The sequence below is a fragment of the Algibacter sp. genome (assembly GCF_039977455.1).
Lineage (GTDB): Bacteria > Bacteroidota > Bacteroidia > Flavobacteriales > Flavobacteriaceae > Algibacter_B.
Genome location: NZ_JBDWDG010000028.1, coordinates 1 through 57,671, shown reverse-complemented (window position 1 = coordinate 57,671; position 57,671 = coordinate 1). Strand labels below are relative to the sequence as shown.

Sequence of the window (57,671 nt, the reverse complement as noted above, 5' to 3'; positions counted from 1 at the left end):
AATATAACCAATGTGTTTTTAGATAAACCATTATCTTCAAGCGCTTTGGTTATAGCACCTACGGTAGCATCAGTTTGCATTACAAAATCTGCATAATCTCCCATTCCACTCTTACCTTGCCATTCTTTTGAAGGCAAAATTGGTGTATGTGGCGATCCTAAAGGCACATATAAGAAAAATGGCTTTCCATCTTTATTTTTAGCCTGACCTTCAATATATTCTACCGATTTTGTTGTTAAACGAGGCAACATATTAATTTCATCTTCGTGAAGAATAACTTCCCTATTTTCAATAACAGCCTTCATATCTCTAGCATGATGAAAACCATGATAGTAATCAAAACCTCTATCGATAGGGCCATCCGGAATTGTAGCCCCAACTGGAGGCAACTGTTTTTTCGATTCTTTTACAATTGGTAATCCTGAAATAGGATCTAAATATTGAAAATTAAGGTGCCATTTTCCAATTAAGGCTGTGTTATAGCCTTGACTCCCAAGAAAATCGCCAATAGTTGGACGGTTTTCCGTGATTAAATCTGGAGCAAAACCCTGCACCACACCGCTTTGCAATTTTGAACGCCAACTATAACGCCCAGTCATAATGCCGTAACGAGTAGGTGTACAAACTGATGAACCAGAGTGTGCATCTGTAAACACCATACCCTCGCGAGTTAATTGATCGATATGAGGTGTTTTAATTTTACTTGTTTCTGGTGCTAAACTTTGGACATCGCCATAGCCTAAATCATCACAAATTATAAAAACAATGTTAGGTTGTTCTGTGTTTTTTTGAGCATTTGATCCCCAAACTACAGACAATAACATTACCAAAATTAATCTCACATTAAAAAAACTCGATTTACTCATAATTACTTATTTATTTCAATTTTGTATGCTGTGTTTTAAAAATCCACATGCTACAAATTCATCTTTCTTACCTGTTTAGAACAATCCTTATTACAACTAAACGTCAATAGCTTTAATACCAAGTTCTATGCCAATACTTTAAATTAACGACATCAAAGTTAGTCCCAATTGGGCAATTGTATTTTCTCAATCTCGTCAAACATTTGCTCTAAACTACTCTATAATTTAATTATTAGCCACCAATAACTCCTTGGCTTTTTTACTACATTGTTTTCTAAAATAATCTAGTTGCTCTTTATACAATGGATTTAAAGCTAAGTTATTTTGTTCTTTTGGGTCATTTACAATATCAAACAACTCTTCGTAAATAGGAACTTCATTGGTATTTATAGTTTGTTCCGGCAAATACTTATTTCTATCATTTTCCTTACTAAATGATCTTATGTATTTAAATTCTTTAGTCCTAATACCTTCCTGTCTCGGATAGCCTTGATCTGTAAATAAATTTTCTAAAAAGACTTCTTCTCTCCACTCCGATGCGTTTTCTGCAATTAACGGTAGCATACTTTTACCTTGATATGTTTCTGGAATATCTATACCACACAGGTCTAAAATTGTTGCTGGAATATCTTGACCTACCACCAAATGATTTAAACGTTTTCCTTTTTCAGTATTCTTAAAGAATGGCGCATATACTATTAAAGGTACATGAACCGACTCATCATACAAAATGGTTTTACCACCAAGTCCGTGTTCGCCTAAAAACAAACCATTATCAGAACAAAATACAATGATAGTGTTTTCATCTTCATTAAGGTCTTTTAATAGTTTACGTAGGTTGCCCATAAATTGATCAATAGCATGGACAGCTCTATTCATTTTTAATTTATCATTCAACAATTTTTCTTTATTTGAAGTCACATAATATTTCATCAAATCTGATGTGGCATATACATTTTCGGGTAAGCTAATAGGTGCTGGATACCCATCAGGAAGTTCTAATTCTCGTTTCTTATCATTATAAAGTGTGGAATAAAATGAAGGATCAGTAGGTTTTGAGCCCATACCACCAATACTCGATGCATGTGGAAGATTAAAGTTAATCCATAAACTAAACGGTTTATTTGGGTCTCTTTTCTTTAAGCGTCCTTTTAATGAGCTATCAGCATTCTCGAAAAAATAATCTGTATCATTGCCTTGCTTTAAAAAGGCTTCGGTAGCCTCGAACAAGCCTTCAACTTGCGTTTTGTTTTTAAGGTTTGAAAACTCTTTATGCTTTTTGGCAGGATAAAACCCTAAATGTCCATTGCCATAATAGGTAAAATCTATGCCTTCCTTTAAAGGTGAATCATTTCGATCGGTAATTTTTGTATGATGCTTTCCAATAAACGCTGTGGCATATCCTGCATTTTTCATTTGCATTTGCCAACTGTTATTAAAAATAGCTTCAGAAATAAAATTATGAGACACGTTCGTAAACCCTATTTGGTTTTTTCGTTCCCATTGACTCGTAAAAATATTGGCACGACTAGGTCCGCAAATAGGACTTGTAATAAAGGCTTGATTAAAGAAAACACCTTCTTGTGCTAATTGATCAATATTTGGAGTTTCTGTTACTGGATCGCCTGTTATTCCTAAAGAATTAAAACGTTGATCATCTGTAAAAACAAAAATGACATTTGGTTTTTTCTTTTTATCGAATATATCTGGCTTTGTGATAAAAGAAGCACATCCAAGTATTATAATTGATGTTATACCAAATAAGGAAAACTTTTTAATTATATGTTTCATTGTTAATTTTTATAAAATTTATGCCCTGGTAAACGTTCAGTTTTAGTACCGAAGCCAAATAAATTTATTTCATCTTGATGCTTTGGTAATTCCTTAATCGATAAATCTACTTTTTTCAACTTTTTAGACACAATAATTACAGATTCACCTGCTTTTAAATCCACCAAATAAAACCCATCCTCATTCTTTTTTACGGTTATAGGTTTTCCGTGGACATAAAACTTAGGGTTTTCAAAATCGACCTGAACTTTACACGGGTTACCTTTTAAGCTTTTTATAGATACAAATTCTGTTTTTCCTTTAACCTTTTTAGCACTTACCAAAAATGCACCTTGAGTCCGTAACTTATGAAATGCCACATCTTCCCAATTTTTAGGACTTGCTGGAAAAACTTTAATGTTCCCTCCCCAACTTTGAAGCATCATATCATGTAAACTTGTTGCAAAAGATAAGGGACTTTCAATAACCGGATTACTTTTCCCTTCGGAATACATAGTTGTTGAGGATACATTTTTATGTTTAATTAGGAAATCTAAGTAATAATAAGCTTTCTCAGCATCGCCTAAACACGCGTACATAGAAGAAGCACCTGTAGCCGTATAACCTGTTACTGGCATAGCTTTTATGCCAATACCACTATTAAATGTAACATCTAACCAATGGTCTAGAGAGGTTCGTAATAGTTTTTTATCGGCTTCATTTTCTGGTGTAATAACCATTAAGGGATAAAAAGCTAACAAGTGAGAATAATGACGATGCGGTATTGCAAATGGAATGTCTTTACCAATTCTAAGTCCATTTTCGTCAATTTGAAACTCTACTAAGTTATCTAATAAATGTTGCCATTCTTTTAAAAGTGGGTCATTTAAATCATGCTGATTATTAATATCAATTAAAGTTTGACAACTCCACCGGATTAGCGCCAAAGTAAAATTAATATCTTCACCACGACCAGGTTTATATTCTGGCGACCAACTATATTTAATATGAATTTTGCCATCATTGGATTCTACAGGGTTGTCCTTGATATAATTAAGATAACTATTTACTGTCTTTTTTAAGATAGGAAACAGTTTATCGCGCATACGGATATCATCGCCAGCAAATTCACAATGTAACCAATAATCATTTAGCATCCACGCTAGCATATCTGGTACTTTAGCACCATTATAAGCTATTAAATCTTGTGGTAACAAGGCCGCTACGGCAGCACTATTCTTCCAACTTTTAGGGACATTATTTTCTAAATTCTCTGTGTACTTATCTATATTATTGGGTAAAGACTCACCAACAGACATTCTGTTAGCCGTTAAGTGTGTCCAGTAAATGAGTTGTACATTTAAATCGCCCCAAACCATAGGCCAAAACGTTTTATTATACCATGGTCCCATTAAGTCTAAAATTGGACCATTACCACGCATTGCAGATGCTAATTTATACATCTGTATCCAGTAAAAGGACTCTTTTTCTGCATCATTAATAGTTAAAAAACTTAGTGGATAATACGCATGCCACCATTTTTTATGCGAAGACATAAAACTATTGTTTTCCAATTGTTTTTCAGCATCTTCTAAATTTTTAGTAACAATCTCTAAAGAGTTATGCACAGGAAAACTATGATGAACACTCGTAATTAACTGTTGTTTTCCTTCTGGGTTTCCTGTAATTTTCCAACCTGTTGTGGTTTCTCCTCTTTTATCAAATAATGGTTGATAACAAAAATTATAACCATTTATAGTGCTAAAAGTTGGTTTTGGAGGCATTTCTAATTTTGTAGCCCGCATTTGATCCCACGTTCCGCCTTTAGGTCCGCCACCTTTTTGAAGCACCTCGTATACTGGTGGTATTGGGTCTTCTGGATGCCACGTAATTTCTACTTCTTCGTTAGTTGCCGTGGTTTCAAAAAAGATAACATCTGTACCACTATGCGTTAATCCCTTAATGTTATAAGAACCTTTAGACGTCGTAATCGTTCCCGTTAATTCTGCGTCCCATAAATTTAAACGCATATCCACTCCTGTAACTTCCCCTTTAGTTTTTAAATTGAAATGTCCCAAGGGTAACCTACCACGTTTTATCCATAACATTTCTTCTGCCTTTGTTTTAGCTTCTCTATGATCGTAATAATCATGTCGACCAACATAAACTGACATGGTATTATCACCTTCAGATTTGGTTTGATAAAAAAGAAATCCCACATTACCATTACCCGAATATGGAGCCGTTTGCCATTTGTCTGGAACGATATCCCATAGCATATCATGCTTTGATAAAAAAGATTCATAATCCACCTTAAAATCTACAGTTTGAGCATTAAAACTGCAATTATAAAAGAGCACAAGAAATAAAAAACAATAAGATAGTTTAGGCATTTTCATAGTTGACTATTAGAATAATATTAAGCTAAATTATTTAACCTAAATGTATTTTGCTTTCTCTTTTCGCTCATAAACTTGCTAAATACGAGCATTAAGCAATACTTCTAATAAAACTAAAGCCTATTTAGTGTTTTATAAATTTTAAAAATTGACTTTCACCGTTTCGTGATAGACTTTTAAAAACATAAATGCCATCATTTAGTGTTGAAACATCATAAGTCGTTTGGTTGCCATTAAATTCTAAAATTTTCTGGCCGCTTAAATTATAAATGATTGCAGATTCAATTTCTATTGATAATTTAAAATTCTGGGTTACGGGATTCGGATATAAATTAAGGGTATTTTCTATAAAATTATTAGAATTAACGCTTAATGTTTCACTAACTAAATAAGCACCTTCAGGTCTTACATAAGGTATAAAATCAGGTTTTGGAGACTGTAACATTCTATTGTTTATGTCCTCCATTATAGACATTTCATCATCAGAAATATAACCATTGGTTATGGTCGTACTCCAAGTAATAGCAGCTCCAGCATCGGTAAAGGTTCTTACAAAGCGATAGGCCTGTTCTACTTCAAAAATTAAATCGGCTCTAGCTACACTCCATTGTTGTCTGATAGGAGCAAAATAATGCTTTAAGGTTTGCTTACTACCATCATAAGTAGACCAAGGATTTTCTGTTATTAAAGGAAATGAAAATTCTTCATAGGCCCAAGAATTTGGTGGCGCCCCTTGTCCTAATGGCGTTGGATGCCCAGCGGTAAAATCCATATAAGGATCATTGGCTTCTAAGAAAAACACCTTATAATCTGTTGGATCGGCATCATCAGTTCCATCAGAATCCACTTGTATTCGAACCCCGTTTTCATCTTCTATATAAGATTTATCAAGATTAGTGGCCAAAGCAATATCTGGATCAACCTCTCTAATCATTGCAATAAAAGGGGCTACTTCTGATGCTGGTAAACTAGACAAATTATCTATCCAGTACCCATCAGCTAAACCTTTAAAACGTTCAAAATAACCTTTCGCTAAAGTTCGCCATGCTAAACCTTTATCCCCATTGTAAGGTGCAGTGTTGCAATAATTATCCCATGCCACTGTAATTTCAGCTTCTGTAGCGTCAACACTGCCTTGAATATTTGATGGTCCACCTGCATTAATATAAAGAATTACTTTTTTCCCTGAATTTTTAATAACATTAATAATATCAAGAATAATTTGTTCATTTTCCAACGAAGGCACCATGGCAGGATGAATTTCAGTAGCAACATCAACATACGGATTATCTCTTAAGGTATAAAAATAACCATGTGCAGGATGTGTAAAATTTGTAATAACATGACCTACTGCCGGTAAATTATCTACAATTTCTTGGGCGCCTGCAACCCAATCATAGTTGCTATCATCATCCAAATTATAACCTCCTGGCAAATTAAATCTCACCCCCCAAGAACCCGATAAAAAATCGGCTTTTGCAATGTTTGATACCTGAGCTGTTTGGTCGGTGGTACCAGAAATCGTATCAAAATAATATGTAGTTGTTAAACCCGTGCTATCACCATTTGCCAAACCAATCATTATCTGATCAAAACCTCCAGCTGTTGCAACATCATTAGCAATAGTTATATCTTCAAAATTAAAAGAAAAAGATTCCCAAGTGTCGCCTTCAGAAAATGCTAATTGCTCAAATATGCTACTTGTAGCTCCTATGGTTGAATTTCTAAGGTATAGTCGAATTCTTTGATTCTGTGTGTTTAAATCCTCGGTTTTAATAGATGTATAGGCCTTTAACGACACAGTATACGACGATAAATCTGTTATTGGATTGTTTAAATCAAACCGAATTATTGGATTTGTTTCACCATTACGTACAAATTTTGAAACTGTTGTATTTGAGTTTACACCATTTGTTTCGGGGTTCGTTTCACCAGTAGTAAAGGTTCCTTTGGTAGCAGTATTTAGAGTAATATGATTCGTATTACTCGAATTTTCATACCAAAGTGATTGGGCCTGAACAGCACCTATTCCTATAAATAAAAATAGAAATTTTAAATAGTTTATTATTTTCATGGGGTCTTTCTTTTTAGTTTTTTTTGAAATTTATTAAAGAAAACAAATACCATTTTCTTAATAAGCAGGATTTTTATTGACCATATATGCCAAAGAAATATTCATTAAAACTTTTACAAAAGTAATTATTAAATTGTTACTATGTTTGCCCTAATCAATCAATTACTAACTTTAATCGACCGGTTGAACTGTTTTAAATTGGGTTATATGATTTATTTTACATTATAAATGTGACACAAAATAATCTACTGTGGTTTGAATAATTGATTCTCGAGTTGGGATAATATCTGCGTTTACTTTTCGCCAATTATGACCTGCATTTCTAACAATTAATGTAGTTATAGCAGCGCCAATAGCTTTCGCTTTTTCATCCATATAATAGGCATGCTTTACAGGTATTGTGGTGTCCTTATCTCCTTGAATCATTAATAAAGGTGCACTATTTTTATGTAAATAATTAATTGGACTCATCTCCTTATAAAGCACTAATTTATCTTTAGGATTGGTGTTTGGTTTTGTTATTCTAGCACCAAATCTATCTTTTGAAATAGGACTATCATCATGATTAAATAAGCTTATGTTCTCAAAATCGCAAGGGCCATACCAAGACACGCCTGCAACCATTTTATAATTAAAGGAAGCCAAATCTGGATCTCCTTTTAAAACTTCTGGTTTAGCTAATAACAACATTTGTGAAATTTGACCACCAGCAGAATCCCCAAAAGAGAAAAAACGATTAGCGTCTACTCCTAAAATTTCGCTATGCTTTGACAAATAACGCAAAGCATCTTTACTATCTATTACACAATCTCGCATTGTGGTAGTTCCATTTTTTTTCCAAAGTCTGTAGCTAACAGACACTACACAAAATCCTTTTTCTAAAAGCGCCAAGTGTACGGTTTTAAATGACGCATTTGCTGCACCATGTTTGCTACCTGCTGCCCAGCCACCACCATGCGTATAAATAACAACTGGAAGTTTTTGACCTTCTTTTTTGTTTTTGGGATAGTAAATATCAAGATATAAATTTTCTTCTTTTGTTACTTTGTACAATACATTTAGTTTTCTGTCTCCTCCAAGATCTAAATAGGGAACTTTAAGTTCAGAGAATTCTTTTTTACTAATAGTATTATCATTATTTCTATCAAGATAGTTTAAACGTTTCCAATTTCTATCGTTTTCTTTTTCAATAAATCTTCCATCTTTATTTCTATCCAATTTCTCCCAAGATTTTTGGATGTAAATGTCCCGATACGCTCCTTTTGATTCATCATCGGTTTGAGAAAATCCTTCTGCTAAAGCAAATACCATAAAAAACATTAGAAGTATAAACTCTTTTTTTGATTCTTTTAAGTACATCATTTTGGTACTGAATATTAAAAGTTTCTAACTATTTCTTTTCCTATGTATATGTAAGCAATGACATTTATATAACTACATAAGGACAATCACTTTGAATAAAACGCAAAATTCGCTTGAGGCCACTCACCATTATAAGCGTCATTTTTTTGCACTTTTCCAGGAGTACTTCTACCATCTCTAATTTGTTGGGTTAATAAATCTTTTAATTCCTTAACCTTTTCAGGGAATTGACCTGCAACATTATTTTTCTCCTTGATGTCCTTTTTTAAATTATATAAAACCTCTTCAGCGTAAACATCTTTGTGTTTTTTTGTTTCTCCTGATGCCATGATTCCAGAGTTTGGTGATACAATTAATTTCCAATCTCCTTTTCTTATAGCAAAAACACCATACTTGTCATGATGAATAGTTGCATCTCTTAAATAATCGCCTTCGTTAGTTAATAAAGGCATCATGCTAAAACTATCTTCTGCCTCATTATCCTTAAAATCATAATGGATAATTTCTGCACAAGTTGCCATAAAGTCTGTAGTACAAATTGTGACGTCTGAAACCGAGTTTGGTTTAATTTTTTCTGGCCATTTTACTAGAAAAGGTACGCGATGACCACCTTCTAAATAGCTTCCTTTATAACCACTATAAATATAACTTGGACTGTGTTTATTCTGCCTTAGCGTTTTTAAATCGTTAGTAGTTGCAAAACCGTTATCACTGGTAAACACAACTAGCGTATTTTGATCAATGCCTTGTTCTTTTAGGGTTTCAAAAATAGTTCCCATTAAGTCATCAATCATAATTACAAAATCGGCATAGGGACTTTTAATGTCACTTTGACCTTTCCATGGTGCAATAGGTAATACAGGGTTGTGCGGAGAAGGTAAAGGGATGTACATAAAAAATGGCGTTTCTTTATTAGCGTTATCCTTAATGAATGAAATTGACTTTTTTACAACGTTTGGTAATACTTCCTCATGTTTAAAATCATCTGCAATGTCACCTCTTATCCAAGTCGCATATGGTGATTGTTTTTTAGTTTGAGAAGATATTCCTGTTGGTACCATAGTCGCTTTGTCATTTTCTATATACACAAATGGCGGCATATTTAAGGATGCTGCAATAATATAAGAATAATCAAAACCCATATCTAGAGGTCCGAATTTTAAAGGTTGGCTATAATCGATATCCTTGAAGTTTAAGCGATTTGATTGCTCAGAATAATGATCAAATTCTAGGCTATTGTTTTTCATGGTCCAATTTAAACCCAAATGCCATTTTCCAATATTTGCTGTTTTATAACCATTTTCCTTTAGCATTTGTGCAACCGTTAATCTACCTTTCTGAATTAAACTAGGCGAGTTTCCCCATGTTACAAATTCTTTTAAAGGCGTACGCCAATTGTAACGTCCTGTTAATATTCCGTATCGCGTTGGTGTACAAACCGAAGAAGAGGTATGTGCATCATTAAAACGCATCCCTTCTTTTGCCATATTATCCAAATGTGGTGTCTGTATTTTACTATTTTCATTATAAATACTTAAATCACCAATACCTAAATCATCAGCTAATATGTAAATAATGTTAGGTTGCTTTTGCGCATACATAGCATTGCAAACAAAAAAAATCATTAATACTTTAAAATACTTATTTTTCATGTTTTTATTTTTTAAAACTAGCTTTAACAACAAAACCCTTTTTATTACTATTTACACCTTTTAAATTCACTTCGAGACCGTTATCGCTTTGTTTCCAATCTACTTTTTTATCGCTTCCTAAAACTCTAACATTTATGATATGGCCTTTGGTTTTATTCAATGACTTGATTAAAATTTTATCCGCTGCCGGTACAAGAGATATGGCAAAGACTTTATTATCCTTTGCAGTAAACCAAAAATCGCTATTGGTAAAACTTCTTGCAAACCCTTTTGCTGCCCTATGACCTGTGCCATCAAGAAGCGTTTCCTCTTCCCCTTCATTAGCAACAACCCAACGTGAAGTGCCATAAACCGCTTCTCCATTGGTAGCAATCCATTCTCCCATTTCTAAAAGTCCTTTTGAACTCGCTTTTGGGACATGGCCGTTCCCATCAGGCCCGATATTTAATAAGTAATTCCCTCCTTTTGAGATGATATCTACAAAATAATACAACAACTCTTTAGTGCTTTTCCAGTCCTGATCGTAAACCTTATATCCCCAAGAATTATTGGTTGTTCCACAAGTTTCCCAGTATTTATCTAAGGTTACCTTCGCTGATGGTATTTTATTATCGCCTGCATCTAAATAATCTCCGAACTCCCAACCTACTCTTCGGTTTACCAATATATTAGGATTGGCCTTATAAACCATTTTGTAAAATTTAAAAGATTGGTCTTCAGTGGTAAACCCTTCACCATCAAACCAAATTAATCGCAGTTTTGGTAACAAAGCGATGAGCTCTTTAATTTGAGGATAACTTTTAGATTCATAATATTCAGCATGGGTATTCGGGCTAGGATCCCATAAATTTTTACCCGAACTATGTGTATAGATTCCTAAAGAATCATTTACTTTTTTAACGTTAGCATAATTACCATCTCCACCATCATTCCAGTCGTTGCCATGAGAATAATATACACCAAAATCTAGACCTTCGTTTAAACAAGCCTCATATAATTCCTTTACAGCGTCTGCTTTATAAGGCGTTGCGTCTACCACATCATATTTAGAACTTTCGGAATCAAACAAAGCAAAACCATCGTGGTGTTTAGAAGTAATCACGACATATTTCATTCCTGATGCCTTGGCTAATTTGGCGATATTCTGAGCAAAAGATTTATCTGGATTAAAAGTTTTAGCTAGTTCTGCATATTCTACTCTTGGAATTTGAAATGCATGCATGAGCCATTCTGCTACTTTGGGTCCGGAATATGGCGAATGGTTAATTTTAGTTCCTTTCCACATACCCCCAGCTTGAGAATACAAACCCCAATGAATAAACATTCCGAACTTTGCTTCTTTAAACCAATCTAAAGCTGCCTGTTTTTCAGGTGATTCGTGCATTTTTAACCAGGCTTGGTGGTACAATCCAGAACCTACAGGTGTTTTATAGGAAGGTACCATTCGAATTTGATTAAAATTTGCTTCAGTTTCAATAGTAAACACATACTTTTTTGAAACATCACTAATCTTAATCGGGTTTTTAAATTCTGAAACTATTTTATTATTATACGTGGTATAGTCTTGCTTAAATTCGCCTTCTAAATACTGACCATCTATATTTACTTTTGCTAAAGATGTATTTGTTGGTAAAGCATCAAAAACAACTTGTACAAAATAATCCACAGGGTGTTTTATCTCCACAGCCCAACTATAGGTATTTCCTTCTTTTACGCCCTTCGTTTTATTTAATAGCACCCAATTTTCTGTTTGGTCAAAAACCTGAATTTCATCCTCTTTCTCTTTTTGCCCACATCCTAAGAAACCTAAAAAAACAGTAAAAAGAATATATTGAATGTAATTTTTAGTTCGCATTTTAATTATTAGAAATTATTTGGTCTTTATTTGGTTTCTGATGCTATAGCCTTATATTCTTCTTCTGTCATCCAAGACAAATCTTCCCAATAACCTGTATCATTCTTTTGATAAGTTCCTTTTGTAGTGCGTCCACTAGCAATTATCTTATTTATTTTAGCGGTTAGCTCTTTTACCTTTCTAGGATGTTGGTTTGCCACATTTTTCTTTTCACTTGGATCGCTTTCTAAATCATATAATTCGACTTGTTCTCCTTTTGCTGTAGATGGTAAAATTAATTTCCAATTTTCGGCGGTAATACCATATCTAGGCTTCTTTACGGCATCACTCCTATTAATTAGCGGCAAACGCCTATATACGCTCTTTGAATCTATTAAAACCGAAGCAAAACTTTGGCTATCTTCTCCAACATTGTCGGCAAGTTCCATATTCATTAAATCGGCAAAAGTTGCTAATAAATCAACTTGCCCAATAGGTTTAGTCCAAGTACGACCTGGAGATTTAATTCCATTAGGCCAACGCACTATAAAAGGGACTCTATGCCCGCCTTCATACACCGAACGTTTTCCTTCTTTTAAGTCGCCTCTACTATCGTGGTTAAAATCTTTAATACGTTGTTTCCATGAATTCTCAGGACCATTATCGCTTGTAAAAACAATTAAAGTATTGTCGTCTAAACCGGCGTTCTTTAAATACTTTAAAATTTGACCAATATGATAATCGGTTTCAATAACAAATTCACCATAGGCCCCTGCCTGTCCTTGGCCTTTAAATTCTGGTAATGGAGCCACCGGATAATGAGGTGATGTATAAGGTAAATACAAGAAAAAAGGTTTATCGTTTTTAGCATCAGCTTCAACGGTTTTCATCCAATCTATCGCTTTTTCCGTAAATCGAGTTAAGCATTGATTATCAGTAAAATCTTGAGCGACCTCAAATCCTTTTTTTCCTAATTTTTCTTTTGTTTCTTGTGGTGTGATATCATACGGAGGCATAATTCTATAATCTATATGCCTCTCATTTTTCTTTTTGTTGGTGAACAATGTTGGTGGTACTTTAGCAAACCGTCCTTCAAACCAAGCGAGAATTCCGAAATTTAAAGACGCGGGAATGCCATAAAAATAATCGAAACCTTTATCTAAAGGCATGTCTTTAACTGGTTGCGACCAATCTCTGTTTTCTGGTGTTCCTGGAAATTCCATTCCCAAATGCCATTTACCCACCATTCCTGTATGGTATCCTTGAGATTTTAAAAGTGACGCTAAAGTTTCTCTTCCATCTTCAATAAGGCAAGGCGCTTCCGATCCCAACACCCCATTTTTAAGAGTTGTTCGCCAACTGTAACGCCCGGTCAATAAGGCATAACGTGATGGTGTACAAACTGATGACCCACTGTGTCCGTTGGTAAAAGAAACACCTTCGTTAACCAAGTGATCTAAATTAGGTGTTTCAAACTTGGCCTCTTTATTTAGGGCACCTACATCTCCAAAACCTTGATCGTCGGTATAAATAACAATAATATTTGGACGACTATTTTTTAGTTTTTCCGAACTTGTTTGTGCATCTGCTAAGGGAGCACAAAACATTAATGCCATAAAACTAAAATGAATTAATAAGATGCGCTTCATGCTATTCCTTTAATTGATTTTATGAAGTTTACCTTTAACCATATATCTATTTTCATCAATTAAAATAAAAATATACTCCTTAGCTCCTTCAGGAATAGTTACTGTATAGTTCAATTTATTTTTATCGCCATCTACAGGCACTTTTATATAGGTTGTTGAATGTTTTCCTTGCTTAGCTTTCTTCCCGTTCTTTTTAACTTTAATAGGGTCTCCTATTTTTATAAGCACATAGCTTTCATCTACTTTAGATTTTCCTTTTTCTAATTCAATGGTCACTTCTCGAGATTTAGCGTCGAAAGAATCTGTTGTAATAGTTGGTACCGCTGCTATATTTTCTTGTTCAGAAGCATCTTTAGTATTCGCTATACTCTTATAAGGTAACGAAGCGTTATAATCTTGTAAATATTTTTCTAATTTATCAGATAATGCTTTCGTTATTTTAGGTTCTTTTTTTGCGATATCGTATTTTTCTTCTAAATCATATCGTTTTCCATCCTTATACAAACGATGCAATACATACGTACCATTTTCAAAGTTTTTATACAATTTATAATCTCCAGATCTTATAGCCGATTGGTTTTTAGAATTGTCTCCATAAGGGTAATGCCACCACAAATCTTCTCTTACTTTTCCATCTTTTTTGACTTCATTTTCATGCTGCAACAAAACGTTAGAAATATCTAATCCATCTAAATCAGTGCTATATTTAGCAGGTATTTTACTTTGGGTAAGATTTAAAATAGTTGGATAAAAATCTAACTGATTGATTAAAACATCTTTTGTTTCCTCTTTAGGTATCTTTGGTCCAGAAATAAGCATTGGAACTCTAATACCACCTTCTTCGGTATATTTTTTTCCTTTGTCTAAAGGTGCATTGTCAGACATAATTTCGGTTCTACGTTGTTCAGCCCCACCGTTATCAGAAGAAAAAAAGATGTAGGTTGTTTCGTATAATTTTTTACCAGGATTTCTAGGGTCGTCTGTTTTCTTTAGTAAATCTATCACACGTCCTAAACTCCAGTCTAAAGTAGTAACCATCGCTCCAAAATAAGGATTGTTCTGTCCTTTTGCAGTCATTGGCACATCTTCTTTCGGAAATTCTATGCCTAATTTATCACAATAGTATTGTAATAATTTTTTGTTTTTTGTATGAATTGGGTAATGCACCATCCAATGTGCTAGATACAAAAAGAAAGGTTCGTTTTTACTTTCTTTAATAAATTTTAGGGCGTTTTCAGTCACCTCGTCCTTTGGATATGAAATTCCATTAGGAGATTCTTTGGTAAAAGGAAAGTATTTTTCTTCGCTTAAACGGTACTTGTCGTTTTTATCATGCGTTGCAAAATAATTTACACGGTTATTAGCACCTTTAGGTCCTTGATGTGCTCCTCTAGATTCGTGTGTAAAATCAAAACCTTGATTGCTAGATTTTTGAATTTCAAGAGACCCTGCATGCCATTTACCAACATGCCCTGTTCTATACCCATTCATTTTTAAAGCTTCTGCAATGGTAAAGTTTTCTGGCATTAATCCTTCAGGAAAAAAAGGACTAATAAATTTTGAATTTCTATGAGGTTTTGGAATTCCTCCTCCAGTTACATTTGTAATTCCTGTTTTTGCAGGATGTAGACCGCTTAAAAGAGCAGATCTAGATGGCGCACAAGTTGGTGCAGCAGAATATGCATTGGTAAAATTCATAGCATCTTTTGCTAGTTTTGCAATATTTGGCGTGTCCCAAGCACAGGGTTCATCTAAATCATTTAATTCTACGTCTTGCCAACCCAAATCATCAGCATAAAAAATGATGACATTGGGTTTTATTAAATCACTTTTATTTTGACTATTTATAACATTCGAAATAAATAGTAAAATAAGTAATACCCCTAAAAAACTTTTTTTGTTTTTCATATTAAATATTGTTTATACGCTATTTTCTAATGATTGTTGTTCTTTTTGTTTTTTCTGTTTTTCTTATTCTTTTTAACGGTATTAGCTACTTCTAATGGATGAAATTTACTTTTAACCATAAATCTATTTTCATCAATTAAAATAACACCATATTCAATAATATCTTTTGGAGCCGTAAATGTGAATTCTAAATTATTTTTGCTAGCTTCTACAGGCGCTTTTATAAAAGTTGTAGAGTGCTTTCCTTTTCTGCTTCCTTTGTTGGCAATTTTTATCAATGCATAACCTTCTATTACGTTAGATTTTCCTTTTTCTAAGGTAACAACAACTTTACGGGTTGCTGCATCAAAAGTATCACTGTTAATTACAGGAATAGCATCTACGTTTTCTAAAGCGGTACCTCTTTTAGGAGTTACCGGACTTTTATAAGGATATTGAGCATTATAATCTTTTAGATATTTTTCTAATCTTGTAGATAAATCCTTTACAACTTTCGGATTTTCTTTAGCGATATCGAACTTTTCTTCTAAATCAGCTCTTTTTCCGTTTTTGTACAATCTGTATAATTCGTAATTACCTTTAATATGGTTTTTATACAATTTATAATCGCCACTTCTTATAGCAGATTGCATTTGCGTATCTGTATTATGAGGAAAATGCCACCATAAATCTTGTCTTGTTTCTCCTTTGTTGTTTTTTACAACACTTTCATTATTAAACAAAACATTTGAGATATCTAACCCATCTAATTCTGAACTGTATTCAGCAGGAATTTTACTATCTGTTATGTTTAAAAGTGTAGGAAAAAAGTCTAATTGATTGATTAATACATCTTTTGTTTTTCCTTTTGGAATATTAGGACCAGCAATAACCATAGGTACTCTAATACCTCCTTCTTGCGCATATTTTTTACCTTGATCTAAAGGAAAGTTGTCTGTAACAATATCTCCATTTGCTTTTTCTACCCCTCCGTTATCAGAAGAAAAAATAATATAGGTAGTTTCATATAATTTTTTGCCAGGGTTTCTTGGATCATCTGTTTTCTTTAACAAATCTACCACACGACCTAAACTCCAATCTAAGGTAGTTACCATAGATCCGTAAAAAGGGTTTGTTTGTCCGCCTGTTTTAATAGGGATGTTTTTTGTTGGAAAATCGATTCCTAATTTATCACAATAATATTGTAATAATTCTTTGTTTTTGGTGTGAATAGGCGCGTGTACCAACCAATGTGCTAAATATAAAAAGAAAGGCTCGTCTTTACTTTTAGTAATAAACTCAAGTGCTTTTTCTGTAACCATGTCTTTAGGGTACGAAATTCCATTAGGAGCATCTTTTGTAAAAGGAGGATATTTTTCGGTACTCAATTGATAACGATCATTACTGGCATGTGTAGCAAATTCAGTTAAACGCGTTACATCTCCTTTAGGACCTTGGTGTGCTCCTCTAGATTCATAAGCAAAATCAAAACCTTGGTTGGTAGATTTTTGAATATTAAGGCCTCCAACATGCCATTTACCAACATGCCCTGTTTTATACCCATTCATTTTTAACGCTTCTGCAATGGTAAAGTTTTCCGGCATTATTCCTGCAGGATAAAACGGAGCCAAATAATTAGAACGTCCAGTAGGTTCAGGAATGCTTCCTCCACTTACATGAGTTACGCCTGTTTTAGTTGGATGCAAACCAGTAAGTGTTGCAGCTCTAGATGGTGCGCAAGTAGGTGCAGGAGAATACGCGTTGGTAAAGTTAATACCCTCATTTGCTAGTTTTGTAATGTTGGGAGTATCCCATGGGCTTGGTTCGTCTAAATTATTTAATTGGGTGTCTTGCCAACCTAAATCATCAACATAAAAAATAATGATATTTGGCTTAATAGCATTTCCTTTTTTCTGACCCTGAACCGGAATAGAAAAAAGGGATACTGATAAAAGTATCATAAAAAAAGAGTGCATTGTTTTCATTTATATAGTTGTATTAATCTTTATTAGTTTTTATTTCCAATTTAATGTTGCTGTTTTGTTTTTGATATCTAGAACAACATCCAAGTGCTCAAAAGATCTTGTATATACATAACCTTCTTTTTTTGCATAACCTTTTGGTGCTCCTAACTTTTTCTCGTACTGAGGAAATGTTTTTAACCACACCATAGACTGTTTAACACCGTAACCATCGTGCGGGTAGATGTAGCTGTACTTTTCTGCACAAACTAAAAATATCGCTAACAAATAATCTAATCGTTCTGATAAATCTTCATTGTCTGTTATTCTTTGTCTAGTGTCGTCAATTCCTATTTCTGCATTTTTTAAGGCTTTACCTATACCCAAAGACATGGCAATAACCTTTCCTTCTCTTGCCGATGTTTGAACAGCTTCAATGCCTGTTGCTAGGTAATCTTCATAAGTCATGCCAAAACTTTCATGTTCGAAACCTTCTAAGTAAGAACCTGTAAAAAAATTTAAGTATTCTCTACCTACATCTTTAAATTCTGGTCGCACCCTTAACATGTTTGCAATTAACAAATTATCCTTACCTAACCTACTATTTAAGGTTTCCATCATAGATAAATATCCTACTTCAACAGCTTTTTGTTTTTCAGTCCCCACTCTACTCTTAAAAAAACTTGGAACCAACACTTTAATATTGGCATCCAAAAACAAACCATCAATAGCCGGATTATTAGCCATTTTGGTTACATGCTCTAACCAATATGAACGTACCGTTTCTTGAGACAAATCAAAAAATCCTGTTTTATTATTTGACATTAAAGCCTTTTTTTCTTTAGAATCAACCAAAAATGCTTCTGGGTGCTTTTTTAAGAATGCTTCATCTTCTTTATAACTAGGCCAATTAATAACTACATTTTTATAATACAGTACTTTAGCTTTTGGATTTATTTTTTTAACCGCTTCTGCCGCTTTAATAACACCGGCTTCAGTAGAACCATAAGTTTTACTTCCTGTTGTTTTCTCGAAGGTAATCAATGGATATTTTGCCAAATAGTTTAGCTCCTCTTTAGTAAACTCGGTATCTTTTCGAAGATGCATATACAAAGGCATAGTATTCCATGAAAATTCTGGTAAAATAGAACTCGCTGTATTACTTACCTTCTGAACAACTGTATCTTTTTGAGATTTACAAGAACCCAAACAAATAGTTACTACAGCTAAAAATATAATTATATAGTTTTTCATAATGTAAGGCAATATTTTAGTTTAATGTAATTTTAAATCCTATAGCCGGTTGGTTAGGCATATTATTAGGGCATTTTATTATTAAACCTTCAGTAGTTTGTGTCCAACTAATTTTTTCAGGACTGCCTAGTAATTCTATCTTCTTTATTTTTTCATTTAAAACCCCTCCATTTTTTAATGTTTTAATCACAATAGCTTGGGTTGGTGGCGCTAACACAAAAGCGAAAAGATTTCCATCTTTTGTTGTAAAGCGAATATCTTTTTCAGAGAATTGTTTTAAATTCTCCCCAGCTCTTTTAGTCACAATTTCAAGAGGGCCTTCACCAAAAGTTTTCCAAGGTCTGGTATTGTAAATACCTTCTTGATTAATCTTTACAAAGGCGCCAAAGTCACTTAGCATTGTTATTTGATTATTAGGAATTGTGCCATCGCCTTTTAAAGCAATATTAATCATCACAACACCATTTTTACTAATAGCATCTAATGCATTACCAATTAAAACATCAAGAGACATTTTGGTAAACGAATGTTTTCGGTAAAACCAACTTCCAGATAAATCGGTTGCCCAAATCCATGGATGCTTTTGTTGCTCGCCAAACATTCCTCTTTCCAAATTATAGGTAAATGCCGCTTTATTTTCTTTGGTGTTTTTAAAAGATAAGACGGTAGTCTGTTTTCCGTTATTCTCTTTTAAATCTCTATTCAAATAATCAGAAAAAAGTTTAACCCCCAAGCCTTTCCCTGTTTTTATTGACGGATAAGGCGAATCGTTATTAAACATATCTGGATCATATTTTTCAATTAAATCCCAAGAGCGTTTATACCAGTGTGCGTTCCAGCTATCTTGACTAGCAAATTTAAAGGTATCATAATCCATGTTAAACAACTCCCATTCTGGAGTCCCTTTTTGTTGAAATTTTCTAGCCGTTCTAAAAAAACGCGGTGACCAATATAAGTGTGTGGATACTCCAAATTTTAAATCGTGTTTAATTGCAGCATCCTTCCATTCTTTAAGAATATCCTTTTTTGGCCCCATCTTTACCGAATTCCAAGGAAAGAATGAATCATACATATCAAAATTATCATGATGGGTTGCTACTGGCATTATAAAACGTGCGCCAGATTCTTTAACAAACTTTACAATAGCATCAGCATCAAAATTTTCAGCTTTAAAATCTGATATAAATTTTTCGTAACCAAATTCAGAAGGCGCTCCATATCTTTCAGCATGCCATTCAGATAATTTTACAGTCCGCAATCGGTCTGGTTCATTTCGAGCATCATAATCTTGATCGCCATACATGCGTCTGCCATAATGCGAACCATCTTCGGGTCTATTCTCATCAATTGAAGACGGAATACCCCAATGCATCCAAACACCAATTTTGCCGTCTTGAAACCATTCAGGCACTTGGTAATTTTTAGCCATAGACTCCCAATTTGGTTCTATAGTTTTATATCCATGAGGCTTTAGTTCATTTTGACTAAAAGAAAACAGCGAAGTAACCAAAAGCACATAAGCTATTAAATATTTAATTTTAAACATGGAATGATATTATTATATTTATTTGATAAAATTAACAACAAACTATAAAACCTATTTTCTCTTTTTAGTCAAAAGCTTGCCATATTCAACCATGTAATGAAATAAATAAAAACCAAATTTACACCTAAACCATAGGTTATAAGTAACTAGCCAATTTTAAATGGTATTAAATTACTAAAGTATTAAAAACAATACTAAGTTTGCGAATACCAATTTTTATTAAAAGTTTATTCTTAACTAAACCCTAAAAAAACAAACAATTTAAATTGTTTTTAGCTAAAAAACCTCGTAATCCCTTATTATAAATCAATTGCTTAAAATGAGCAAAGAATTGAGCGAATACAGAAAACCTATTTTTAGGCATATAAATTACTTTAGCAAAAACTAATTAAACTATAATTAAATATGAAAAAAATTCTAACCATTTTTCTTCTTATACTTAGTGTCCACGTTTTTTCGCAAGAGAAAAATATAGTAGGAAGTGTTAAAGACGAAACAGGACAGCCTTTGTTAGGTGTAACCGTATTAGTTAAAGGTACTTCTAGAGGTGCAGTGACCGACTTTGATGGATACTACGCAGTAAGCGCTAAAACGGGCGACGTTTTAATCTTTACTTATTTAGGAACGGAGACCAAAGAGATAAAAATAGCAGATCAAAACACCATTAACGTTACGTTGGTAAAAACAGATACCACACTGGATGAAGTTATTGTAATTGGTTATGGTACTGAAAAGAAAAGTGACTTAACAGGTGCAGTATCCTCTATTAAAGCAAACGAAATTGATAAAATTGGTGCAGTTGGTATAGAGCAAGCATTGTCTGGTCAAGCAGCAGGGGTTAATGTTACACAAGCTTCTGGAGCACTTGGTTCTGGAGCGTCTATTACTATTAGAGGGCTTAGTTCTTTAAGTAGCAGTGAACCTTTATATGTTATTGATGGAATTCCTTTAGATAACACTTCTGCTCCTGGTTTGGGAATGGGAAATGAGGATATGGAAAGTTCTGAAATTAGTCCTCTGTCATTAATAAACCCATCTGATATTGAATCGATAGAAGTACTTAAAGATGCGTCTTCTACGGCAATTTATGGGTCTAGGGGTGCAAATGGTGTTATTTTAATTACAACAAAAAAAGGCAAGGAAGGAAAAGGTGTTATAACGGTTGATCACAGTTATTCTATAATAGAAATCCCTAATTTTATTGACTTGTTAGACGCTAATGAATACACCATTTTAAAAGATGAAGCGAAAGCAAACGCAACTGGATCGATTTCTGCTGTACTAGATCCTGGTGAAATACCAGTTACACGTTTAGATTCTGCTCGTGTAGGATTATTAAAATCAACAAATTGGCAAGATGCTATTATTAGAACGGGAACATCATCTACCACAAATGTTACTTTTAGTGGTGGTAATAAAGATCTTAATTATATGATTTCTACAGGTATTTTAAATGCTGAGGGTATTGTAGATCGTACAGATTTAGATAGGATAACAACAAAGGCTAGTGTAAGAGGAAATGTATCGGAAAGATTAAAAGTAGGACTTACGCTTAATTATGCCCATGTTACTTCTAATCAAAAAGGAATTAATACTAAGGATAATGATACTAAAGGATCTACAAGTGCACTAAAGCGTGCCTTTAATGCGGCGCCTTATGATAAATATGAGGAAGTTGAAGAAGATGATATTGACCTTCTTGATGGATTTTCTCCAGTAACTTCATTGTTGGCTAATGACTATAATAATTTATTAACCGAATTTAGAGGGGGTTTAAAATTAGACTATAAACTGACTAATAACCTTATCTTTAATACAGCTTTATCACATCAAAATAGAAATACCGAAAAACGTTATTATCAAAATGACCTATTAGGACGCTTTTCTGAAGGTGGTAAATCTAAACTTTCAAATGCAAGAACCACACGTTCTACCATTACAAATACATTAAATTATAAAGCCAGATTTGGTAAACATAAAGTAACGGCTTTACTTGGACAATCTTTAGAAACTTCTGAAACGGAAAATATAACCATTTCAAACTTTGGGTTTCCAAATGATTTATTATCGTATTATGCTCCAGAAACAGCGACATTTAATGATCCTGATCGCATAACGTATTCAGCTAATAATTTATCTTCTTGGTTTGGTAGGGTAAACTATAGCAGTCCTGGAAGTAAGTACTTATTTACGTTAACAGGTCGATACGAAGGGTCTTCTAAGTTTTCTGCAAATAACAAATGGGCCTTTTTTCCTGCAGCCGCAATTGCCTATAAGTTGACTAAGGAAAAATTTATGAGGAATGTAGATTTTTTAAATGAATTAAAGTTTCGTGCTAGTTTTGGATATTCTGGAAATCAAGCCATTAAACCGTACCAATCTTTAAATCAATACGAAACGGGGTTAACAGGATTTAATGAAAGTGCCACAACATATTACAGCCCTAATCAGCTTCCAAATGACAACCTAACTTGGGAAACCACGAGTCAATTAAACTTAGGTGTAGATTTTGGCTTGTTAAAAAACAGAATAACAGGATCTTTTGAATATTATTTAAAAGAAACAAAAGATTTATTGTTTGCAGACAATGCTATCGCTATTCAATCTGGATTTGGTACTTATACTGAGAATTTTGGGGAATTACAAACAGAAGGTTTGGAATTTGATATCACAGCACGTATCGTGAAAAACAATAATTTTTCTTGGACCTTTAGAGGAAATGTAGGAACAGGAAAAACAAAGATCACAGATATGGGATCTGATTATATTGCGAGTGGATGGGATCCAGGATATATTTCAGGAGGAACACAACGTTTAATTATTGGAGAGGAAGTTGGTGCTTTTTATGGATACAAAACCACAGGTATTGCTCAGTTTGATGATTTTGTAGAATTTCAAGGGTTAACACCTGATGAACAAATAGCATTGTACAATCAAGACCCTTCAAAAGGAGACTATACCTTTGTTGAAGGTTTTGATAAAGGCGTAACACATACCGAATTAAAACAAAGACCAGGAGAACAACTCTACGAAGATCTAGATGGCAGTGGTGATTTTAATGAAGCGGATAGACAAGTTATAGGACGTGCTCAACCGGATGTTTCATTTGGAATCACTAATACGTTTAAAATAGGTAAAGTAGATTTTTCGTTCTTCTTTGATTCTCAAATAGGTAAAGATATTGTAGCAATTCAAAATATGAGGTTATTAGAGTTTTCAGATCGACAAGCTCTAGCTATTGCTTTAGAAAGATGGACTCCAGAAAATCCTAGTAGTGTGTTTCCTAGAGTGAGCAGTTCGGAAAACAGAGCGAGTATATATAGTTCAAGATACATAGAAGATGGTTCTTTTCTTCGTTTACAAAACATGACTATTGGATACTCACTACCCGATACTATATTAGCAAAACTAAATGTTTCTGCGTTTAGAGTATTTGCATCCGCAACCAATATTTACACTTGGACAAATTACACCGGGTATAGTCCAGATGTGTCTTTAAGAGGTTCGTCTACAAAAGCTATCGGACATGACAAAGGAGGTTATCCTTTAGGAAGAACTGTAAGAGTAGGTGTAAAATTAAGATTCTAACACAATAAAAGATATTTAATTATGAAAAGTAATTTAAAACATATAACTATAATTTTTTTAATGTCACTTGGAATTGTTTCTTGTAGTGATTTCTTAGAAGAAGACCCTAAAACACTTATTGCTGCAGAGAGTTTTTATAATACAGAAAGTGATGCTAGAAATGCCGTAGATGGTGTTTACGCCAGTATGCGTAATGTTTACTCTAGATGGTGGATGTGTATCGATTTATATACCGATGACGTTGTTAGTAAAAAAAGTAGCAATTCTTGGACTGTACCTATGGCAAGCCATACAGTGTCGCCTTCCTTTCAATTGTTTAATAATGATCAAAGCGCTGGTAATGTTTATTTCGATTGGTGGACTGGTATTGGTAGAGCGAATGATGTGTTATCCAATGTAAAAGACATGACTATAGATCAAGAGGTGATAGATTTGATTGCTGGAGAAGCTAGAGCTTTAAGAGCTTTCTATTATTACAATTTGGTAAGAGCCTATGGCGATGTACCTTTTATTGTTGAAGGAAGTGATTTTAAAGTTCAAAGATCAGATGTAGATATAATTTATGATGAGATTATTATTCCAGATTTATTATTTGCAGCAGAACATTGTTCAGAAGGTTTACATGATGGTCATATCACCAAATGGACAGCTAAATTAATTTTATCTGAAGTGTATTTAACAAGAGCAGGAACAAGACGCACGTCTACTGGCGTATTTGTTACTGGAGATGAAAGTAACTATGCTTTGGCTAGGGATATGGCTAAAGATGTTATAGAAAATTCACCAAACACATTAAATCTTGAGGCCTCTTCTACTGCTCCTGCATACGGTGTTGCATGGGAAAAAGGCAATGAGTTTTCTGTAGAGTCCATGTTAGAGATTTCTTATCTTCCAATTGATGGTATTGGAAATTGGATGACTAGAGAAGGACGAGCGGCAAATGATGGTAGAAATTATTGGGGAAATAATGCAAATGCTGTACCCGAATTGTTTGATAAAGACGGTAATAATTTAAATAATACAGCTACAATAGAAGAACTATCATTTCCTCGAACAAACAATTCAGGAATCTATTTACCAACACCAAATTTATATGATGAATTTCAAGATGGCGACGAAAGACGAGATTTTAACATCTTGACACGATACGATACGTCTAGTGGAGATATCTTTCTTACACAACCTATGTATAGAAAATTTGTGGATATAGATGTATTAACAGCTGTTGAAGGCTCAGATTTTAGATATGCAGGAAATAATACCATATTATATAGATATGCCGACGCTTTATTAATATATGCTGAAGCCCAAAATGAAGCGGATGGAGCTCCTAATAGCGAAGCATATGATGCTGTAAATCGAATTAGAAATAGAGCTGGATTAGATGATTTAACGTCAAACCTGTCTCAAGACGATTTTAGAGCTGCCATCTATAAAGAAAGACGATGCGAGTTTGCAGGAGAATACAAGCGTAAGTTTGACTTAATCCGTACCGATAGACTAACAACCGCAACAGAAAACATCAATATTATTTGGACGGCTGAACAAGGATCATTTAAGGATTTATCAACAGCACATATTGATTTTACTGGACAAATATTATGGCCAGACAACGAATGGTTATGGCCAATTCCTCAAGCCCAGTTGGAAATCAACTTAAAATATGGGTGGATACAAAATGAAGGCTATTAATGGCTAAAGTATTGTATTAAAAAAAGCCCTGTTTTTTACAAAAGTAAAATCAGGGCTTTTTTATTGAATATCATTTTCCTTAAAACTAAAAAAAAACATAAAAACCTAGTGATTTAAAGGGATAAAACACTAATTGAGCAAGATAATGGAAGAATAGAGAAAGTACTTTTAGGTACTGTAATGATACCTTTGTAGTAGAAAACCTTTTACATATACTTAAAAAGTAAGTCGTTATTTAATAAGTGGTAATTTTTAAAAGTTAAAAACATGAATTTTAAAAAAATAAATAAGTTTATTCTGTTAGCTGCCTCAGTAGTATGCATTTCTAATACAACTTTCTCTCAAGAGAAAAAAGATAAAGGCATGGAAGAAATGTGGGGCGAAACAAAAGTATCTGTAGACGCTTTAAAAAGCGGGAAAGCAAAGTTTTTTGATGAAAGTAATTTTGGAATGTTTATCCACTGGGGATTGTTTTCTAACCTAGGAGGTGTTTGGGATAACAAAACATATTATGGCATTGGCGAATGGATTATGAACCCTAGAATGGCAGGAATACCTGTTAAAGATTATAAGCAGATTGCAAATGATTTTAACCCAACCGGTTTTGATGCCAAAAAAATAGCTCAATTAGCTAAAGATGCTGGAATGAAATACATTGTAATTACTAGTAAGCATCATGAAGGTTTTGCTATGTTCGACTCTAAAGTAAGTGATTTTAATATTGTAGATGCTACACCTTTTGGACGAGACCCAATGCACGAGTTGGCAGATGCTTGTCATGAATTAGGTTTAGGCTTCGGATTTTATTATTCGCACAATCAAGATTGGACGGCTCCTGGAGGAACAAGAGGTCCTAAAACCGATGAGGATGGAAATGAAGCCACTTTTAAAGATTACTTCTATAATAAATGTAAACCTCAGGTAAAAGAGATTTGTACTAACTATGGCGATATCGACTTTGTTTGGTTTGATACACCTGGTGATATGGAAGAAAAATACGTTGTTGAATTAGCTGCTATGGTTAGAGAATTACAACCAAAAGCGATGATGTGTAGTCGTGTTGGATATGGTTTAGGCGATTATGCTAGTGTTGGCGACATGGAAGTGCCAACAAAACGCATTGAAGGCTTATGGGAAACCTGTGATACTAATAATGACTCATGGTCTTACGCGTGGTATGATAATAATTTTAAAAGCCCGAAAGTCATTTTAGGTAGATTAGTGGAAACCGTAGCTCGAGGAGGCTCATATTTATTTAATGTTGGTCCTAATGAATTAGGAATTGTTCCAGAAATTGGCGCTGAGTTTTTAAGAGAAACAGGTACTTGGTTAAAAAGATATCCTCAGGTGGTATATGCTGCAGGAGCTTCGCCATGGGATTACAAATTACCTTGGGGAGATGTTACTACAAAAGGTAACACCATGTATTTAGCAGTTTCAGAATGGCCTACTGATGGTAAATTGTATTTACCTGGTTTAAAAACTAAAATTAAATCGGCTAAAATTCTAAATCCTGAAGCTAAAGATCAAAAGATTGAGTTCAATCAGGGGAAAGATAATTGGGTTACTTTTAATGTACCTTTTAAAGCTCCAGATCATTTAATTTCAATTATTGAAGTTGAAACAAACATAATAAACGGAGACGAAATAATTGCTGAAGACACGGCATTAGGAATCTACCCTAATACAGAAACCGAATTAATTACTGAGTTTGGTACCGTTAGCAATGCCACACAAGAAAACAAACGTTGGATGGAAAAGTTTGGAGAATGGAAACATGCCAATCAAGTTGGAAACTGGGAAGAAAACGGTCAAATAACTTGGACCATCGACGTAAAAGAAGCAGGATATTACTATTTAGATTTGGCTTACAAAGGTACCAATCGTTTAGTTTGGAAAACGACAACAGGTGAAGGCATTATGGTCCAAAACCAACAAGCAGCTACCGAGAAATATGTGTTTTACAACATGGGGATTTTAGAATTTAAAACACCAGGTAAACACACTTTAACAACCACTTTAGTAGAAGGCGATAGAGATACAGCTAGTTTAAAATCTATAGCGTTAAGACCTATAAATGATTAATTAAGCTTCACTCCTAGTGCTCATTTCTAATGTGCATAATATAAAAAAAGAGCAGCCTATTCTAAACTAGAATAATAGGCTGCTCTTTTTATTAAAAGTATTCTCTATTCTCTGACAGCGCTCCTATTTAATTGTACTAACAAAAAACTATACTACATAAGTATAGTTTTTTTTGTTGTATTAAAGAGTAAGATGAACCTGAAAACAAACCTTTAGAATTACGAAGTAACAAGATTATTAAACAAAAAATAGACGATATTAATCCGCCTCCGCTACCGCACGAATCCTTTCGTGTAGTTTCTTGATAAAACTAAAATTTCCTTAATGAAAACCTAATCTTTATATTTTTGTGATAAACCAATAAAGAAGTAACAATGAGCAAAAATTATAAATTCCATAATCTAGAACGTTTATGCTTCATAGATTTTGCTGTTGTTGGTTGGTTAGATGTATTTACATGAAATGAATACCCGGACTTATTTTTGGATAGTTTGGAGTATTGCCAGAAAAACAAAGGGTTAGAAATTGATGCTTGGTGTATTGTTTGAGGGTTAATTATAGATGACCACACGAAAGGATTCGTGCGGTAGCAGGGTTATAACCTATATTATCTTAACCTATGCATTTTGAAATAATTTTTCAAAAACACAAAATTTTGGATAAACTCATTAATCTTCCAATTTATCAGGCATACTCATTTCAGCAAAAAAACGATACAAGCATACAGCGAATTCTTTTCCATTAAAACAAATGCCTGTAAAACTTACATCAAGTTTTACAGGCATTAATTATGTATTTAATAATGGTTATAGTCTTTGTACATCAATATAAAACGCATTACACGGGGTACCATCTTCCATATCAAAATAAGCAGTTAACTCTGTTTCGCCTTCCGCAACATCCAACTCAAGCACTGTAGCTCCAAGATTATTATCGACCTTAGCTTCAACTTGCTTATCCCCTATTTTTAAATAGGCCTTTGAAAACTTCATAGATTTTCCATCAACAATAGCTTCTGTATGTGAGGTAGCAGGTTTTCCATCCTTTATTGCTGCTCCAAGTGCTAATCCACTTTCTACAGGCCAACGTCTTAAATGAAACTTATATTTCCCAGCCTTTACAAAATTAACAGTAAACGGTGCTGGTTCCATTGGTTTTCCAGCACGAATCATTTGTTGATTCCATGGTGGATAAAAATCTATAGTACGCGCATCATGACAAGTAAGAACATCCATATCATTTACTCCTAATTCAATCACAGAAAATTTAGTTTCTTTAATTACATCTGCCCACCAGGTTTCATAAAAAGCATTCATTTCTGCAACTTTTTCAGGATGAGCACTAGCTATATTGTTCTTTTGCCCTGGATCTTCAGTAATATTATAAAGTTCTTTTCCTTTAATTAAACGCCATTCATCATCCATAACACAACTATTTTTACCCTTTATAGGCCAAGGTACACGCTGAGTATCTGTAACTAAGTAACGTTTAGGCGCATCGGCTTTTCCTAATAAATAGCTACTTACATCTGTACCATCCATGGTTTTTGTTGGTGTAAACTCTTGACCAATAAGTTTTGTTAGTGTTGGTAACATATCGACATGTGCCACCAAACTGTTTAAGGATTTACCTCCAGTTAAACCACCATCTGGCCATCTTATAATGAAAGGCACACGATGGCCGCCATCATACTCGCTTCCTTTTGTACCTCGCATACCAGCGTTATAACCTAATAACTTTTTTGATTTTTCGTCTACTTTATAGCCTCTTGCAGTACCGTTATCGGTTGTAAACACGATGATGGTGTTTTCTGCTATACCTAAAGTTTCTAGTTTATTTAACAACTTTGAGAAATTATCGTCAACATTAGTAATCATGCCATAAAAACGCTTTTGCTTTTCACTAATAGCTGTTTCATCTTTATACATATTATAATATTCCTCTGGCACATTATAAGGACCATGTGGTGCATTTAAACTCAAGTAACAGAAGAAAGGCTCTTCTTTTTTATCTTCAATAAAACGCATAGCTTCATCAAACCAAATATCTGTACAATAGCCTTCTTTTTTCTCTGGAACACCATTTCTGTGATAAGAATCGTCGAAATAATCATTATTCCAATAGTCTGGTGTTTGCCCAACACCTCCACCACCATGGTAAAATGCTTCATCAAAACCTCTTTCATGTGGTCTAAACGGACTATTATCACCGAGGTGCCATTTACCAAACATACCTGTTTTATAGCCATTACCCTGTAACACATCTGCTAAGGTTTTTTCTTCTTTATTTAACATCGAAGCCCCCATTATAGTGTGCCAAACACCATTTCTATTACAGTTTCTTCCTGTTAGTAAACCTGCTCGTGTTGGTGCGCAAGTGGTACCCACATGGTAGTTAGTTAAACTTACAGACTCAGTCGCAAATTTATCAATAGTAGGTGTTTTTATAATTGGATTTCCTGTATGTCCCAAATCGCCATAACCTTGGTCGTCCGTAATTACAAACACAATATTAGGTTGGCTTTCTTGAGTTTCTGTTTTTTCTTTATCCTGCTTTTCTTTACAAGATAAAAGTAAGATTGGTATGGCTAAAAACAAGAAAAAAGAGATTGAGTTATAACTCTTAAAAATGCCTTTTCCAAGAAATTTATAAAAATGTGTTTGCTTCATAATTAGTTTGTATTTGATTTGATGTTTAATTCTGTTTTTTAAATGTTTTTATTTGATAGTAATCCTGACTAAAAAAAATTCTAATCTATACCGCGGGCCCACTTTAACTGAGGCCATCTTTTCTCACCATCATTTTCCTGGACTGCTCCTTCCGTACTTCTACCTTTTAAAACAATTTGTGCTAATTCATTTCTATACTGCTCTAGCAATTTAGGTTCTTTACTATGCAAATTATTCGTTTCCGCAATATCATTTTTTAAATTGTAAAGTTGAAACTCTGGTAATCCCTTAGCTTGATCTGTATTAATCTTTGGAAAGCTCCAACCACCAGAACCCGGACAAAAGATAGCCTTATAATTGCCTTTTCGGTAAGCAAAAGATCCATTTATGGAGTGATGAACGATGCTTTCTCTAACAGCTGCCTTTGATTTTATTTTTAAAGCTGGCAAAAAGCTAAAACTATCTTCTGCTACATTATCTTCAATATCCATTGCTAAGGCATCGGTAACTGTTGCAAAAAAATCTGTAGTACAAACCAACTGATCTGATTTACCAGATTTCACTTTTAACGGCCAGCGCACAATAAAAGGAACGCGATGTCCACCTTCAAAAATATCAGCTTTATGCCCTCTAAAAACATAACTAGGGTCATGTCCTTTAGTTTCTAATTGTTTAAAATTTGCTTGAGGAGAACAGCCATTATCACTAGTAAAAACTAATATTGTATTTTCTGCGATACCTTGTTCTTCAAGAGTTTTCATTATTTCTCCAACAACCCAATCAACCATCAATACAAAATCTCCATAAGGATTATCTAAACCACTTTTTCCCTTAAACGCGTCCGTAGGTAAAATTGGTGTGTGTGGTGCAGGCAATGGCATATACAGAAAGAACGGTGCATTACTATTTGCGTTTTCCGTAATATAATCGACTGTTTTAGCAGTGATTTTTGGTAACACTTCCTCATGAACAAAATCATCAGAAGTAAGTCCATTACGCCACATTTTTTGCCCCGTATTTTTGGTGTATTTGGTAGGAATCATAGTTGGAAGATCATTTTCTACCCAAACATAAGGCGCCATATCTAACGATCCATTAAACCCAAACCAATAGTCGAACCCGTTTGTTGTTGGTCCATTTTTTATTTTTTTTGAATAATCTACTTCAGACATTCCTGCATCAATATTAGCCCAATCCCAACCTAAATGCCATTTTCCAATAGCTGCAGTTTGATAGCCTTTTGTTTTTAATACACTTGCAATCGTTTTTCTATCTTTTTTAATTAATGCCTTACTAAAGCCTTTTATCACTCCTTTTTTTAAAGTTGATCGCCAGTTATATCGTCCTGTTAAGATGCCATATCGAGTTGGTGTACACACAGCACTACTGGTATGAGCATCCGTAAACATAACACCTTGTGACGCTAATTTATCAATATTGGCTGTTTGAATTTTAGAGTTTTCATTATAGCTCGAAATATCGCCATAGCCCAAATCGTCTGCCAAAATAAAAATAATATTAGGTTCTTTATTTGTTTCTTTAGACTTTTCTTGAGCACAAGAAGTAAAAACGAATGCACATACTATTACATAAAATAAAGTGGTTCGGTTATTTCTACACATACGTCGCTTTAAATTAATCTCTTTAATTATTTCCAATCGATTTTGGCTTGTTTCTTATCTAAATTTACCCATACGGATGCGTGTTCAAATTCTCTGGTAAATTCCCACCCATCAGGAATTGTTCTTGTATATGGTCCTTTTGGTTCTCCTAATGGTTTTTGAAATTCTGGATAATCTAATAATGATCCATGTGCCAGCTGCCAGCCCCAACCATACTGAAAATACGAATACGGTTGCGCTCCTATTAAATAGCAGGCATGATAGTATTCTAACTTTTCTTTCGAAAGTACTGCAAATCTTTCATTCCTTAACCTGCCTTTGTAAAAATCCTTTTTTTCTTCAGCATCACTATCATACTCAACTCCAATACGGAATATAGACATTTTTCCTGCTTTAGCTATACGGAGCATATCCTCCCAATCTTGCAGTAATTTTTCTTTACTTAAAAAGGCATTTCCATAGTGTTCAAACATGTTAGCATCAATACTAGGAAAAACATATCGAGCCGCTTTAGTATTTGCATTATTTCCCAACACTATTTTATTTGGACCCAACTTGTCTTTTAAAGCCGCCATCATGTCTCCCATAGCCTTTTGCACTTCTTTAACCTTATCTTTACGCAACCATGAAAATCCGTGCATCTGGTCTATAAAAGCGCCATCGGCACCAGAAAACTCTACTCCTGTCGCAACGGTATTTACCCACCAATCGCGAAACTCTGGATTTAAAACATCGAAAAAAAAGGTGTTTTTACGATGGGCCAACGCATTAGTTTCCGAGTCAAATATCAGAAATTTTTTAAGTTCAGGATGCTTATCTATATTATTTTTGGTAAAAGCTTTATTATAGGACGTAAAAGGCCATGCATAAGCGGAGTTAAAATAAAAAAGGACTTTCATCTCGGGCTTTACCTTCTTAAAAGCTTCAACATCATGCTTTGCCCCTAGTTCTGCAGCACCTAATTGTTCAAGTCCATGCGATTTTTCTATGCAAATAAAATCTGTTTTTGAGGCTATTTGTTCTACTTCTTCTAGAAGCAATACTCTTTTAGGGTCGCCAAACATATAATACATAGGCGTTGTATCCCAGCTAAATTTAGGGTAAAAGGTCTTATTTTCAAAAGTACTTCCATCACTTAACACATAAGATTTCTGTGCTGTTGCACAAAAACTAAAAACGATTACTAAAAGTAAGTAAGTGATAAATAAAACTGCCTTTTTCATGTTAAGCTTGTAACTTTTTGTTTTTACTTCTTTTATTATTTAACTGCAATGGCTTTGGTTGCAAATATTTTAGTTGTTTTCTGGTAACCAGCATCCGGATACCCTATTAAGTAATTATTTTCATCAACTAAATTAAACACATAGTGCGTGGTTCCTTTTGGTAATGTTACAGAAACTTTATCATCTGTAAGGTTCATAATAACAGGAAACCAAATTTCACCGGGCACACCTCCATTTTTGGTATATATAAGTTCTGCTTTTACAACTTTAGCACCATTATTTTTGTATTCTAACCACACTTTATCTCCATCAACGCCATGTGTAACTACAGTAGGTATTTTAGATTTGTTAGGTAAATCAGCTTTACTAGTTGGGTTTAAGAAAGGATATCTAGCATTTAATTTCTCCAACCTTTCTTCTAGAAGGCGATTCATTTCATTTGCTTTTTCAGGCATTTTAGTGGCTAAATTATTAGCCTCTTCAATATCTACACGGTTTGTTCCGTTTTCATACAATTGATACAAGGCTAACCGCGTTTTTTCCTCGGTAGCAACATACTCTCTCACCAATTTATAATCATCAATACGCAAGGTAGATTGCATAGAACTATTTGGAAAATGCCACATCATGGTGTTTCTAGGTTGTCCTGTTTCAGGGTCTAAAACTAATTTTGAATCTGTTGGATCTTTTTCCAGTAATGTTGATAAATCAGCACCATCTAATATTTGATTTTGTTCTTTTTTTGCACCCGTCCAACTCAGAATTGTTGGATAAAAATCGACTCCATTAACCATTACATTAGATTCTGTATTTGGAGCAATATTTGGACCTGTAATAATTAAAGGCACTCTTGTGCCACCTTCTTTAGCGTTTATCTTTCCTTTATCTAATGGGTAATTATCAGTAATCACTTCTTTAGTATGTCTTTCCATACCACCATTATCGGAAGTAAAAATAATATAGGTGTTTTCAATTAACATATGCCCTGGCCATCTAGGATCTTCAGTTTCCTTAAGATACTTAATCAATAACCCTGTATAATAATCTATAGTTTCGACCATAGCGGCATAGTAAGCGTTTTTTTGACCTTCCTCATCCCAAACATCATCTGCTTTAGGATATGCTATTCCTAATTTCTGGTAGTACTTACGAAGTAAAGCTTCACTTCTGGTATGTATAGGTGTATGTACTAAACGGGAAGAGTAGAAAAGAAAAAAGGGATCGTTTTTAGCTGCATCCATAAAATCAAGACCATCTTGTGTAATATCATCAAATGGGAAACCTTCTTCATCTAAATAAAAAGGATCTGAAGGGTCTGTTGTAGAAAACCCCTTTGTACGGTCCTTCATTCTTTTATGAGACCCAAAGCCATGTTTTGAAAAATCGAATCCTTGATCTTTAGGTTCTGGATAATCTGTTACAGCAATACCTACGTGCCATTTTCCTGTATGCCCTGTTTTGTAACCATTGGATTTAAGAGATTCTGCAATAGTAACTTCAGAAATATCCAAAGCACCTCTCATCCAAGGACTAATTAATGAAGATCCATAATTAAAAGGTAATGGCGGATGCCCACCTCTTACACTAGTTCTTTCAAGACGAACAGGGTGTTTTCCTGATAAAATAGCACCTCTAGAAGGCGAACATGTTGTTGCTGGAGAATAGGCTTGCCAAAATAGAACGCCGGCTTTAGCTAATCTATCTATGTTTGGTGTTTCGTATGGCGATGGTGCGTCAATATCGTAGCATTTAACGTCTTGCCATCCTAAATCGTCTGTTAGAATTAACAATACATTTGGCTTTTCTGGCCTATTTTTATCCGCGTTAAACGGTGCCTTATTACCACAGGCAGAAGCTAAATTCAAACAAAAAAGGAGTGAAATAACGGCTATTTTATGCATGGTATTTTTCATAAATTTATTATATATATAAAGTAAACTTGAAGTCCTAAATTATAGGGGTTGAATGTACCCCATTACTATTTCTTCTTTTTTTTCTTGTTTTTCTTCTTCTTGTTATTCCTGTTTTTTTTAGACGAATTTTTATTCTTTTTCGCTTTAGCCTCATTAGCCTTATAGGTGCCTATTAAAAAAGGTTTCTTTTCTTCAGCGGTCGCGTTTCTATCAAATAAAACAGCATATTTTTGATATAAATTATCCTTGGTAGCCTCATCTTTTAATTTATCAAGGTGTTCGTCGTAAAGTGAACGCATTATTTTTAGCTGTTTTTCTTCCGAAGCATCGGTAGCTTTGTTGGTCATTTCCAAACGATCCCTTCCTATATGAAAAAGTTCTTCTGTCGGCTTCATGCGGTCATCTTCGAAATTCCATAATACATATTTCCAATCTTTAGAAACCACACCCATCGCTTGTATTTCATCGTTACCCCACATATTTGTAAGCGCAACGGTTTCTCTTTTAAATTTCTTAGGTTTTTCTATTAAGAGACGTAAATCTTCACCATCCATATTATCAGGAGCCTTAATTCCGGCATAATTTAAAATAGTTGGAGCCATATCGATATTTGCAGTTACTTCATCACGTCTTACACCTCTTTTTTTAATTGGTGTTCTTGGATCGTAAATAATTAACGGCGATTTTGAAGCTTCTTCATAAGGCAATACTTTCCCTCCAAAGTTATGAGCACCACAACTATAACCATTATCACTTGTAAAAATGATTATGGTATTATCGGCAACTCCTTGTTCTTCCAGGGTTTTTCTAATCATGCCTAAGGCATAATCTACACCATGAATTAACTGATTGTAGTTTTTAATGGTTTTTTGGTAACTTTCATCACTTTTACGCCAAAAATCATACTCTTTATATTGCCTTCCTGTCTTTGCTTGAGGCGCTAGATGTGTTGCGTTTTCTGCACCGTAATTTTCTGGTTTCTTATAATTTTTTCCTTTATACACATAATCAAAATATTGATCTGGAGTAAAAGGCATATGCGGTGCTTTAAAGCTAATAGACATAGAGAATGGCTTGCCCGTTTGTTTCGCTTCTTTTATAAAATCTTCTGCCCAAGCTGCATATGCTCTAGTACTATGAGGATATTTTTCAGCATATTTAGCAATGTATTTGTTCTTTGCGGTTTGGTAACTGGTTTGACCTAAGCCTCCTGCCCAATTGTCGAAGTCCTCTATCGGGAGCGTATCATATTTATTATGACTTGTACTATTGCCATTATCAGAAACAGCCATTCCAAATTTACCTGCAAAACCTGTATAATAACCTTGTTCTCGAAGAATAACAGGGTATGATTTAGCAAATTTGTCTTTTCTTAATGGACCATGTTCAAAATTACAACCGGCTTTATATTCATACATTCCTGTTAAAATAATGGCTCTACTTGCCATACAAATAGCAGTTGTATTGTAGTGGTTCTCAAATAAAACCCCTTCTTCAGCCAAAGCATCCATATTGGGTGTTATTACCTGATCGTTACCATAACACCCCGTGGCAATACTTGTTTGATCGTCCGATAAAAGAAAAACAATATTAGGTCTTTCTTGTGCAAAACTACTGGCGGTAATGATGCTAATTACTAATGATAGAAATACTTTTTTCATAAACTTAATTAGATTATTTTATATTGCTAGAGTAGCATGATGATATTTTAATAACAGTATAATTAAAAATGTTTAATTTGTTTACAAATTAATTAATTTACGTCCATATACCTCATGCTCATTTCTGCCTTTTACTTGCTTTTTTCGCTTGTTTTATTAATACCGATGAATTTAAATTAAAGTAAAACACCACTTGAGCTGATTATTTCATAAGTTTAAATTTAAGTGTAAATGTCATAAAATTAAAGTCAACCTATTTGTTCTAATTACTCATTCTATTGCTTAATTATTGTATTCTCAATAGAATCAACCAATTTCTCTAAATTTATCGTACTAAGAGCGATTAGAGAATTATTTAAACGTATTTGAGCAAATGATTACTTGTAAATTTAAATAGTTTTGTTGAAAATCCCTTCACTATGAGATTCATAAAGCAAATTGTATCCTTCGTGTTTTTTACTATAACTGTTTTTAGTTGTAACCAAAACACTACTAACAAACAAACTAAAAATTCGGAAACAAAACCTAATATTGTTTTCATTTTTGCCGATGATTGGGGTTGGGGTGATTTAAGCGCACATGGACATCCTTATGTAAAAACACCAAATATAGATCGGCTAATAGATGAAGGTACGGATTTTCAAAGGTTTACCGTAGCAAGCGGTGTTTGTTCGCCTAGTAGAGTTGGTGTAATGACGGGACAATTCCCTGCTAGACATAATATTGATGGTCATTTTGCTTGGGCCAATAGCAATGCTAAAAGAAATATGCCTGATTGGTTGGATAACAAAACCACGCTACTTCCTAGATTACTACAAGAAAGTGGTTATGCCACAGCACATTTTGGTAAATGGCACCTTTCAAATAACATGATTCCTGATTCACCAACTCCAGATAACTATGGATACGATACTTATGGGGCTTTTAATTGCTCTGGTGAACAAATGCCTTTTTATAAAGATGCTGATAATGCTATAGATTTTATTGAAAAAAGCAACGAAGAAAACAAACCATTCTTTATTAATTTATGGGTACATGAGCCACATACCCCGCATCATGTAGTTCCAAAATACCAACAACGATTTCCCGAACTAGATGAAGCAGATAATATTTATGCATCGGTATTATCTCACGCTGATGATAGGATTGGTGAGGTCTTGAATGCTATTGACCGCTTAAACCTTACCGATAACACACTAGTTATTTTTAGTTCTGATAATGGACCTGCAAGATCAGTTAAGACGGCAAAAGAACTAGAATTATATTTAGATACAGCTACAGGTGTTGGTTACAAAACCGGAGCTTCTAAAGGCATTACAGGGGGAAGAAAAGGGTATAAAGCAGCACTTTTTGAAGGCGGTATAGGGGTTCCTTTTATAGCACGTTGGCCCGGAAAAATTAAAGCTGGTGCTATAGATGATTCCTCATTAATTTCAGCAGTAGATTTATTACCTACATTTTGCGAAATTGCAGAAGCCAAATTACCGGAACACTATAAACCAGATGGTATTAGTCAAGTTTCTACGTTATTAGGAACCCCTTACCCTATTAGAACAAAGCCTCTTTTTTGGAAAATTGGAGCCCATTGGCCAGCAAATAAAAATGCACCAAACCATTGGGTATCTTATGCGATTGTTGATAATCATTGGAAATTAGTAGCTAATAAAGATTTAAGTTATGTTGAACTTTATAATATAGCTGCCGATGTTTATGAAAAAACGGATTTAAAAGACCAAAATACTAACGTAACTGAACATTTGAAGACTCAAATAATAGAATGGCAAAAAACACTCCCTGTAAAACCTGATGAAAAGTTATTTTCTAAGGAAAGGACTTAAAAATCTTATAATTAAGTAACATGATAACAACCATTAAATCAATAGACACTCTAACTCTACACTGTCTATTTAGAAATGCCAATAGCAAGTACTAAATTAACACTAACAAAAATTTCTAATAACCAATGGATTTACATTTAAAGAACAAAGTGATAATTATTAATAGGTGTAATAAAAATTTAGAAAAGTTTGAAGAAGCCATAAGCGATAAAATTATTGAAAAAGGCGGACTTCTTCACTTTATAGAATTCGAAAACCATGAATATTCAATTATTAAAAATTCTAAAACCACTCTTGTTAAAACTAGTTCAATTAAAGATTGTATCGATGCCATTTTTAACATTTATGGTCGCATAGATATCGTTATAAGTAAAACAAACAGCATAAATACCAATTTAAACAGCCCTATAGATAACGATATATCAACTATAAATTTAAAACAAAACTATCATAATCAATTTGTTATGCATTCGGATGCCTATTTAAAGTCTTCAAACGGGAATTTGCTAGTAATAAATTCAAATGAAGATCTTTTAAATAAAATTAATGTTTTGGATGACTATACAATTTCAAACAACCAAAACTTTAGAAACTTTGATAAAACTACCACACAAAAATTAGACAATACCTTAAAAACTAATTACATCTATTTTTCTAAAAAAAACACTAATAATCATGATTACCTAGTAAGTCAATGTTTATTCTTAATTTCTAAACATTCTATCTTAAACAAAAACATAATTTATAAAGAAAATAGAATGTTTTATTCTAATTAAATAATTTAACACTAAATATAAATCTGGTGTGCTCTGTGGCCAATCATTAACACATTGCAGTTTTGATAATATCTAGTTTGATTCAATAAATAATTAATGCCCTTCCAAATCGACTTTTTTGGTCCCTTTTAATGCTTTACTAGCATCAGCTTGAATTACATTTGGTTCATGTTGTTCTTTATTTGTATCGATTTCAAAAGACCAGGCATAGCTACTCTTGCCTAAATCTATTGGAGGAATAATTTCTAATCCTGCGTCTGTTATGTTCCATTCAACATCTGCTTCAGAACCTAATAACTTAACAGCTTTCACTTCTTTATCCGTCCATCCTTTTGTGGCTTCAATCACTATGGACCCCGTTGGTTGATTTAATGCTATTGCAAAAAGCTTTGTTCCTTTAGTTGTAAAAGCCAAATTACCTTTTTCTTGATGATTTACTTTCCAATAACGTGTTCCGTATATGGCTTCACCATTTATACCAAGCCAATTACCCATATCATGAAGTAATTTAACCTGTGGTTGAGGTATTGTACCATCTGCTTTAGGGCCAATATTCACCAAAAAGTTTCCATTTCTAGAAATAACTTCAACCATTTCAGAAATAATTTTTTTTGGAGTTTTGTAGGTATCATTTTCTAAATAACCAAAAGACGTTCCAAAAGTGGTACAACTTTGCCACTTAGGACCAATCACTTTTAATTTTAAATTGTCTTTTTCTAAACATCCAATACCATCTGGCCAATTACGATTGGCTCCTTTGTTATTCATGTACACTTCTTGATTTTTAAAACTTCCGTTATTCATAAAATCAGTAATCATCAATCTACATTGATCGTAGAAATATTGAATTTCTGGCTTAAATACCTTTGGTTCTACTTGAGAGTTATTGCCATCTCTAGTAAAAATCGGGATGTCATCAATCCATAAAAAGTCTGGTTGATATTTATCTTGAATTTCTTTCCATCGAACTACATACTCATCAACTGCTTCATCACTAAAACCAAAGGGACCATAAAGAGATTCTGCTTCCGGATTTCTTTTGATTTCTTCCAAAATATCATCATGAGCTTTTGCCTTAACTTTATATTTCTGTGTAGTAAAAAAACTGGTGTGTCTTTCTCTATGATATGACGGCGCATACTTTAACCCTTTCTTTTTAACGGCTTTTCCTAAATCGCCTACCAAATCTCGCTTCGGCCCTTTATCCATAGCGTTCCAAGGTGTTAAGTCTGAATCCCAATTGGCCCAACCATCGTGATGTTCGGCAGTTAATACAACATACTTTGCTCCTACTTTAGAGAACAATTCAGCCCATTCATCTGGATTCCAGTTTTCCGCCTTAAACTCTGGAATTATGTCTTTGTATCCAAATTCAGGTGGTGATGCTCCCCAACGTTCTCTTAAATAAGGATAATAATAAGTAGAATCCTGATAAATCATTTTAGGAACATGTTCTGCATAACCTCGACCTCCTTTACGGTGCCCAATAACACTATAAGGGCCCCAGTGAATAAAAATTCCTATTTTCCCGTCATTAAACCAATTTGGAACTGGCATTTTTTGCAAGGCCTCCCAACTACCGTCATAAGGAGCTTCTTTTGAAGATCCAATATGAGTTTCAGATGTTTTAGAAAAATTACAAGAAAAAAGCACCAAAACAAACAGTGATGCTGATAAATATTTTTTAAAAATTTTCATAATAATTATATACTTGCTTTGCTTGGATTATATTGATTTTCCTGCCATGAAATTATTAAATGCCTCAGAAATATCAACCGGATCTCCCATTTCATTTTGTAACATTTTATATTCTTGAAAAAGGCGATTTAGTACGTTCTTATATTCTTCTTTGTTTTCTGCTAAATCCACCATTTCCAATGGGTCATTTTGCAAGTCATATAAACGAACCACATTAATGGTTGGATAAACAATCATTTTATACCGTTCTGTCCTATACATGCGCTGAGCACCAAAATATGCTCCATAAACCACTGGATTCCTACTCTTATTGGTTTTACCGGTTGCCAAAGGTAATAAGGTGTTAAAATCAATTTGTTCTGGCTTTTCAATTCCTGCGATATCTAGCGTTGTGGCCATAACATCTTGCAAGTACACAAACGAATCTACTATTTTTCCTTTAGGAACTTTTGGTCCAGACATCAACAACGGAACACGCATACTGCTATCGTACATATTTTGTTTCCCCATAAAACCATGATCTCCCACTGCAAGCCCATGATCTGCTGTAAAAAATATATAGGTGTTATCTGCTTTTCCGGAAGCTTCCAGAGCATCTAAAATACGACCTATCTGTTCGTCCATATGACTTATAATAGCATAATATTCTTGTCTGTTTACTTTTACAGAATGTTCAGTTCTTGGAAAAGGTGCTAATTTCTCATCTCGAAGACTACGACCTGTCCCAGCAGCCTCATTATAAGGGTATTCTGGAATAAAATTTTCTGGCACATCAATACCACCAACTGGATACATATCTACAAACTTCTTTGGTGCTTGTCTTGGATCGTGAGGTGCATTGAAAGCCAAATACATAAAAAAAGGATTATCACTAGTTTTGGCTTGTTCAATAAAAGAAATTCCATCGTCTGCCAAAACCTCACTCCAATGTTTTCCACCTTCCCAGTAACCTCTATTTATGGTATCATATGGCGACCAAGTATCGGGCTTACCTTTATCAAAACTCCTTAAATAACGCTCATTTGTTTGGTTTGGCATGCCAGGGCGTACGTTGGTAGAGTAATCAAAAATATCTTTAGGTTTCACTTCTCCCACATGCCATTTTCCTGCCATGTAAGTTTCATATCCAGCTTCTTTTAAATATTGTGGCCAATATTTCTCAGGCTTTTTAAATGATATCTTATATTCCGACTTCGATTTTGGAGCATTTTTGTCGTTTATATTATTTCCTTTTTTTGAAAACGATGCTGCCTTCCATAGGTAGCCACCAGTAACTAGCATGGTTCTACTTGCCACACAAACAGCTGGTGTAAATGACCCTTGATTAAAGGTATGAGAAAAAGAAACCCCATTACTTAAAAGCCGATCTAAATTTGGTGTTTTTACAGGACAATTATTTAACGCCCCTATGGTATTGAACATTTGATCGTCTGCGAAAAGAAATAATATGTTAGGTTTTTCTGACTTGAAAACCATTGTTTTTTCTTTAGACTTACAACTAATACATACCAATATACTTAGTAATATTAGTGATTTTTTCAATGTGTTAATCTTCATTTTTAACTATCTATTTAAGGACTAATTTAATACGAATATTTTAAACTAGCAGGTTGACCTATAAACCACTTAGTTTCATAGTTTTATAACTCCTCCTATTATCTTCTCCAAGACCAATTTGTTTACAATTAATATTAACAAAATCTCTTTTTACCATATCTAAAGTATGACGTGGCTGTTTTTCTTTGTCGGCATCAAAATCGGTTTTTATTGATGGTGGCCACTAAAACCTAGTAGCTGTAATCCTTCTATTTTTATACCTTTTCCATTTGTATAAGTAAAGGTTACCCATGGTACATCCGTTTTGTATCCATTTATCATACCATGGCAATACCTGAACCGCAACCATCCTTTTTTTCTTAGCCTTACAACATCTGTAATTTTAAATTCCATAGGTATTTTGCTTCCTTCCTTATACCCTACCTTAACTCCTTTAAACTATAAATACATTGCACAGCTACTCATGCTAAATGAATATAAAAGTCTTTATCATTTCTGTTTTCGGAAATCTCAATCGCTCTTTTATAGCTTCCAACATTATTAATTTTATGAGGAATAAATGGAGGATTTGCAGGAAACATATAATGTCTATTTGTATAAAAATTAAATTAATTTGTAGGTTTATTTAATTAGTTTACTTGGGGAGTGTCCAAATTGTTTTTTAAAACAACGACTAAAATACAAGGGATCATTAAAGCCCACCATATTTGCAACCTCAGAGACATTATAGTTTTTAGTTTTTAATAAAACAGCCGATTTTTTTAATCGAATCGTTCTAATAAATTCGTTAGGAGATAAATCTGTTAACTGTTTAATTTTCCGATAGAGCTTAGAGGAGCTCATTGCCAATTCGTTACACAAAAAACCAGAAGTTAGCTCTGGATTATTAATTTGAGTTTCTATAAGTTCTTTTATTTTAGAAATAAGCTCAATATCGATTTGAGAATGGGCTAAAGTGATGACATCTGTCTCTACCTCACCAGAAAATTTTTGTTTTAAATCGAAGTGTATTTTTATAATATTATCAATTCGGGTTTTTAATAACGAAGGATCAAAAGGTTTTACCAAATAACCATCAACACCTATTTTATAACCTTTAATTCTGTTTTCATTTTCGGCTAAAGCGGTTAATAATACTACCGCTGTATGGCTAATATTTTCATCAGACTTAAGTTCTTCAACAAACTGAAAACCATCCATTATAGGCATCATAACATCAACAACACACAATACGGGTTTTTCTTTTCTGCAAACCTCCAAACCTTCTTTGCCATTTTCTGCCTGATAAATTTTAAAATATCCAGATAAATATTCCGCTACATAATTTCTTAATTCTGCATTGTCATCAATAATTAATACTTTATGTTTTATATCTGTATTAGTTTTTACAGGCTTTATTTTAGAAATTTCTAGGTTGCTATACATAGTTGGTTTTAAAGGAGCAATTTTGTTTCCCTTAACTACATCGGGTATAAAATAAAATATCTCATCTTTAGTAAAGGCTTTTCTATAAACTGGTAACTCAATAGTAAAAATACTCCCTGAATTTGGTACACTTTTTACTTTTATTGTCCCTTTATGTATTTCGACTAATGCCTTAACTAAAGACAAACCAATCCCCGTACCAGTTGTGCTTGCTTTACTATTTTTAGCTTGATAAAACCTTGAGAATATTTTCTCCTGGCTTTCCAAAGGAATACCAATACCATCATCACTTACCTCGATAGTTAGCATTTTTTCCTTGCCTTCTTTATATCCCAAATACAAATCTACATTGCCATAATTATTGGTAAACTTCATAGCATTGGAAAGTAAATTGTATAGAATTTTGCTATACTTATCCATATCTATCCAACAATCTGGAATATTTTCTTCCATGTTTAAATTGAAATTTATATTCTTAGATTGCGCCAATTCAACGAAAGAATTAAAAATATCATTAGTATTAGAAATAATTTCTGTTTTATAGACTTTAAGCTTTAGCTCGCCTGTTTCTGCTCTTCTAAAATCTAGTATTTGATTAACCAAACGTAATAACCTATTTGCATTTTGATAAATTAAATGTACCCTACTTTTAGCGTAAGTGTTTTTATCGTCTTGATCGAGCAATTGTTTTACAGGACCTAATATTAGGGTTAATGGCGTTCTTAACTCATGAGAAATATTTGTAAAAAAACGAAGTTTTTCATTATTTAATTTTTCGTCTCGCTCCCGCATTACTTTTTCCAACAGGAGTTCTTGTTTCAATTTTAAGCGCAATTTTAATTGTTTACGTCCAAAATATATTAAGATTCCAAGTATAAACAGCGATAAGGAAATGCCTTTGTAACTCAACCAAAATGAAGGTGAAATTTTTATATTATATAAAGAGGCTTCGCTCCAATAACCATCACTATTACTTGCCTTTACTTTAAATACATAATCATTAGAATACAAATTAGTATATTGAACCGTCCTAGAATCGCTAGTAGTTTCAATCCAATCCTCATCAAAGCCTTCTAATTTATATTTAAATTTATTAAGCCTTTCATTAGTAAAAGTAGGCGCTGAAAACTGAATAGAAAAATTACGGTTTCCGTAATCTAATTTTACATTGCTATTATAATTAATATCATTTTCAAAAGGTACTTGTCCATTAATTTTAACTCCTGGTAAAATTTCCTTATTCTGAACTTTAAACTCGGTTATAACAGGTTTTGGAGCTCTAGAATTTTCTTTTATTTCTGAAGGCGAAAAATATATAACTCCGTTTTTACCACCCAAATATATCTTTGAGTTATTAAAATTATAGAAACCACTAGAACTAAACACATCCAATCTATTACCACTTTTTACATGGTATATATGTGCATTTCCGTTTTTTAAATTATATTTAGTGATGCTATTATTATTCATGTTTAACCATAGATAGCCACTAATATCTACTGCAATATCTGTTATCCACCTTCCTGAAATTTCCTTTGGAAGTTCAACCCTCTCAAAGGCATCTCCAATAGGATTGTATGAAGCCAACCCCAAACGTGTAGCTGCCCAAATTTTACCATAGGAATCAATTTTAATATCACTTACATTATTATGAGGTAGACCAAATTCATTATCTAAACTTTGGGAATAATTTTTGGTCGTTTTATTTTTTAAATTATATTTTAAAACACCTTTTTCTGTAGCAAACCACAAATTATTATTACGACCTAATACTACTTTATTAACTTCATACCCCTTTAAAAAGTCTTCCTCTGGCTTTTTACTCTCTAATGTTTTAGTGTTTAAAAAAGCTAATTCTTCTTCAAAAGAAGCAATAATCAAGGTGTTATCTAAATATTTTTCGAATGCTAAAACAGGTGAACTTTTAAAGCCAAAATCTAGCACCTTAGATGTATTATTAATGTAATTATAGACCAATACTTTACCATTCCAAAGGCCACAGTAAAATATTTTCCCGTCGTACGAATAAATACTTGCAATATCACTTCTTCCCTCAAACAAGGGCGTAAACGAGTCATTTTCTGAAATAAAAAGACCATTATGCCTTGTAGCTACAACGACTTTGTTATTATGAGTTTTAGCAAACCCTCTAATTCTAGGCGCCTGATTGTTAATATATAATGAAATATCTTTATTTAATTTAAACTGATTTTCATAAGGATCATATTTATCCAAACCATCTTCTGTACCAATCCACAACACTCCAGAAGCATCAAAATACAACGCCGATATTAAGTTATCTACTAAAGAATAATTGTCAGATAACTTAGAATAATGCCATTGAAAGTTACCTTGCTGGATATCTTCCAATCGATCGCACACCAGTAAACCACCAAGGGTACCAACCCAATATTTGTTATCTGGAGCTTGGGTAACGGACAAAAAATAAGGCCCAAGATTATCTCTTAAAACACCGTCTTTAATATATAAATTATCAAAGGTGTCAAGTGCTATATTATACTTATAAAGCCCTTCTCTTGTGCCAACAAAAATATCAGATTTATCGTCTTCATAAATAAAATTTATATATGGATTTATATCATTGGAATTCGGAATTGTTAAACTATATTGTAATAATTTAGATATTCCACCTTTACCATCGAGTGTTATTTTTGCAATTGATCCCGTTTCATAACTACCTATCCAAATGTTTCCTTTTTTGTCTTCGAATATCTCTTTAATATAATCAAAGCCCTCTATATGAATTTTAGAAAATCTATTTTCTTTAGGAAAAAACAGATACAAACCAGAGTTTTTAGTTCCTACCCAAATTCTACTAAACTTATCTATGTATAAAGATCGGATTTCATAATCTGGCAAACTATTAGGGTTATCCTTTTCTGGCAAAAAAGTTTTAAACGTATGCGTATCTAGTTCAAAGAGGGTTAAGCCATTCCTTGTACCAATCCAAAGATTATTTGAGGACTCATCAAGCTCTAAACTTGTAATATCATCATTATTTAAAGCATTAGACTCTGTTTCAGAACTTAAATAAGATTTAAATTGATACCCATCAAAACGGTTAAGGCCAGAAAATGTACCTAACCATAAAAACCCCTTTTTATCTTGTACAATATGTCTAACCGAGTTATGAGAAAGTCCGTCTTTGTCATTATAATGCCCAAATTTGATGTTTTGAGCAAAACTGCTTAAAACAAACAAAAAACAAAGCGAAAATATAATAAAACGATTGACCATTAAATGGGTGTTATTTGAGGTATTTATGGTGTAATATTTTTTATGGTATTGAATTCTAAATTTATTCTAAAATGATTTGAAGGTGCACCTTTTTTACTTTTTTCAAAAATACGCAACCACAACTTCAGGTTTTCATCTGTAACGTCTTGTAATACCTCACAAATAAATTGATATTCTTTTAACCTTTTGTCACCAATATCACTAAAAGCTAATTGATCTGCGCTTCTCAATTTATAAAAATCATTCACCATATCAAAACCTGTCCACATTTCAAAAGCTTCCAAAGTTAAGTTTTTAGCTAATAAACGCTCTTTTAGCCATACAGTGGACATGTTAGATTTTTTTAATAACAAATCCTTCCCCGAAGCATCTAAAAAGCTATCAGCAAAAGCCTTAGGCCAATCGTTGGGTAAAAACCGAAGACGCACCAATTCTTTTAGGTGAAATTTAGTAAAATCTTTATAATTTTCGGTGGTTAATATATCTTTATTCCATTTTGTAGAAGAATCCGTTTCGCTCAAGTAAGCGTATTCTTGCGCGTACAAAGGAAACAAACTATTAAAGTTTTTAGCCTTATTAATAATTACTGTTTCTATATCAAAATCAGTTTCCGACAGTATCGTTAACACCTTATATCCGGGTGTATAAGCCGCTAAAGATGGTGTTTGAATATTGAACAATGTATTACCGATTTCACTGGTTCGCACACCTGTATCGTTAATATGCATATGACCACCAAAATGAATTTGAATACCGGCATCGGCAAAAATTTCAGCAACACCGTCTTTGGGAACGCGGTGCAATTGCATTTTATTTCCTCCAAAAAAGGTTTTCATCTCTTCGGAAACATCATCGTTAAACTCAACCATAGGATAATGGCTAAAAGCGATTAAAACTTTCCCTTTTTCTTTGGCCTGCGCTGCTACTTTTTTTACCCAAGCTATTAGGTGTGTTTTCTGTAAAAGCACGTTATTATAACCAATACTTGCTCCAGAAAAATCGTTTGCATTAATAGATATTCCCGATAATTCTTTATTTGGCACATACACATTGGCATCGATTGCCAAAAGCCAAACACCGTCGATTGGCTCTACTAGATAACTAGCATCCGGATGTGCATTATGTACATCTATTTGATAGGTTCTTTTCTTTAAATCCGAAGCTTCTTTGGCTTTATTAAAACTATACTCGGCATAAGTATAAGAAGAAAAGGGTGTTTCCCAGTATACATACTCTTTTTGAGGATAAAACCCGAATGAGGACATTTCATTCAAAATATCTTTATAACCCCATTTTTTTATTTCTGAAGTTATTATGGGTTTCAACTGACCTTTCGCAGTGTCTTTTAAATTTTTAACTGAGCTTACTATAATTTGTTCCTTACCACCAGCGCCTAAAAAATCGGTTTTTCCCGCCTCGTGAGTAAACGGTTTTACCGGATCGTGATTTCCAGTGGTTGCAAAAAATAAAATGCCATGCTTTTTAGAATAACTATCTAAAAGTTTTCGTAATCCTTTGACATGAACCGGCTGTCCGTCGTCACTAAAATCCCCTGGTAGAGCCACATATTTTATACCTCTCGCAACAATATCATCCAAAGCTTCAATAAATGCAAAGTAGTTTTCGTTGAATATTCTGGTAGATTGCAATTGTGCTTGCATGGTCCGGATGTTAACAAACTGTCCTGTCTCTGGATTCTCAATACCTTTGTAATCGGCATCTTCAAAATGCGCATAAATATCTTGAAAATGCGCATCGGCAATAAATGCTATTTGTACAGGATCTTGCTTCGCTTTAATACTTTTTCCACAAGAAATCAGCATCATTAACACTATGATACCAACGCATTGATTATACAATCTATTCAAAATAAAATTATTTTTTAACAGTTTCCTTCGGAAATGCATAACTCTTTTTCCATCCTCCTAAATCTATCAACACCTGATCTATCATAACACCCGGATCTACCATCCAAATTTTTAAAGTATGTGGCCCCGCTTTATTTACTATTTGTTTAGCCGCTTTAACTGTAGCGTTTTTAAGCACATTTTCTTTCCACGCATCACTTCGACCTTGAGTTTGAAAATCTACAATTACAGGATCAGAATCATCAATGGCAACGGCACAACGCACACCAATACCTGCATGTGGCGCGTGTGTTGGTACAACTTGTAAATTCACTTGAGCTTCTCCGAAATTAAAAGTATAAAAATCATATTCTAAAACCGGACTTTTAGCTTTTATATCATCAATATTAACATTTGGCGTTGCCGTTCGTGGTAAAGCTGTAATCACTTTATTACTATAGCCCAAACCTTCAAACAGTTCCCATTTGGCTTCTTTTCCTGAATTTTTACGTGTAAAATTTTCAGCATTTATGGACACATAACCTTTATCTTCAACAAAGCCTTTGTAATTTTCTAAAACTTCTAATTTAGGGTTATAAACTGAAACTCCTATGGTTGTTGTTTTTCCTTCGGAAATAAAATCGATGGCACTATTCACCTTAAAACTTGGTGGAATTAACTGAAAGTCGTGACCTAATGGTGCTTCTTTTTTGTTCTCGCCTTTTGGCACGTTATCCCAATCGATACGCACCCAAATTCTTTTTTCTACCTGACCTGAAGCTGTATTTAAAACCCCTTTATCTTCAGATAATTTTATCCAATCCGCCTTTGGCTTCGCCTCCCAGTTTAAGGTTCCGTGTCCTTCAACAAAAACATCAATAAAATAACTGCTATTTGTGTATCTATTAAACACCGGCAGTACGTCCGCGTAACTGTTTATAATTTCATCATTCACTTCCATTTGATAACCTTCTAAAGCTAAACCTAACTTCGCTTTCTCATCGGTTTGAACAATAGACGTAGCCGGTTGAGCAAAAACAGGTAAAAAACGAGGCGCCATGGTCATAATATGGTTCCACTTTCCGTTTTGAAGTTTCGTATTGTAATACGACGTTTCCTTTTCAATTCGGCTGAAGGCCTCTTTTGATAAAACACCAAACCTATTTGCACTCTGTCTACCTTGCTTGGCCGTAAATTTATTTTTAAAACTATATAGCCATTTCTGATTTAATTTTGAAGCGCCAATAACAGGATAATACACCAGTTGATAGAACGCATCTTTTCTGTGTGCTGCTATACCATCATATAAATGTTCCGTTGCATCAATAATGTTTTGATAGCTATTGATACGTTCTGATACCTCATCTCCATAATGATACTGCGTTAACTCTGTTTCACCTTCTTTTGTAACAGGCTCCACTTGACTCCAAGCCATAAACTCAGGACGTCTAATATATGCTAAGCGGTTATTTTCAAATAAAACATTGGTAATTTTAGAAGCCGATTCTTTTCCAAATTCACGTGCTGCCCAAGCCTTTGTATGTGTTTTTACAGCCGTACTTTTTTCAAAATTATCCATATCCCAAGCCATGTCTAAAAACAGCTCGATGTTATACTCATGGGGTTTAATATCTCCACAATTTAAAATCCAAATATCACGCGATTGAAACTCGTAAGCCTTAGACATTTCTTCCCACATTAAAACCGGGTTGGTAGAATTTAACCATAAATAATCATGAGGTCTTCCCCAATACGACGTATGGTAATATACACCTGCACCACCTGGTCTGGTTTGTTCTTCTGGGTTACTTAATTGACGCATATAGCCGTAATTATCGTCGGTCCAAACTAGCGTAATATCTTCTGGTAACTTTAGTCCGCTTTGGTAATAATTCAAGACTTCTTTATAGGGCACAAAAGCTTGCGGAATCTCTGTTGGATTCTTGTTAGTTTCCTTTTTCAATATGGCACGTTGGTCTGTAATAACACGTTCCAATAAATGAACCTGTGCATCCGTATCATCTTCACCAACAATCATTGGGGAATCGTGTTCTCCACGCATTCCTGTAGTATAAATACCTTCTAATTTTGCCGTTTCTGTAACGCGTTTAGTAAAAAGTTTTTTTATAGTTTCTGAATTGGTATCATAGCGATACTCTCCCATTTCATCATGTTTCCATTCCGTATTGATGTTACTCAACATAGGCTCTGCATGCGATGTTCCTATGACAATAGCATAATCATCTGCTACAAATTTATTTTCTGGATAGAAATAAAATGGTTTGGTACTAGAATGCATGGCAGGCCAAATAGTATTGGCCCTTAAACGCAATAACAACTCAAAAACTTTAGCATAGGTTTTAGGGCCAATATCACCTGTTTCTGGCTCAAAATTTAAAGCGGCCCAACGTTGTAACCCCCAATCCTCATCATTTAAAAACACTCCTCGGTATTTTACTGAAGGTCTTTTGGATACCGAATTTTCAACTGTAATCTTTAACTCTTTTCTTTTTTCTGGCGTAACATCGGCCCACCATTCCCATGGTGACACTCCTATTTTTCTAGACAATTCTAAAATACCATAAGCCGTTCCTCTACGATCACTTCCTGCAATGACTAAAGCCTTATCAATATTTTTAGTTGGGTTTTCAATCATTTGAATCGTATAGCGTTCCCAATCATTTTTAAACTCGGTAACGTCTAATTTACCCGAAGCTATCAATTTATTTATCATGGCATTCTCGCCAATAGTTCCTGCTATAATTACAGAAGAAAAAGTATTCGCTTTTGAAATTATGGATGGCTTTAATCCTGTGATATTAAAAACATCATTTGCGAAAATCTCCGAAGCTATTGTTACCACTTCAGCATCTTTTTTATCAATTAAAATCGATATGGAATTATTCGCTTCAACAATTGAAAATTCAGAAACCTTGTCCTCCTGTGCCGTTAGCACCAACACTTGGAAACAAGTCAAAAACAATCCTAAATATTTAAACATGCTTTTATTTTTTAATTTTTTCATAAGTTCCATCCTCAAAAATTACTTTATAATTGGAGTCAAATAAGGTCGATGGTATATAATAATCTGTAGAAATCACTTGTGCTCCAGAAGCTTTAGCTTTTTCAAACCTATCGTAACTATTAATGCGCGCTTCTTTCGTTCCGGCATCGGCACGGGTACGTACCATATAGCCTTTTGCTACTAGTGTTTTTATATACTCAAAATCTGTAATGGGATTATTCACAATCCGAAATGCCGCTTCCGGATTCCCTTCTTTACTATTCACAAAAAGCACTCGTCCCTTTAAAGCATCATGACCTTCTAAGTAGTTATTTATACGTATTTCCTTTTCATCTAAAACAAATAAAAATTTACCTTTTAAAGCACTTAATTTTGGCCAACCTGCCTTTAAAATGGACTCTTCTAGCGTTTTAAAATTCCCACGAACAGCATCCGGCGTTATCAATTGCCTTTCAGAAAATACAGATCGAATTTCAACATCTAGACTATCTAAAGCAATTTTATCGAAAGGTAAAGGATCTCTAGTTTGTAGCACTTTCTGATCTTTAGTATTTATAAGAATAACTACAGGTGTGTGATTCGGGTTCTTTTCCGACCATTTCTTCAAGGTTTTTAATCCGTCTCTAAACAGCAAATGATGGCTTCTAAAATCGATATCCTGTACATGAAACATTTTAAGCCCGGGTGTTTTCAACTTTTCTTCAGTATCAAAATCTAAAGGTGTTTCACCTAGTGTTTTTACAATATCCAACCCTTTAGGATTTGAAAAATACCCACCTATCGGATCGTAAAACACATCTAATTCCAAATTCCTTAATCCTAAGTCTAATTGTTTTTCTAATGAAACATGACCGTATTGTAAACTTTCCATTTTAGGATTTACACCATGTAAATAATCATACAAGGGTTTTTCAATTTCAATTTTATATGAATTATGACTCCCAATAACTTGAATATCGTTTAGTTTAGGCTGAGCTATAGTTACTTTCTCAAGCCATTTCTCTGCTAATTTTGGCCATTGTTTGGCCGCTACATTACCTTTACGTAAACCATAACCATGACCTCCCTTTGGATACATATGTAACTCTACCGGAGTTTTATTGTCTCGTAACGCTTGCCCCATAACAAAACTACTATTACCGTACGGGTCGTCTGCTGTTCCAAAGATAAAAAATGGTGGTGTATTTTGATCTAAAGAAAAATCGGGATTTAGGGTTTTATTTTCACCTTTATCCAAATACGCTGGATAAATAAGCATGGTAAAATTCGACTTACTAGACAACGTATGTATAGCATCTTGAGGCTCATAAAAACTTGTGGTAGCATTGGTTGAAGCTAAAGCAGCCAAGTGCCCTCCTGCCGAAAAACCGATAAGTCCAATTTTGTCGGTATCTAAATAAAACTCAGAAGCCTTACTTCTCACAATTTTTATAGCCCGTTGAATATCTTGAGCTGCACCTTTTTGGTTTTTAGGAACTCGATATTGCAAAACAAAGGCTGTATAACCTAAAGAATTTACCCATTCCGCAATCTCCTCACCTTCTTTATCTAAAGCTAAAATATTGTAACCGCCACCTGGACAAACAATGATTCCGGCTTTAGATGCATTGGGATGTTCAGGTCTGTAAACAGTGAGTATCGGGTTGGTAACTTCGCTTATCCGTTTAACATTTCCCGAGGTGTTCTTTGAAATTTTAGCAGGTTGTTTTTCGCTAATTTCTCCAGGCACATTGTTGGGCCATAACGCTATGGTTCTATTAGATTGCGCCCATGTAAAAACCGTTGATAACAAGAAAACAAATACGAGTTTTGATTTAAGATAATGCATTACTACGAGTATTTATACCCTTTGAAATAATGGGTATTATTTATTAAAAGAAATTCCTAAATTACTTTTTTTTAAAATAATTACAGTGCTATTTTGAAGCCTGTAATAGGTATTTCGTTTTCAGAGTAATTCGGAATTTCTACTATTAAACCGTTTTTGGTTTGTTTCCAATTTACTTTTTGGGAAGTAGTTAATTGTGTTACCGCCTTAATCTTTCCTACTTTTTCAGCTGAAAATGCTTTTATAAGCACTTCCTTATCGGTAGAGCTACAAACATAGGCATAAATGGCGCCATCTTTTGAGGTAAATCTTACTTCAGGAAAAATAACATTCGATGTGCCATCATGTTCGTTATCTTTCATGGTGTTTTTATCTTCGGCAAACTTTACCTTTTCATTCTCAATTGATATATCAACAAGTCGTTCTCCTTGTACCTTCCATGGTTTAGTACCGTAAATCCCTTCAGAATTTTGTTCAATCCAAACTCCCATTTCTGCTAATCGTTCTTGAGCTAAGTCTGTGATTTCGCCTTTTGCTGTTGGTCCGTTATTTAATAATAAATTCCCGCCTTTACTTACTATTTCTAGTAAATGACGCGTCATTAATTCTGAAGATTTATATATAGTATCATACTCAATATATCCCCAGTTTTTACCCATGGTAATACAAGCTTCCCAAGGTTCTACTTCTAGCCCATCAACAATTTCTTGCTCTGTAACTTTATAATCACCAAAACCATGCTTAATACGACTGTTTATAATACATTCAGGTTGAATTTCTAAAATAAGCTCGCGTAATTCTTTACTTTCTTCTGGACTTATTAATTCTGGTGTATCAAACCAAATCACATCAATTTTACCGTATTGGGTTAATAACTCCTTTATTTGCGGTTTCACCTTTCTTTCAAAATACCGACTATAGACTTTAATATCTTCATCTGGATAATCCACCAAATTACTTCTTCCGCCTTTAAAAGGCCAATCTGTAGCCACATCGGGATCTTCCCAGTCGCGACCTAATGAGTAATAAAACCCAAATTTCATATCATGCTTATGGCAAGCCGCAACGAGTTCCGTCATAGGATCTTTAGCGTAAGGCGTTCTCTCTTTGATATTATAATCGTTTGATGGTGAATCGAACATCGCAAAACCATCGTGGTGTTTTGAGGTGATGATAATATATTTCATACCTGCATTTTTAGCGGTAAGCACCCATTTTTCGGCATCGTAATTAACTGGATTAAAATCATCCGCTATGGAAGCATATTCTTTTAAAGATATTTTTTCATGAATCATGAAATGCTCATTACCTTTTGCTTTGTGACCTTTCCAATATCCTGCCGTTTGAGAATATAATCCCCAATGCATAAACATACCAAATTTGGCATCTTTCCACCAATCCATTTTGTCAGACGACTGCGCGAAGGCATTCGTCATAAAAACAAGTAAAAAACCTAAACTGTAATAAAAATTTCTTCGGAATGTGCTCTCTTTCATTTTAAAATAATTTGAATATTTTCTGATAATAAACGCTTACTTGGTTATAAATTCTATGTTGGTTAACTTCACCACCACTGGATTTGGCCAAATTTTATCGTTATATAATCTTTGTGCTCTACTTATAGATATTTCTAACAAATCTTCATGCTGAATAAATCGGGACGTTGGTGTGTTTTCTGGCCAATACTCCACCACTAAATCATTTTGCCCAAGCACAGAAATTTTGGTGTTTTTAGTCGATCGGATATTTTTCAATAGAAAATTTCGTCTAAAGCCTTTAAACCAATTTTCTTGTCCTGTGATAAACACATATGCTGTACTATCATCTTTTCCTTTTGTAAACCACATATCGCCATCTTTAACAATAGTTGGTACCGTTCTTACATTTTTAACACCTTCTTCATTGACGTACATCCACAACGCAATTTCACGCATACGTTTTTCTTGCTCTATCGGAATTTCGCCATTAGGCTTCGGACCAATATTCATTAAAAAATTACCACCCTTAGCACGAATTTCTATAAGCTTTTCTATTAATTCAGAGCCATCTTTATAATCTTCATTTGTTGGTTTGTATTGCCATTGCGTTCCCATCGTCATGCAAGTTTCCCATGGACCTGGCTGAGCACCATCCGGAATTTTTTGCTCTGGTGTTTTCATTTCCCCTCGGGTTACCACAATATTTGGATCTATACTGTGCACATATTGCGCCATAGGTTTAGAGTGAAACGCATCAAAAAACATAACATCTATTTGCCCATAATTTTCAACAAGCTCTTTAACCTGTAATTTATCATACTCAAATAACTCTTTATTGGCCGTAACCTGTGTCATTGGTCCTTTTCGAGAAATTAAATGCCCTTGTTTATGGATAAAGCTAAAATCTTCTGGAGAGAAATAAATCCCCACTTTTAAATCGAATTTACGCAACGCCTTTACCAATTGGCCTACAATATCCTTTCCGTAAGGCGTATTCATGATATTGAAATCGGTAGTTTTGGTATCCCACATACAAAAACCATTATGGTGTTTTGCTGTAAACACAACATACTCCGCTCCAGCGACTTTAAACAAACGTGCCCATTCTTCAGCATCAAATTTATTGGGATAAAATGTTTTAGGAAGCTCGTTAAAATATTTATTTACATAATCCTCTGAAGCGCCAACTAACGAATGGCTAATAACACTCCCTAATTGAGAATCCATACTCCAGTGCACAAAAATACCAAAACCCATATCCATGAAATCTTCATTAAGCTCGAGCTTATTTTTAAGTTGTGCAAAAGCTGAAAACGTTGTAAGTAGAACGAGTAGAATAGAAATTTTTAACTTCATAACTATAAATATGATTATTTAGAACCGTTAGACATTTCTAAAATTAATTCGCCACCATTGGTTATATCTTGATGATAAATACTATAATTTTCAATAGGCTTATTATTAAAATTCACTTCTTTAACATAAACATTTGTAGCACTATTATTATGCGCTTTTATGCTGAATGTTTTATTTGAATAATAATCGGGATTTAGTTTAATAATAACCTCATCAAATATAGGGCTTCCTATTTGATATTCCGGATTGTTTTCTGTTCCTCCATTCATTTGAAACAACCCGATTTTCATAAGTACAGCAAGACTTCCCATTAAGCCTTGATCTTCATCACCATTGTAACCTGTGGTAGGATCCAAGCCGCTAAACGCTTTATCAACCACAGCACGCGACCAATATTGCGATAAATCATGACGTCCTAATTTATTAAATACAAAAGCCGTTTGAATGGACGGTTGGTTGCCATAATTAATAGGTATTCGACTATATTCTGGGTGTAATTCTTGGGCATGTGAATTCCCTGCAGTAAAACCAATATCTTCGGCAGTTTTAAACTGCGTATTTAACTTCTCTACAGCCTTATCGGTACCGCCCATAAGCTCTGCTAAACCTTCTAAATCGTGAGGCACAAACCATGTAGATTGTGCACCATTCGATTCTATAAAACCGTTTTCTGCTTGGTAAGGATCAAAATCTTGTTTCCAAACCCCTGCGAGGTTCTTAGGACGCATCCAAGAACTTTCTTTATCAAACACATTTTTATAATTATTGGAGCGTTCCATAAAATAATTATAATCGTCGGTATGGTTTAATTTTTTAGCCAATTGAGCCAAAGTCCAATCTTGATATGCATATTCCATGGTCATGCTCGCACCATCTTG

Annotated in this window: 32 protein-coding genes (1 of these 32 running past the window's edge); 5 read left to right on the top strand and 27 right to left on the bottom strand. The window is 33.9% G+C overall.

Annotation, left to right across the window (positions count from 1 at the left end; translation table 11 throughout):
* From ABJM36_RS13400 to ABJM36_RS13345, 12 genes are all read right to left on the bottom strand, one after another.
* Nucleotides 1–866: the 5' portion of an arylsulfatase gene (locus ABJM36_RS13400; RefSeq protein WP_348452005.1), read on the bottom strand. The gene continues 679 nt to the left of window position 1, outside the view; 866 of the gene's 1,545 nt are visible here — the first part of the coding sequence; the start codon lies at nt 864–866; its stop codon lies beyond the left edge, outside the window.
* Between the two features lie 225 nt (nt 867–1,091).
* Nucleotides 1,092–2,657 carry a sulfatase-like hydrolase/transferase gene (locus tag ABJM36_RS13395; RefSeq protein ID WP_348452004.1) on the bottom strand — a complete coding sequence of 522 codons (1,566 nt, stop codon included), beginning with the start codon at nt 2,655–2,657 and terminating at the stop codon, nt 1,092–1,094.
* 2 nt (nt 2,658–2,659) lie between these two features.
* The gene (locus ABJM36_RS13390; RefSeq protein ID WP_348452003.1) at nt 2,660–5,035 is read right to left on the bottom strand and encodes a glycoside hydrolase family 95-like protein; all 2,376 of its coding nucleotides are present in this window, start codon (nt 5,033–5,035) and stop codon (nt 2,660–2,662) included.
* A 124-nt stretch (nt 5,036–5,159) separates the two neighbouring features.
* Entirely contained in the window at nt 5,160–7,109 is a 1,950-nt protein-coding gene (locus tag ABJM36_RS13385; protein ID WP_348452002.1) for a T9SS type A sorting domain-containing protein, read from the bottom strand.
* A 222-nt stretch (nt 7,110–7,331) separates the two neighbouring features.
* The gene (locus ABJM36_RS13380; protein ID WP_348452001.1) at nt 7,332–8,471 is read right to left on the bottom strand and encodes an alpha/beta hydrolase; all 1,140 of its coding nucleotides are present in this window, start codon (nt 8,469–8,471) and stop codon (nt 7,332–7,334) included.
* 86 nt (nt 8,472–8,557) lie between these two features.
* Nucleotides 8,558–10,123, bottom strand: a complete 1,566-nt coding sequence (locus tag ABJM36_RS13375; protein WP_348452000.1) for an arylsulfatase — start codon at nt 10,121–10,123, stop codon at nt 8,558–8,560.
* Nucleotides 10,124–10,127: 4 nt separating this feature from the next.
* Complete coding sequence (locus tag ABJM36_RS13370) at nt 10,128–11,978, bottom strand: alpha-L-fucosidase (RefSeq protein WP_348451999.1); 1,851 nt, start codon at nt 11,976–11,978, stop codon at nt 10,128–10,130.
* A 26-nt stretch (nt 11,979–12,004) separates the two neighbouring features.
* Nucleotides 12,005–13,606 (bottom strand): arylsulfatase, encoded by a 1,602-nt coding sequence (locus tag ABJM36_RS13365; protein ID WP_348451998.1) that lies wholly within the window; start codon nt 13,604–13,606, stop codon nt 12,005–12,007.
* A gap of 9 nt (nt 13,607–13,615) precedes the next feature.
* The gene (locus tag ABJM36_RS13360; RefSeq protein ID WP_348451997.1) at nt 13,616–15,514 is read right to left on the bottom strand and encodes a sulfatase; all 1,899 of its coding nucleotides are present in this window, start codon (nt 15,512–15,514) and stop codon (nt 13,616–13,618) included.
* 26 nt (nt 15,515–15,540) lie between these two features.
* Complete coding sequence (locus ABJM36_RS13355) at nt 15,541–17,478, bottom strand: sulfatase (protein ID WP_348451996.1); 1,938 nt, start codon at nt 17,476–17,478, stop codon at nt 15,541–15,543.
* 30 nt (nt 17,479–17,508) lie between these two features.
* Entirely contained in the window at nt 17,509–18,708 is a 1,200-nt protein-coding gene (locus tag ABJM36_RS13350) for a putative glycoside hydrolase (protein WP_348451995.1), read from the bottom strand.
* 16 nt (nt 18,709–18,724) lie between these two features.
* Complete coding sequence (locus tag ABJM36_RS13345) at nt 18,725–20,254, bottom strand: alpha-L-fucosidase (RefSeq protein WP_348451994.1); 1,530 nt, start codon at nt 20,252–20,254, stop codon at nt 18,725–18,727.
* 405 nt (nt 20,255–20,659) lie between these two features.
* Here ABJM36_RS13345 and ABJM36_RS13340 point away from each other — a divergent pair, with 405 nt between their 5' ends.
* From ABJM36_RS13340 to ABJM36_RS13330, 3 genes are all read left to right on the top strand, one after another.
* Nucleotides 20,660–23,842, top strand: a complete 3,183-nt coding sequence (locus ABJM36_RS13340) for a TonB-dependent receptor (protein ID WP_348451993.1) — start codon at nt 20,660–20,662, stop codon at nt 23,840–23,842.
* A gap of 60 nt (nt 23,843–23,902) precedes the next feature.
* Entirely contained in the window at nt 23,903–25,534 is a 1,632-nt protein-coding gene (locus ABJM36_RS13335) for a RagB/SusD family nutrient uptake outer membrane protein (RefSeq protein ID WP_348451992.1), read from the top strand.
* A gap of 267 nt (nt 25,535–25,801) precedes the next feature.
* Nucleotides 25,802–27,619, top strand: coding sequence for an alpha-L-fucosidase (locus tag ABJM36_RS13330; RefSeq protein WP_348451991.1), 1,818 nt, complete (start codon nt 25,802–25,804; stop codon nt 27,617–27,619).
* Nucleotides 27,620–28,425: 806 nt separating this feature from the next.
* On the opposite strand, the gene ABJM36_RS13325 is transcribed toward ABJM36_RS13330, so the two are convergent.
* From ABJM36_RS13325 to ABJM36_RS13305, 5 genes are all read right to left on the bottom strand, one after another.
* Complete coding sequence (locus ABJM36_RS13325) at nt 28,426–30,288, bottom strand: arylsulfatase (protein ID WP_348451990.1); 1,863 nt, start codon at nt 30,286–30,288, stop codon at nt 28,426–28,428.
* An 80-nt stretch (nt 30,289–30,368) separates the two neighbouring features.
* Entirely contained in the window at nt 30,369–31,946 is a 1,578-nt protein-coding gene (locus ABJM36_RS13320; RefSeq protein WP_348451989.1) for an arylsulfatase, read from the bottom strand.
* On the bottom strand, nt 31,937–33,133 hold the full coding sequence (locus ABJM36_RS13315; RefSeq protein WP_348451988.1) for a putative glycoside hydrolase: 1,197 nt from the start codon (nt 33,131–33,133) through the stop codon (nt 31,937–31,939). Before ABJM36_RS13315 ends, ABJM36_RS13320 begins: the two co-directional genes overlap by 10 nt.
* Before the next feature lie 35 nt (nt 33,134–33,168).
* A complete protein-coding gene (locus ABJM36_RS13310; protein WP_348451987.1) occupies nt 33,169–35,046 on the bottom strand; it encodes a sulfatase in 1,878 nt (625 codons plus the stop codon).
* A 65-nt stretch (nt 35,047–35,111) separates the two neighbouring features.
* Nucleotides 35,112–36,707, bottom strand: coding sequence for a sulfatase (locus ABJM36_RS13305; protein WP_348451986.1), 1,596 nt, complete (start codon nt 36,705–36,707; stop codon nt 35,112–35,114).
* A gap of 419 nt (nt 36,708–37,126) precedes the next feature.
* Here ABJM36_RS13305 and ABJM36_RS13300 point away from each other — a divergent pair, with 419 nt between their 5' ends.
* Both ABJM36_RS13300 and ABJM36_RS13295 read left to right on the top strand, forming a co-directional pair.
* Nucleotides 37,127–38,545 (top strand): sulfatase-like hydrolase/transferase, encoded by a 1,419-nt coding sequence (locus ABJM36_RS13300; protein WP_348451985.1) that lies wholly within the window; start codon nt 37,127–37,129, stop codon nt 38,543–38,545.
* Between the two features lie 125 nt (nt 38,546–38,670).
* On the top strand, nt 38,671–39,321 hold the full coding sequence (locus tag ABJM36_RS13295) for a hypothetical protein (RefSeq protein ID WP_348451984.1): 651 nt from the start codon (nt 38,671–38,673) through the stop codon (nt 39,319–39,321).
* 93 nt (nt 39,322–39,414) lie between these two features.
* Here the strand turns inward: ABJM36_RS13295 and ABJM36_RS13290 are convergent, their stop codons facing one another.
* From ABJM36_RS13290 to ABJM36_RS13245, 10 genes are all read right to left on the bottom strand, one after another.
* Nucleotides 39,415–41,019: an alpha-L-fucosidase gene (locus ABJM36_RS13290; protein ID WP_348451983.1), complete on the bottom strand. Its 1,605-nt coding sequence runs from the start codon at nt 41,017–41,019 to the stop codon at nt 39,415–39,417.
* 27 nt (nt 41,020–41,046) lie between these two features.
* On the bottom strand, nt 41,047–42,495 hold the full coding sequence (locus ABJM36_RS13285; RefSeq protein ID WP_348451982.1) for a sulfatase-like hydrolase/transferase: 1,449 nt from the start codon (nt 42,493–42,495) through the stop codon (nt 41,047–41,049).
* Nucleotides 42,496–42,783: 288 nt separating this feature from the next.
* Nucleotides 42,784–42,969 (bottom strand): hypothetical protein, encoded by a 186-nt coding sequence (locus ABJM36_RS13280; protein WP_348451981.1) that lies wholly within the window; start codon nt 42,967–42,969, stop codon nt 42,784–42,786.
* A gap of 228 nt (nt 42,970–43,197) precedes the next feature.
* The gene (locus ABJM36_RS13275; protein ID WP_348451980.1) at nt 43,198–47,259 is read right to left on the bottom strand and encodes a two-component regulator propeller domain-containing protein; all 4,062 of its coding nucleotides are present in this window, start codon (nt 47,257–47,259) and stop codon (nt 43,198–43,200) included.
* 23 nt (nt 47,260–47,282) lie between these two features.
* Nucleotides 47,283–49,127 (bottom strand): metallophosphoesterase, encoded by a 1,845-nt coding sequence (locus tag ABJM36_RS13270; protein ID WP_348451979.1) that lies wholly within the window; start codon nt 49,125–49,127, stop codon nt 47,283–47,285.
* A gap of 7 nt (nt 49,128–49,134) precedes the next feature.
* Nucleotides 49,135–52,107 carry a glycosyl hydrolase 115 family protein gene (locus tag ABJM36_RS13265; protein ID WP_348451978.1) on the bottom strand — a complete coding sequence of 991 codons (2,973 nt, stop codon included), beginning with the start codon at nt 52,105–52,107 and terminating at the stop codon, nt 49,135–49,137.
* A gap of 4 nt (nt 52,108–52,111) precedes the next feature.
* The gene (locus ABJM36_RS13260; protein WP_348451977.1) at nt 52,112–53,959 is read right to left on the bottom strand and encodes a Ca2+-dependent phosphoinositide-specific phospholipase C; all 1,848 of its coding nucleotides are present in this window, start codon (nt 53,957–53,959) and stop codon (nt 52,112–52,114) included.
* An 80-nt stretch (nt 53,960–54,039) separates the two neighbouring features.
* A complete protein-coding gene (locus ABJM36_RS13255) occupies nt 54,040–55,395 on the bottom strand; it encodes an alpha-L-fucosidase (protein ID WP_348451976.1) in 1,356 nt (451 codons plus the stop codon).
* Nucleotides 55,396–55,491: 96 nt separating this feature from the next.
* Nucleotides 55,492–56,793: an alpha-L-fucosidase gene (locus tag ABJM36_RS13250; RefSeq protein WP_348451975.1), complete on the bottom strand. Its 1,302-nt coding sequence runs from the start codon at nt 56,791–56,793 to the stop codon at nt 55,492–55,494.
* Nucleotides 56,794–56,807: 14 nt separating this feature from the next.
* On the bottom strand, nt 56,808–57,671 hold an 864-nt coding region (locus tag ABJM36_RS13245; protein WP_348451974.1), incomplete at its 5' end, for a glycoside hydrolase domain-containing protein.

Coding starts and splice junctions, on each gene's coding strand:
- ABJM36_RS13395 (WP_348452004.1), bottom strand. CDS start 2,657: ATGAAACATATAATTAAAAAGTTTTCCTTATTTGGTATAACATCAATT.
- ABJM36_RS13390 (WP_348452003.1), bottom strand. CDS start 5,035: ATGAAAATGCCTAAACTATCTTATTGTTTTTTATTTCTTGTGCTCTTT.
- ABJM36_RS13385 (WP_348452002.1), bottom strand. CDS start 7,109: ATGAAAATAATAAACTATTTAAAATTTCTATTTTTATTTATAGGAATA.
- ABJM36_RS13380 (WP_348452001.1), bottom strand. CDS start 8,471: ATGATGTACTTAAAAGAATCAAAAAAAGAGTTTATACTTCTAATGTTT.
- ABJM36_RS13375 (WP_348452000.1), bottom strand. CDS start 10,123: ATGAAAAATAAGTATTTTAAAGTATTAATGATTTTTTTTGTTTGCAAT.
- ABJM36_RS13370 (WP_348451999.1), bottom strand. CDS start 11,978: ATGCGAACTAAAAATTACATTCAATATATTCTTTTTACTGTTTTTTTA.
- ABJM36_RS13365 (WP_348451998.1), bottom strand. CDS start 13,606: ATGAAGCGCATCTTATTAATTCATTTTAGTTTTATGGCATTAATGTTT.
- ABJM36_RS13360 (WP_348451997.1), bottom strand. CDS start 15,514: ATGAAAAACAAAAAAAGTTTTTTAGGGGTATTACTTATTTTACTATTT.
- ABJM36_RS13355 (WP_348451996.1), bottom strand. CDS start 17,478: ATGAAAACAATGCACTCTTTTTTTATGATACTTTTATCAGTATCCCTT.
- ABJM36_RS13350 (WP_348451995.1), bottom strand. CDS start 18,708: ATGAAAAACTATATAATTATATTTTTAGCTGTAGTAACTATTTGTTTG.
- ABJM36_RS13345 (WP_348451994.1), bottom strand. CDS start 20,254: ATGTTTAAAATTAAATATTTAATAGCTTATGTGCTTTTGGTTACTTCG.
- ABJM36_RS13340 (WP_348451993.1), top strand. CDS start 20,660: ATGAAAAAAATTCTAACCATTTTTCTTCTTATACTTAGTGTCCACGTT.
- ABJM36_RS13335 (WP_348451992.1), top strand. CDS start 23,903: ATGTCACTTGGAATTGTTTCTTGTAGTGATTTCTTAGAAGAAGACCCT.
- ABJM36_RS13330 (WP_348451991.1), top strand. CDS start 25,802: ATGAATTTTAAAAAAATAAATAAGTTTATTCTGTTAGCTGCCTCAGTA.
- ABJM36_RS13325 (WP_348451990.1), bottom strand. CDS start 30,288: ATGAAGCAAACACATTTTTATAAATTTCTTGGAAAAGGCATTTTTAAG.
- ABJM36_RS13315 (WP_348451988.1), bottom strand. CDS start 33,133: ATGAAAAAGGCAGTTTTATTTATCACTTACTTACTTTTAGTAATCGTT.
- ABJM36_RS13310 (WP_348451987.1), bottom strand. CDS start 35,046: ATGAAAAATACCATGCATAAAATAGCCGTTATTTCACTCCTTTTTTGT.
- ABJM36_RS13305 (WP_348451986.1), bottom strand. CDS start 36,707: ATGAAAAAAGTATTTCTATCATTAGTAATTAGCATCATTACCGCCAGT.
- ABJM36_RS13300 (WP_348451985.1), top strand. CDS start 37,127: ATGAGATTCATAAAGCAAATTGTATCCTTCGTGTTTTTTACTATAACT.
- ABJM36_RS13295 (WP_348451984.1), top strand. CDS start 38,671: ATGGATTTACATTTAAAGAACAAAGTGATAATTATTAATAGGTGTAAT.
- ABJM36_RS13290 (WP_348451983.1), bottom strand. CDS start 41,019: ATGAAAATTTTTAAAAAATATTTATCAGCATCACTGTTTGTTTTGGTG.
- ABJM36_RS13285 (WP_348451982.1), bottom strand. CDS start 42,495: ATGGTTTTCAAGTCAGAAAAACCTAACATATTATTTCTTTTCGCAGAC.
- ABJM36_RS13280 (WP_348451981.1), bottom strand. CDS start 42,969: ATGGAATTTAAAATTACAGATGTTGTAAGGCTAAGAAAAAAAGGATGG.
- ABJM36_RS13275 (WP_348451980.1), bottom strand. CDS start 47,259: ATGGTCAATCGTTTTATTATATTTTCGCTTTGTTTTTTGTTTGTTTTA.
- ABJM36_RS13265 (WP_348451978.1), bottom strand. CDS start 52,107: ATGTTTAAATATTTAGGATTGTTTTTGACTTGTTTCCAAGTGTTGGTG.
- ABJM36_RS13260 (WP_348451977.1), bottom strand. CDS start 53,959: ATGCATTATCTTAAATCAAAACTCGTATTTGTTTTCTTGTTATCAACG.
- ABJM36_RS13255 (WP_348451976.1), bottom strand. CDS start 55,395: ATGACGAATGCCTTCGCGCAGTCGTCTGACAAAATGGATTGGTGGAAA.
- ABJM36_RS13250 (WP_348451975.1), bottom strand. CDS start 56,793: ATGAAGTTAAAAATTTCTATTCTACTCGTTCTACTTACAACGTTTTCA.